Here is a 57,671-nt window from a genome sequence, read left to right as displayed (position 1 = left end):
CCCTCACAAGGAACAAATTGCGGTTAAGGAAGCTCAAAAGCTGCACATTCCAATCGTTGCGATGGTTGACACCAACACCGACCCAGACGACATCGACTACGTTATCCCTTCAAACGATGACGCTATCCGTGCCGTTCGTCTGATCACTTCCAAGATGGCAGACGCAATTGTCGAAGGTAAGCAGGGTCAAGATGATGCTCAACAAGCAGAAGCTGCTGCCGACGAAAACGCCGAAGAAGAAACTGTTAGTGAAGATTCATTGAAGAACCTGAAGAACAGTGTTGAAGGCAAGTAATATAACCGATGAATACTTGGGCTGTTTTGTGTTATGGACCATTGTGGCCCTAAGTACAAACAGCCCTTTTTTAGCAAAGATCTTAAAATTAAAGGAGAGAGTTAGTAATGGCTGAAATCAAAGCTGCTCAAGTTATGCAATTACGTAAGAAGTCCGGTGCCGGCATTATGGATGCTAAGAAGGCCTTAGTTGCCAGCGATGGTGACATGGACAAGGCCATGGATTACCTTCGTGAAAAGGGAATCGCCAAGGCTGCCAAGAAGAGCGACCGGGTTGCTGCCGAAGGGTTAGCAGAAGTTGCCGTTAATGGTAATACTGCAGCCATCGTTGAATTGAACTCCGAAACGGACTTCGTTGCGGCTAGTGATCCCTTCAAGGACCTCTTGAAGAAGGTTACTGAATTAATCAGTGAAAACAAGCCAGCTAACGTTGAAGAAGCTCTGGCCATCAAGACTGACAACGGGACTTTGAACGATGACATCATCGCTACTACCCAAAAGACTGGTGAAAAGGTTAGCCTGCGCCGGTTTGCCGTTGTAGAAAAGGATGACGGCGACAGCTTCGGTGCATACCTGCACCAAGGTGGTCAAATTGCTGCCCTGGTTGTTCTGGAAGGTGCTGACGAAGTAACCGCCAAGGACGTTGCAATGCACGTTGCCGCTATTAACCCTGAATTCATGACCCGTGCTGACGTTTCCCAAGACCGTTTGGACCACGAACGGGCAATCTTCAAGGAAGAAACGCTCAACGAAGGCAAGCCAGCTAAGATCGTTGACAAGATTGTTGAAGGTCGGTTGAACAAGTTCTTATCCCAAATCTGCCTTGCTGACCAAGAGTTCGTTAAGGATTCCGACAAGACCGTTGCTGAATACGTTAAGGATAACGGTGGGAAGCTGAAGTCCTTCATTCGTTACGAAGTCGGCGAGGGAATCGAAAAGAAGCAAGACGACTTTGCACAAGAAGTTAAGGACCAAATGAACTAAGCGTTCGGTTGGCTACGAAAGGACGTACTGGTGAGTGCGTCCTTTTTTACAAGGTCTGTTAAGGAGGATCACGATGGCAGAGATTAAGTATCAACGAGTTATTCTAAAGCTGAGTGGGGAGGCCCTGGCCGGTGAAAAGGGCTTCGGTATTAACCCGCCGGTTTTGCAGGATGTTGCAAAGGAGCTAAAGGCCGTTCATGACAAGGGCGTTCAGATTGCAATCGTTGTCGGTGGTGGTAATATGTGGCGGGGCGTTACTGGCGAACAGCTGGGGATGGAACGCGCCCAGGCCGATTATATCGGGATGCTGGCGACGATTATGAATGCCCTGTCCTTGCAGGATGCCCTGGAATCAATCGGGGTGCCAACCCGGGTTCAAACTTCAATTGAGATGCGGCAGATTGCTGAACCATATATCCGGCGGAAGGCAATCCGCCACCTTGAAAAGGACCGGATTGTGATTTTTGCTGGTGGAACGGGGAGCCCATACTTCTCCACTGATACCACGGCGGCATTGCGGGCTGCGGAAATTAACGCCGACGCAATTTTGATGGGTAAAAACGGGGTCGACGGAGTTTACTCCGCGGATCCCAACCAGGATAGCAGTGCCGTTAAATTTGACGAATTGACCCATATGGACCTGATCGAAAAGGGCCTCCATGTGATGGACACAACTGCCAGTTCATTATCCATGGACAACCACATTCCAATCGTGGTCTTTAATTTGAACACTGCTGGTAACATTATGAAGGTTGTTACTGGCGAGCAAGTTGGAACAACAATTGAGGGGGATTAACAATGGCATCAAGCAAAGAAATCTTAAACGATGCAAAACAGAAGATGAAGAAGTCAGGTGACGCGTTACAGCGGAGCCTGGCGGATATTCGGGCCGGGCAGGCCAATGCCAGCCTACTGAACTCAGTGAAGGTTGAATACTACGGAGCACCGACACCGTTAAACCAAGTGGCGTCGATTACGATTCCGGAAGCACGTCAATTGCTGATTACGCCATATGACGAGAGCATTCTGGAAGAAATTGAAAAATCAATTTACGCTTCGAACCTCGGCTTGACACCGCAGAACGACGGTAGTGCAATTCGGCTGATTATTCCGCAATTGACGGAAGACCGGCGAAAGGAACTGGTCAAGGACGTAAAGGCGGAATTAGAAAAGGCCAAGGTTGCTGTCCGCAACGTTCGTCGTGAAGCCATGGACGACCTCAAGAAGGGGAACAAGAACGGCGATTTCAATGATGATGAATTCCATGATCTGGAAAAACAGGTTCAAAACGAAACCGATGCTGGGATCAAGAATTTGGAAGACATCGCTGCGGCGAAGGAAAAAGAACTGTTGCAATAACGTAATTAGTTGTGGAGGCCGAGGACTAACTCAGCCTCTTAGCTATTTTAAAGCTGAAAATGCACCAGCGCGGGAGCCAATTGGCGGGTCGAACACTGATAAAACAGGGCTTGACCACTCCCCAATAGACTAGCTGCGCGTCGATGGAGGTGGGACGACGAACTAGTCAAGCTCGTTCTGTCCCGCCCTCTTTCAAATTGTATTTTATTCGCAGGAGCTTTATAATAAATTAGCGTTTATTTTTGAATGGCAAAGACACGCTAATAGATGGAGGAAAAAAGATTGTTCGCAAAAAAGGATCCCGTTAGTGAAAACATGGCGATTGATATGGAGCGCATTCCTCACCATATCGCCATCATTATGGACGGCAATGGCCGGTGGGCGCAAAAACGCCACTTGCCACGGGTTGCGGGCCACAAGCAGGGAATGCAGACCGTGAAAACAATTACGATTGCGGCCAGTAATTTGGGGGTGAAGGTCCTCACCCTCTACGCTTTTTCAACCGAAAATTGGAAGCGGCCCTCGAGTGAGGTTAACTACCTAATGCAGTTGCCAATCCGCTTCTTCTCAACTTTCGTGCCTGACCTGGCGAAGAATAATGTGCGGGTAATGGTGATGGGAGACATTCAGCGCCTCCCAGCCAAGACGCAGCAAGCGGTTAATGATGCGATTGCGGATACGGCTAACTGTGATGGGATGGTTTTGAATTTTGCCCTTAATTACGGAAGTCGGGATGAAATTACCCGTGCCGTTCAGGAGGTGGCTGCTGCCGTTCAGGCGGGAACCATTTCCCCAGAGGCAATTGATGAGGAACTGATTAGTCAGCACTTAATGACGGCACCCCTTGGTGAATTCGCTGACCCGGATTTATTGATTCGGACGAGTGGTGAAGAGCGAATCAGTAATTTTCTTCTTTGGCAACTGGCGTATAGTGAATTAGAATTCGTCCCCGAGCACTGGCCGGACTTTGACGCGGAGTCGTTAAGGCGGGCAATCGTAGAATTTCAGGGACGCCACCGGCGGTTCGGTGGTTTAAAAAATGAATAGGAGCGGGTGGTAACGTGAAAACGAGAATTATTACTGCAGTAATTGCCCTGGCAATTTTTATTCCACTGATTGTCTACGGTGGCTGGCCACTGACGATTGCTGCACTTGCTTTGGGAATTGTTGCAATTTCCGAAGTATTAGTCATGAAAAAGATGTTTTTGATTTCCTTTGAGGCCATTATCAGTTATCTAGGGGTGGCGCTGCTGATCCTGCCAGACAGTTGTCTGGACTTTCTCCCTAGTGTGGCAACCCGGTGGTTCGGCTTCTATGTCTTAGTGGTCCTCTTACTGCTGCACACCGTGATTCGCAAGCAGCGCTTTACTTTTGATGACGCTGGGGTGTTGACCCTGGCAATGTTATACGTTGGGATGGGCTTCCACTACTTTGTTGTTGCCCGGGCAGTTAACTTCCAGACCCTGTTATACGGAATGCTGATTGTTTGGCTGACTGACAGTGGTGCTTACCTGATTGGCCGTAAAATCGGTAAGAATAAGCTGGCCCCGCGGATCAGCCCTAATAAGACCTGGGAAGGTTCCATTGGTGGAACGGTGGCCGCAACAATTATTCTAGCGGTATACCTCTACTTCTTCCCGGTGGGCGATGGTTTTATCACGATGATTATTCTGACCCTGATTCTTTCAATCATGGGCCAGTTAGGAGACCTGATCGAGTCTTCGCTGAAACGCTACTACGGCGTTAAGGATTCGGGTAAGATTCTTCCGGGCCACGGGGGAATCTTGGATCGTTTTGATAGTATGCTGATTGTGATGCCGATGTTGCACTTAGCAGGGATTATTTAATAGCTAAGGAAGGGATTCAGTGATAGTCACAATTATTACCTTTATTCTAGTATTTGGGATTCTAGTCCTGGTACACGAATATGGACACTACTATTTTGCTAAGCGTGCGGGGATCCTGGTACGGGAGTTTTCTATCGGGATGGGGCCGAAGATTTGGTGGGCCCGCAAGAATGGAACAACGTATACCGTGCGGCTATTACCCGTGGGTGGCTATGTCCGCCTCGCCGGCAGTGATGACGAAGACGAGGATGAATTGCGGCCGGGGACCCCGGTAACCCTGCAGTTAAACCAGGACGATCAGGTAGTTACGATTAATGCTAGTTCCAAGGCGACGCTTTTCCAGGGCATTCCGATGCAGCTGGTTGCTAGTGACCTGGTGGATGGGCTCTGGGTGAAGGGCTATGTTAACGGTGATGAAAGTGAACTGAAGACCTACCCAGTGAATCATGATGCGACGGTGGTTGAACATGATGGGACCGTTGTGCAAATCGCACCGCGGGATGTGCAGTTTCGCTCTGCCAGCCTGCCTGCACGGATGATGACGAATTTTGCGGGGCCGATGAATAACTTTATCTTATCGCTGCTGGTGTTTATTATCCTGGGCTTTACCCTTACGGGGGTACCCACTAATAGCAACCAAATCGGCAAAGTCAATGCAGGCTCTGTTGCGGCGAAGGCCGGGTTGGTCGCGGGGGATCGGATCACTAAAGTTAACAGTACGAAAGTTGCTAACTGGGCCGAACTAGCGACTAACCTTTCTAGCAAACCGAACCAACAGGTGAAGTTGACATACACCCATAAGGGGGAAACAAAGACGACCACCGTGCGTCCGCAGGCAGTTAAGCAGGGGAAAGAAACGGTAGGTCAGATTGGAATCCTCGAACAACAGGAGAAGGGCATTCGTGCCCGGCTCCTGTTCGGCTGGCAGCAATTCATTCAGGCCGGCACGCTGATTTTTGCGGTCCTTGGTCACATGTTTACCCATGGATTTAGTCTGAATGATTTAGGCGGTCCGGTCGCTATTTATGCGGGGACTTCACAGGCGACCGCGCTGGGAATCAATGGTGTTTTGAACTTCTTGGCGCTCCTGTCGATCAACCTGGGGATCGTTAACCTGCTGCCGATTCCGGCACTAGACGGTGGGAAGCTGCTGTTAAATATTATCGAAGCAGTAATCAGGCGGCCAATTCCGGAAAAGGCTGAAGGAATTGTGACGATGCTTGGTTTTATGATACTATTAGTATTAATGATTTTAGTTACTTGGAACGATATCCAACGGTATTTCATTCGGTAGCTAGTAAAGGAGAAGCATTATGAAGCAGTCAAAATTGTTGATTCCTACTAAAAAGGAAAATCCAAGTGATGCGGAAGCGCTCAGTCACATTATGATGGAACGGGCCGGCTACATTTACCAAATTTCGGCCGGTGTTTGGGCCTACCTGCCACTGGCTTACCGGGTCATCCGGAAGCTTCACAAGATTATGCACGAGGAAATGGAAAAGGCGGGGGCCTTTCAGATGGAAACACCATCAATGCTGCCAGCTGACCTCTGGAAGCAGACCGGGCGGTATGAAGCTTATGGTGATACCCTCTACAAGTTTAAGGACCACAATGACCGGGAATATATTTTAGGGCCAACCGATGAGGAAGCGATGACTGAAATCCTCCGCGACAGTGTTAAGTCCTACAAGAAGTTGCCACTGGTCGTTTACCAAATTACCGATAAGTTCCGGAACGAACCGCGGCCGCGGTATGGGGTCCTCCGGGGCAAAGAGTTCTCCATGCTGGACGCCTACTCCTTTGCTGCCGACGAAGAGGGACTAGACGAGGCCTACCAGGCGCAAGCCCAAGCCTACCGCAATATCTTTGACCGGGCCGGGCTAAGTTACAAGGTCATCTTAGCTGATTCCGGGACAATCGGTGGGGACAACTCGCAGGAGTTCTCCGCCCCGGCTGAAATTGGTGAGGACGTGATTGTCTACACCGATGGTGGTTATGCAGCCAACCTGGAAAAGGCAACGTCCAAGTTTGATGCTGTCCAGCAGACGGCTGAACCAAAGGAACTGGAAAAGAAAGCCACGCCGGGTGCCCACACCGTCGACGAAGCCTGTGCAAGCCTGGGGGTTGACCAGGGACAGATGATTAAGTCAATGCTCTACATGGCTAAGATGGGTGAGGATGATTACCAACCAGTAATGGTCCTGATGCGCGGTAACGACGAGGTTAACGAAACCAAGGTCGAAAACGCTCTGGACTGCGAAGAACTGGAACTGGCTTCTGAAGAAGACGCTGTTAAGTACCTCGGTGCCCACCCTGGTTCCCTGGGGCCTGTCGGGGTCGGTGAAGACGTCAAGATTTTAGCCGACAACTACGTCAAAGTGTTAGTCAACATGGCCTGTGGCGCTAATGATGATGGCCACCACTACGTCAATGCCAACATTGACCGCGACTTCCGGGTGGACGAGTTCGGTGACTTCCGGAATGTCCAGGAAGGCGAAATTGCTCCAGACGGCTACCCAATCAAGTTCACCAATGGGATTGAAATCGGTCATATCTTTAAGCTGGGAACTGGCTATTCCAAGAAGCTCGGCGCACAGGTGCTGGATAAAAACGGTCGCCTCGTGGATATGATTATGGGCTGTTACGGGATCGGGGTTACCCGGATGCTTTCTGCGGTGGCCGAACAAAATGCCGACGAAAACGGGTTGGTATGGCCAGACAGCATTGCACCGTTTGATGTTCACGTCATTCCGGTAAATGCAAAGAAGGATGAGCAGATGACCATGGCAAACGAGTTGGAGCAGCAACTGACTGCGGCTGGCTACGAAGTCCTGGTTGATGACCGGAAGGAACGGGCCGGGGTTAAATTTGCTGACTCTGACCTGATTGGGATTCCGCTGCGGGTCACGATTGGTAAGAAGGCCGCTGACGGTATTGTCGAAGTTAAAATCCGTAAGACCGGTGAAACCCTTGAAGTCAAGCAGGAAGAGCTGGTTAATACGGTTGGAATCTTACTGAAGCAGTTGGATAAGCAAACGAGCAACGATTAATAAAAATGTGGTGCGAACACTAAAAATCGAACGCACCACATTTTTTAGCTAGGAGGAGCGAAGAGTAGTGGCGCTAAATCGACAAGAGTTATTTGAAAAATTACTGGAGCAGGTCCACTTTCCGGAAAAGGGCAACCCGGCGTTCAAGGGGGCAGCCGTCCAGTCAGTGGTTGTTCACAAGAATAGCCGTCGTTGGGAATTCCACCTCATCTTGCGGCGGCCGCTATCCCTCAACCTGTTCAAGGAACTTTACCAGGCGGTCCGGGTTGGCTTTAAAGACATTGCCGAAGTCGACCTGCAAATCAGCAGTCCTACGACTGAGGTCGACCCTAAACTGGTGGCCGATTATTGGGAGTACGTTATTCAGCATGGCGCTGTGGATTCGCCAATGTTGCGTCAGGCCTGCCTAGAGACGGTGCCGGAAGTCCGTGACGGTCGGGTGACCATCGTGGTCGAGAACGAGATCATCAAGGAGCGGTTAACGCAGCAGTCGCTATCGGCAATCGAGGCGGGTTACCAGCAGCTGGGCTTCCCCCGCTTTAAAATCCACCCCTTCGTCGACCAGTCGGCCTCCCAGGCAAAGATTAAGGAGCTGCGGGAAAAGCACGAGGCTGCGGACGCTGCGCTGGCGGCCAAGGCAATGGCGCAAATCAAAAAGAAAAACGCGACCCACAAGCAAAAAGCAGCTGTTCAGCCAGCAGATGGTCCGGCGCAACTCGGCCGGGTTATCAATGATAAACTTGATGTTGTTCAGATGAAGGATATTCAGGGGGAAGAACGGTCGGTAGTGGTCGAAGGCTACGTCTTTAACACTGAGGTTCGTGAACTCCGATCAGGCCGCCAGCTGCTGACCTTTGAAATCACTGACTACACTTCATCATTTGCAGTTAAGAAATTCTCCCGGAACAGTGATGAAGAAGCCCAGTTTGCAAACATTAAACCGGGGATGTGGCTTAAAGTCCGGGGGCCGGTCCAGGAAGATACCTGGATGCACGACCTGGTGATCAATGCCTATGATATCAACCAGGTGAGCCACCAGGAACGTCAGGACCAGGCACCGGCTGATGAAAAGCGGATTGAACTGCACACCCACACAGAGATGAGTCAGATGGATGCTACCAATTCCATCACGGAAATTGCTAAGCAGGCCAGCAAGTGGGGCCAACCGGCAATCGCGGTAACGGATCATGGGAACGTCCAGGCCTTCCCGGAAGCCTATAAGGCGGGGAAGAAGTTCAAGCTCAAGATGATTTACGGGATGGAAGCCAACGTGGTTGATGATGGGGTCCCACTGGTTTACAACGAAAACCATGCCCAACTCAAGGATAATACTTACGTCATCTTTGACGTGGAAACGACCGGTCTATCCGCAATTTATGACAAGGTTATCGAGCTGTCCGCGGTCAAGATGAAGAATGGTGAAGTCCTGGCACGCTTTGATGAGTTTATTGATCCCGGTTTCCCGCTCTCCGAACAGACGACCAACTTGACCAGCATTACTGATGAGATGGTCCGGGGCTCGAAGACCGAAGAAGAAGTCTTTAAGATATTTAAGGACTTTTGCCAGGGGACGATCATTGCCGGGCATAATGTTTCTTTTGATATGGGCTTTATGAATACCGGTTACCGGCGGCACCAGATGGAGGAGATTACCGAGCCCGTGATTGACACACTGCCGCTGGCGCGCTTCCTATACCCCAATATGCGTGGTTACCGCTTAAATACCCTGAGTAAGAAATTCAAGGTGGCCCTTGAGCACCACCACCGTGCCAATTATGATGCTGAGGCGACTGGGCACCTCCTTTACAAGTTTCTCAAGGATGCCGAGAAGCGGTATGAAATTCGCTACGTTGATGACCTGAACCAGCACATGGCGGAAAACGATGCTTATAAACACGCCCGGCCGTTCCACGTGACCCTGCTTGCACAGACGCAGGCGGGGTTAAAGAACCTCTTTAAACTGGTTTCCCTATCCAACGTCCGCTACTTTCACCGGGTTCCACGGATCCCCCGGACGGTGCTGACCAAGTACCGGGAAGGCCTTCTTTTGGGGACAGCCTGTTCCTCTGGCGAAGTCTTTACCGCAATGATGGAAAAGGGGTATCCGGAGGCTCTCAAGAAGGCGCGTTACTATGACTATATCGAAATTCAGCCCCGGCCCAACTATGCCCCGCTGCTGGAAACGCACGTGATTGCGGATCGTGATCACCTTGACGACATCCTGCAAAATATGGTTAAGCTGGGAACGGAGCTCAAGAAGCCGGTCGTTGCAACGGGAGATGTTCACTACATCAACCCGCATGATGGGATTTACCGGCGAATTTTAATTAATTCACAGGGGGGTGCCAACCCACTTAACCGGACGAGGCGGCCAGACGTCCACTTCCGCACGACTGATGAGATGTTGGAGGAATTTAGCTTTCTCGGTGAAGACACCGCTAAGCAGGTGGTGGTCGATAATAGCCATGCGATTGCGGATATGATTGCTGATGATATTCGGCCGGTCAAGGACAAGCTGTACACGCCGCACATGAAGGGTGCTGAGCAGGAAATTCAAGACCGGACTTGGAATACTGCCAAGGCCTGGTACGGTAACCCGTTGCCTAAGATTGTCAAGGACCGGGTGGAACTGGAGCTAAACAGTATCGTTAAGAACGGGTTCTCGGTTATTTACCTGATTGCCCAGCGACTGGTAGCCAAGTCCAACAAGGACGGGTACCTGGTTGGGTCCCGGGGATCAGTTGGTTCGAGTGTGGTTGCAACCCTGTCGGGGATTACCGAGGTTAACCCACTGCCACCGCACTACCGCTGTCCGAAGTGCCAGTTTGCCCACTTCTACACGAAAGGGGAATACAGCTCCGGCTTTGACTTGCCAGAGAAGAAGTGCCCGAAGTGTGGAACTTTACTGGTGAAGGATGGTCACGATATTCCTTTCCAAACCTTCTTGGGGTTCAAAGGAAACAAGGTGCCGGATATCGATTTGAACTTCTCCGGAGACTACCAGCCAATCGCCCACAACTACATGAAGGTATTGTTCGGCGAGGAGAACGTTTTCCGGGCCGGGACGATTGGAACGGTTGCCGACAAGACTGCCTATGGTTATGTTAAGGCTTTCGAGCGGGATAACGATGTTCAGTTCCGGGGGGCTGAGGAGGACCGTCTCTCCCAGGGCGCAACTGGGGTCAAACGGACGACCGGTCAGCACCCGGCGGGGATTATCATTGTGCCCGATGATATGGATATTTACGACTTCACCCCGGTTCAGTACCCTGCTGATGACCAGAACGCCGCCTGGGAAACTACCCACTTTGATTTCCACTCGATCCACGATAACATTTTGAAAATGGATATTCTGGGGCATGATGATCCGACGATGATTCGTGCTCTGCAAGACCTTTCCGGGATTGATCCGAAGACGATTCCGATGAATGATCCGGGCGTGATGGCGCTCTTCTCCAGTCCAAAGATTTTAGGGGTGACTGAAGAGCAGATTCAGAGTAAGACCGGAACCCTCGGCTTGCCGGAGTTCGGGACCAGGTTCGTCCGGGGGATGTTAAACGACACCCACCCGAAGAACTATTCGCAGTTGCTGCAGATTTCTGGCCTTTCCCACGGGACCGGTGTGTGGTTGGATAACGCCCAGGAGTTGATTAAAGAGGGAACCGCGACGATTGCCAACGTGATTGGCTGCCGTGATAACATCATGACCGACTTGATCCACTATGGATTGGATTCGGAAACCTCCTTCCAGGTAATGGAATCCGTGCGGCACGGCCGGGGAATTCCGGATGAATGGCAGGAAAAGATGCGGGCAGCCAATGTTCCGCAGTGGTATATGGATTCCTGCCTGAAAATCAAGTATATGTTCCCGCGGGCCCACGCCGCAGCCTATGTCTTGATGGCCTTGCGAATTGCCTACTTTAAGGTTTATTTCCCGCTGGTTTACTACTGTGCCTTTTTCTCCGTCCGTGCTGACGACTTTGACATTGTCGCAATGGCCCACGGCAAAGAGGCAGTCAAAGCCCGGATGGCAGAGATCAGCAACAAGGGTAATGACGCTAGTGCCAAGGAAAAGAGTCTCTTAACCATCCTGGAATTGGCAAATGAAATGTTGGAACGGGGCTTTAAGTTTAAGATGGTTGACCTGGAACGGTCCGACGCGTCAAACTGGCTGATTGACGGCGATTCTTTGATTGCACCATTCCGTGCAATTCCAGGTTTGGGTCTGAGCGTGGCAAAGCAAATTGTGGCGGCGCGGGAAGAGCGGCCATTCCTTTCAAAGGAAGAGTTGGCTGACCGGGGAAAGGTTTCCCAGACGCTCATCGACTTTATGACCGAGAACCATGTTATTGACCAATTACCGGATAGCAATCAGCTCGACCTGTTTTCTGACTTGGGTTAAAATACGAAAATAATTATAGCTGCCTTGCTGCCCTCGTTATGGGGCAACAAAGGGGCAAAAGTGAGAGGCTGGGAACCACTCCAGCCTCTTTGCTATTTTAAAGGTAGTAAAATGCTACAACGCAGTAGCTGGCAGCTTAAATAGGCTAGCGCTGACCCTTATTATTTTAAAAGGATTGAGTTCCAGGATTAATTATAGTATTATCAATACGAACGTATGTTTTGGATGAGTGGGGAAGTTCACCCGCAAAGAGGAGGATACAATGCGCTTTTTACATACTGCTGATTGGCATATTGGCAAGACTTTGAATGAATTCAGTTTGCTGGAAGACCAGCAGGCAGTGTTTGCCCAAATCGAACAAATCGCTCAGCGAGAGCAGGTAGATGCAGTCGTGGTGGCGGGGGATCTTTACGACCGGAGTATCCCCAGTGAAGCAGCTGTGAAGGAGTTGAATGGGATGCTGCGGCGCCTTAACTTAACAGACCACTTCCCAGTGCTGGCAATCAGTGGCAACCATGACTCGGCCACCCGCCTTAGCACGGGAGCTGACTGGTTTGCCCGCAGCTCATTTTATTTGAACACTGACCTGGCAAGTGCCTTTACCCCAGTGACTATTAAGGATACCCAGTTTTTCCTGCTGCCGTTTTTTGGCATTCAGGCCGTGCGGAACTATTTTCATGATGAGCGCATTAAAACCGTCAATGACGCAATGGAGAGAATTGTGGCAGAAATGCAGAAGGCTTTTTTAGCCGATAAGCACCATGTCCTGGTAGCGCACTTCTTTGCTGCGGGCAGTCAGCGCACTGCTGATTCCGAAACGCTGATTGAAGTTGGCGGCCTGAGTGCTGTGGCGACTTCCATGTTAGCACCGTTTGATTACGTGGCATTGGGACACCTCCATAACCGAAACGCCCTGAACGAAGAGCGCGTTAAGTATAGTGGTTCGCCATTGAAGTTCTCAGTTTCAGAGGCGCAACAAGAAAAGGGAGTCTGGTTGGTTGATACGGACCCGTTTGCGGTTCAGTGGCTTCCCCTGGAGCCGCTTCATGATATTACGCTCTTAAAGGCCAGCTTTAAGGAACTGATGGCTAATGCTAAGGGCTATCCGGCAACGGATTTCTACGACATTGAGTTAACAGATCGGGAGCGGATTCCTGATGTGTTGAATAAGCTGCGGACTGTTTTTCCTAAAATCGTTAGTCTCCATCGCACCCACCAGGCTCAGCAATTGGCGCTGAACCGTCAAAAGCATCGGGTGACAGAATCACCGTTGGACTTGCTGGCTGATTTTTATTCCCAGACTTTAGGAGGCAAGTTAAGTCCGGCGCAGTATCGATGGGCGGAGGAAGCCCTCACCGAGGCCACTAAGGAGGAACAGTAATGCGTCCATTAAAGTTAGAATTGCAGTACTTTGGTCCCTACGAGCACGAAACAGTAGATTTTACCCAATTTCCTGACCAGTCGCTGTTTTTGGTGGCGGGGAACACCGGGGCCGGCAAAACAACCATCTTTGATGCCATGTGCTATGCCCTTTTTGGTCAAACGACCAGCGATCGTGACCGGTCAGCGGCAGCGTTGCGGTCAGATTTTGCTCCTGCCGATCAGGAGACCCGGGTCACGTTTACCTTTGCCCACCAGGGAAAGGATTACCAAATTATGCGGAGGCCCAAGCAGGTTCTGAAAGGGCGTCGTGGTAACCTCGTTGAGCATAACCAGGCGGTCAGCCTGCGTTATCCACTCACTGGTAATCAGCCGCAAGAGATCACTAAAATCAAGGAAGCCGATACCTTCATCGGTGACTTGCTAAACCTGACACGGGACCAGTTTAAGCAGATTGTCTTACTACCGCAGGGAAAATTTCGCCAGTTTTTAGATTCGGATAGCAATACCAAGGAACGCCTCCTACGGGATTTGTTCAATACCGGTCGCTATGCGCGGTGGACTCAGGCTCTGCGGGAGAAGCTAAGTCAACGTAAAAAGGGGATAGAAATTCAGCAAACTAAGCTCCAGTCACTTAAAGAAAACGTTCCTGACATTGAAACCGGAATCAACACAACCGAATGGCTCCACCGCGTTAAGGGCCGGGTCACGGAATTAAATGAAGAATTGGCAGTGAAAAATACCCAGGAACGCCGGCAGCAAGGAGTTATCAAGGACCTTACTGACCGTTTGCACACGGAGCAGGAGCTAGCGGCCAACCTGGCAGCCTTGGCCCAGCTGAAAAAAGCGGCTACCCAATTGGCTAGCCGTAGGGCGGAACTCACAACTGTTGAAAAACGGGTTGCCGACTTGGAATGGTTCCAGGAACACCAAACGGATTACCAACGGTGGCACGATGGTCAAAACCAACTTGCCAAACTTGATCAGGGCTACCAGCAGGCTACCGACCTCCTCGCTGACTTGACTGACCAGCAAGGGCAACTACAAGGCGAAGAAGAAGCGGTTCGAGGGCAGCGGCCTGAAATTGACCAGCTTCACGAACGTTGCCTGACGTTGCAGCGTCAGTTGCCATTATTTGCGGAAGCTGATTGTCTGGCAGCTGAGCTTTCTCAGGCGACAACAGACTACCAGCAGCAACGGCAAAAACAGGAGAGTAGGCAACAATTATTGGCAGTTAAACAGGACCAGTTAAAAGAACTGGATCAGCAGTTGACTGCTCACCAGGATTTAGCGCAACGTCGACTGGACCTTACCAAGCAGCTAGGCCAGCAGGAAAAACTGGTAGCGGAGGGTGAGCGGCTTGACCAGTTGCTCTTGGAGCGTGACCGGCAACGAGAACGCCAGCAGGAGCTAGCAGCCAGTCTTACCCGGAGCACGGAGGCGGCGAAGGAGGCAGCTGCAACGTTGACTGACTTGGACGATCGTTTTGCACGCCAGCAAATTGCGCGGCTTGCAAGGAAGCTCAAGCCAGGGACTCCCTGTCCGGTTTGCGGCTCGTTAGATCACCCGCACTTGGCAGTGCCTGCTGAGGATACGGGAACACTGGTTACTGAAGAGGACGTCGAGACGGCCACCAAAGCCGCCCAAAAACAGCAACAGACAGTTGTGCACTATCAGGAACAACTGGCGACGGCACGTCAACAAGTGACGAAATTGGACCAGCAGCTAACGGCTAGTCAGGCTACGGTAGCCCAGCTGCTGTCCGCGGATAGTTTGCCCGCCGGTTGGCAGCAGCTGATTGCTGACCGCCAGCAGCAACTGACAACAGCTGACCATGACCTGCAGAAGCTAGAGGGGGCGGTTCAAGAATGGCAGCAGCAGGCAACGGAGCTTCGTCAGAAGATAGCTACTGACCAGCCGGCTATTCAACAGCTGACTACTGAATTAGCAGCTACCCAGCAGGAGCTCATTAGGAAGCAGACCGTCCTGCAGGAAAAACGGGGCCAGCTGCCAGCCGACCTGGCAACGGAACAAGCTGCCCAGAAACAGTTAAGCAAGTGGCAAACACGGGTTACCGAGTTCGAACAGCAGGAAAAAAGAATTCAAGGCCAGCTCCAGAATGTCCGGCAGGATTTGGCGGCTGCCCAGAGTCGGGCAGGCCAGTTTAAGCACGACGCTAGCGAATTGAGGCAGACCCAGGTCCAACGCCGTGCTGACTTAGTAGAACGATTAGCAGAGCGTGATTCGCAGCTTGGCTGGGCCTTCTGGCAAGAATCAGCGGAGTACTTAGTCCAGCTGCCCAAACTGCGCCAGCAAGTCAAGGACTTCCACGACCAGCTTCGTGGCAACCAAGTCCAGCAAGAACACCTGCGGGATTTGGTTGCTGATCAGCCAGCACCCGACTTAACGGCACGGCGGGCCCAGCTTGCAGCAGCCCAGCAGCAAGCGGCTGACCAGCAACAATCAATTGGTCAGCTAAAAAGTCGGCTAACTGCACTTCAAGACAACCAGCAGAAGGTAGTTAAACTGCTGGCCCAGACAGATAAAGCCGATGAGCAGGTAAACCAGTTGCAGACACTGACAGATGTGATTGCCGGCAACACGGAGAACCACCTCAGCTTAGAGCGTTACGTGCTCCAGGCCTATTTCCAGGACGTCCTGGAGGCTGCAAATATTCAACTGGCACGGCTGACCAATGGCCGCTACCAGTTTGAATTAGCTACCGAAAGTCACGGTGCGGGGGCCAAGTGGAGTGGGCTTGAGGTCAACGTTTATGACGACAATGCAGGAAAGACCAGGAGTGCCCGGACACTCTCTGGCGGAGAGAGCTTTATGGCCTCGTTAGCCTTGGCCCTCGCCCTCTGTCAAATCATTCAGGAGCAGAGTGGCGGTATCAGTATCGATGCTCTCTTTATCGACGAAGGCTTTGGTTCGCTGGATCAGCAAGCGCTTGCTGATGCTTTGCAGGCGTTACAAGAACTAGAGGGTCACCGGATGATCGGCATTATCAGCCACGTTACAGAATTAGAGGACCAGATTCCTGACCAGCTGCTGGTTCGTTCAGCAAACGGGCGGAGTACAGTCAGCTACCAGCACGAATTATAAATTTGCAACATCGTAGAAATAACCCCGTTTGTTGGGGATAAGAGTGCTACAATTAAAATAATTATAAGATTTAGGGGGTATTATTATTTCTAATAATACAAAGCCCAAAAAGCTCTCATTTATTTCAATCTATTTTCTGGGCATTAATGGGGTAATTGGTTCAGGAACTTTCCTCTTGCCTTCCGTCATCTATCGTTATATGAACCTCTCGGCCGTTCTGGTGTTATTGTGTACGGCCCTGACGGTTTCGCTGATTGCGCTATGCTATGCGGACCTAGCCAGCCGGTTTACTGGTTCGGGTGCTGCTTGGTTATATTCCTACCATGCTTTTGGCCGTTTTACCAGCTATGAGTTAGGAATCTTTACCTGGTTCCTCGGCTGCTGTACCCTTTCCGCCGAAATCGTTGCTCTGCTGACGACCATGAAGAGTTTCCTGCCAGTATTTGATAATCGCCTGGTGTACTATGCCGCTGCCTTTGGGTTGATTATCCTGTTTGCGGTAATTAACTTCTTCGGCCGCAGTCTCGTTAAGGCAGTCAATAATTTATCCGCTGCTGTTAAGATTTTGACCCTGCTGGTTTTTATTATCGTGGGGGTCTTCTTCGTCCACGGCGCTAATTATTCACCGGTAATTCCGGCTGCGGCCCTGACGGGGGCTGGTCCTTTTCTGAAACACTTTGGGGCGGCCTTCACGCCGATTTTCTACCTGTTTACTGGCTTTTCATTCCTGCCGATTGCCGCTAAACAGATGAAGAACCCAGAGAAGAATATTCCCCGGGTCCTGGTGGCGGTGATGGTTAGTGTTACTATCTTAGATGCGTTAATGATGCTAGTGGCGATTGGTATTTCTGGTCACCACTTAGCTGGGTATTCGACTCCGCTAGCGAATGCATTTGGTACCGCAATTGGGAAGTGGGGCTACTCGCTGATTATTGTCGGAATGCTGGTCAGCATCTTTGGGGTGGCCTTCAGCGCTTCGTTTAATACACCATCGCTGGTAGCTTCCCTAGCAAATGAACACGGAATGCTGCCCAAGGCCTTTGGGAAGAAGAATAAGCACGATGCGCCATGGGTCGGAATCCTATTGACGGCGGCACTGTCAATTGCCTTTTCTACTCAAAGCTACTTGTTCTTGGTATCATGCACGGTGTTAGCCTCCTTTATTCAGTACGTGCCATCGATTTTGGCGGTTGTCAAGTTTACGCACAGCAATGAGTATCCAACTCACGGCTTTAAGCTGCCGGGGCGGTATTTAATCCCCGCCTTTGCGTTGTTGGTATCATGTTACATGGTTACCAACTTTACCGCTGAAACACTGTTGCTGGGGACCTTTGTTGCCCTCCTGGCTGCGGCAGCCTACTTCTTCATTCAACGGGACGAGGAAGCGGATAAACGGCACGCTCAGTTTCTTGCGGCCCTTAAACAAGGGAAAAAGAAAAGTGACTGACTTGTACTTCATGGCCGGTCATGATACAATGACTATGGTAAATAACTCGTTGGAGTGAGCAGCAATGCTCGCTCTTTTTATTGCAAATAATATGGAGGTGAGAAGGATGAGTACAGTTACTGAGACCGTTACGGATTTAGTAACCCCGATTCTTGATGAGCACCATTTTTACTTATACGACATTGAATTTGTGAAAGAGGGCAAGAGCTGGTATCTTCGGGTATACATCGACAAGGATGGTGGAATCACGCTTGATGATTGTGCAACCGTAAGCGATCAGCTAAGCGAGGCCCTGGATAACGTTGAACCCGACCCGATTCCGCAGGCCTATTTCCTGGAAGTTTCGTCACCCGGCGCTGAGCGGCCACTCAAAAATGAAGCTGACTACCAGCGGGCGGTTAACCACTATATCCATGTTTCCCTGTACCAACAAATTGCCGGCAAGAAAGTCTATGAAGGGACCTTAATGGAGCTATCCGATAAGGAAATGACCTTGGACTTTATGGATAAGACCCGGCACCGGCAAGTGGTAATTGACCGGAGCAAGGTGGCCAAAGCACGGTTAGCAATCAAGTTTTAATTAAAAGGAGTGTTCGAAGTGAGCAAGTCAAAAGTCAACAGCGAAATGATTGGCGCCCTAGACTACTTGGAAAAAGAAAAAGGGATCAAGAAGGAAGTCGTCATTGAGGCCTTGGAACAGGCTCTGGAATCTGCCTACAAGCAGAACTACGGTGATAAGAACGTTGAAGTTGAGTTCAACGCAACGACTGGGAATATTAAGGTCTACGCCGTCAAAACGATTACTGACGATGAAGAAAAAGTTGCTGCCGACAGCAACCAGTACATGAGCCTGGCCGAAGCCCGCAAGCTCCCCCATGGGCAGGGCTATGACGTTGACGATCAGATTCGGGAAGAAGTAACGCCCCGTAACTTCGGGCGGATTGCTGCTCAAACTGCTAAACAAGTTGTTATGCAACGGCTCCGTGAGGAAGAGCGGCGAATCGTTTATGATAAGTACAAGACCTATGAAAATGAAATCATCACCGGTGAAGTTTCCCGGGAAGATAAGCGGTTTACTTACGTTGACTTAGGCGACGGTGTTGAAGGGGCAATGGGCTTCCGCGATGAGATGCCAAATGAGCATTACCGTGTTCATGACCGGATTCAGGTTTATGTATCGAAGGTTAATGATGACCGGCGGGGACCACAGATTTACGTTAGCCGGACTGCTCCAGAACTGCTGAAGCGGCTCTTTGAACGCGAAGTTCCAGAAATCAAGGACGGGACGGTTCTGATCGAAAACATCGCGCGGGAGGCTGGCGACCGGGCTAAGGTTGCAGTGTACTCCAACGATGATAATATCGATCCAGTCGGCACCTGTGTCGGTCCTCGTGGCTCCCGGGTTCAGGCGATTGTGAACGAGTTAGATGGCGAAAACATGGATATCGTGGAATACGTTAAGGATCCGGCGAAGTTTATCGCGAACGCCCTTAATCCAGCCGAAGTATTGGATGTTATCTTTAACGATCCGGTAACGATTGAACGTGAGGATGGCGAAGAAGAACAAGAACGGTCCTGCACGGTGGTTGTTCCAGATGACCAGCTCTCCTTGGCAATTGGGAAGCGGGGGCAGAATGCGCGCCTAGCAGCCCGGTTGACTAAGTACAAGATTGATATCAAGTCAGCTTCGGAAATGGAAGAACTCCAGGCCCAGGCAGAAACTGCCGAAGACCAGTCAACTACTGATGACCAGCCGCTGGTTGATGAAAACGACCAACCAGCCGATGAAGAATAATTGAGCAATGGGGTGAAAAAATGAAAAAGAGAAAAGTACCAATGCGCAAGGATATCGTCACGGGGGAAATGATGCCCAAGCGGCAACTAATTCGGGTTGTGAAGAACAAGGAAGATGAGGTTTCCCTAGATCCAACTGGTAAGAAGGCGGGGCGTGGCGCCTACATCGCCGTGGACGTAGAGATTGCTAAGCGGGCGAAGGCGGAAAAGACCTTTGAAAAAGCCTTCCATGTTAAACTAGATGATGAGTTTTATGATGAACTAATCAAGTACACTGACCACTTACAGGCCCGTCAAGAGTTATTTGGCAACGATGGCAAAAAGTAACGATCAGCAGGTACTGAGCTTACTCGGACTGGCCCGTCGCGCGCGCCAACTGGTAAGTGGAGAAGCAATTGTTTTAAAAAATATTCAAACTAATCAGGCAAAGTTTGTGTTTTTAGCAAAGGACGCGGGCAAGGCAACGAGCAAGAAGTTCACTGATAAGTGCCACACTTACCACGTGCCCTGCTCCCAAGAATTTACTAAAAGCCAGCTCAGTCAGGCAACGGGCCAATCACGGACCGTTATTGGTGTTGTCCAACCAGGTTTTGCAAGAAAGTTTGAGGAATTACTGAGAATGGAATAAGGAGAGTGAGCGTATGGCCAAAGAACGGATTTATGAACTAGCTAAAGAGCTCAAAATGCCAAGCAAGGGTCTCGTCAAGGTAGCAAACCAGCAGGGGATGAACATTAAAAGTCACATGTCGTCCGTCACGCCTGCTCAGGCCCAGAAACTGCGCGATGTAGTAAAGAACGGTGGTCAGCAGTCGAGCGCCAAGGCGGCCCCTAAACAACGGCCAGCAAAGAAGGATAGTCATAAGAAGCAGGCCCACGATAATTCTCACCAGGGTGCAAAGGGGAATCAGCAGCACCAAGCTAAGCGCCAACAGGAAGAAGAACGGCCACGGGAAGAACACCAGAACCGGCACAGTGAAAAGAAGCATGATGACAACCGCCGGAACCAGAATCATGGTGGCCGGTTTGGTGGCAGCCTGAACAACAACGACCGCCACGGCAAACGCTTCAACAAGAAGAACAAGAAGCGTAATAAGCATAATAAGGGAAATAACCGGATGCGGGAAGTGGCTCATAAACAGCCAACCCAGCGGAAGGACAAGCCGTTACCAGAAGTGCTGGAATACACCGAAGGGATGAACGCCCAGGATTTGGCTAAGCTGCTTCACCGGCCTTCTGCGGAAATCATCAAGAAGCTCTTTATGCTCGGCGTCATGATCAACCAAAACCAATCCCTGGATAAGGACACGATCGAGCTGCTGGCTACTGATTACGGGATCGAAGCCAAGGAAAAGGTTGAAGTTGATGTTTCAGATATCGATAAGATGTTTGAAGACGAGCAGCAAAATACTGCGCACCTGGTTAAACGGCCGCCAGTAGTTACCGTTATGGGACACGTTGACCATGGTAAGACGACCCTGTTGGATAAGCTGCGGCACTCCCACGTTACGGAACACGAAGCCGGGGGGATCACCCAGGAAATCGGTGCCTACCAAGTGCACTATAATGACAACCTGATTACCTTCCTGGATACGCCAGGACACGCCGCCTTTACTGAAATGCGTGCGCGGGGTGCTAACATCACCGATATTACTGTTCTGGTGGTGGCAGCTGATGATGGTGTTATGCCGCAAACTGTCGAAGCCATCCACCACGCCCAGGCTGCTAAAACCCCGATCATTGTGGCGGTCAACAAGATTGATAAGCCGGGCGCTAACCCGGACCGGGTAACGGAAGAATTGGCTAAGTACAACCTGATTCCAGAAGACTGGGGTGGGGACACCATCTTCGTCAAGATTTCCGCTAAGTTTGGCAAGAACTTGGACGAGCTGCTGGACATGATCCTGCTCCAGGCGGAAATGATGGAATTAACTGCCAACCCGGACCAAAACGCGGCCGGCTCCGTTGTTGAAGCCCGGTTGGATCAGGGACGGGGTTCAGTTGCCACCGTGCTGGTTCAACAAGGGACCCTTCATGTTGGGGACCCGATTGTTGTCGGCAATACCTTTGGTCGTGTGCGGACGATGACGAACGAAAGTGGGCGCCGGATCAAGGCGGCAACCCCAGCGACCCCAGTGGAAATTACCGGCTTAAACGAAGTCCCAGAAGCTGGGGACCGGTTCGTGGTCTTTGATGATGAAAAGACTGCCCGGGCGGCCGGAGAAGAACGGGCTAAGCGGGCCCAGGATAAGGAACGGCAACGGACTTCTCACGTTACCCTTGATAACCTGTTCGCCACGATGAAGAAGGGGGAAATGAAGACCCTCCCAATTATCATCAAGGCGGATGTGCAAGGGTCTGTTGAAGCCCTCAGCCAGAGTCTGCAAAAGATCAAAGTTGACGGTGTCCGGGTCGATATTATCCACCAGGCCGTTGGTGCCATTAGTCAGAGTGACGTTACCCTGGCGGAAGCATCAAACGCCGTTATCATCGGTTTCAACGTTCGGCCAACACCAGTCGCCAAGTCCCTTGCCGACTCCAGCAACATTGATATCCGTCTCCACCGGGTCATCTACAACGCAATTGAAGAGGTTGAAGATGCCATGAAGGGGATGCTGGAACCAGTTTACGAGGAAGAAACGATCGGTGAAGTTGAAGTACGGCAGATTTACAAGGCTTCCAAGGTCGGGACAATTGCCGGGGGAATGGTTACTTCCGGTAAGATTACCCGGGACGCGAAGGTGCGGTTGGTTCGTGACGGCGTGGTCGTTTACGAAGGCGAACTGGGCAGCTTGAAACGGTTTAAGGATGACGTCAAGGAAGTCAAGTCCGGCTTTGAATGTGGTTTAACGATTGAAAACTATAACGACATTAAGGAAAATGACGTGATCGAAGCTTACCAAATGAAGGAAGTTCCGGTTAAGTAAGGAGGATATAAGTATGCCTAACAAACAATACCGGGTCGATCGGCTCGCCCAGCAAATTCAGCGGGAAGTCGATGATATTCTTTTGAAGCGGGTCCGGGATCCGCGGGTCCAAGGAGTTACGATTACCGGGGTTGACGTTACCGGTGACCTCCAGCAAGCAACGATTTATTACAGTATCCTATCTGATAAAGCATCGGAGATGGAAAAGGTGCAGGCGGGGCTGGATAAGGCGACTGGCCTGATTCGAAGTGAACTGGGCGCCCGGTTGAATATCTTCAAGACACCGGAAATTAAGTTTGAACGGGACAAGTCTGTAGCTTATGGGAGTCGGATTGACCAGTTGATCAACCAGCTTCACAAGCAGGACAAGTAGTCCGAAAAAGGGAGCGGGATGGCCGAGCTCAGCCCAGCCCCCTTTTAAAATACATACGGAGGAATGCGGAAAATGGACGGAATTATTCCTTTATACAAAGAACGGGGGATGACCAGTTTTGACTGTGTCAGCCGCTTGCGGCGCATCCTCAAGACTCGTAAAATCGGCCATTCTGGTACGCTTGATCCATCGGTTGATGGGGTCTTGCCGATCTGCGTGGGTACTGCTACCAAAGCAGTTGAATACTTGATGCAGAGTGGCAAGGTTTACCAGGGGGAGTTGGTGATTGGTCGGGCCACGGAGACGGAGGATTTTGATGGTCAGGTGATTGAACAGGCACCAGTGAAAGCAGCCATCAGTGACGAAGCGGTCACCGCGGCGATGACCAAGCTAACCGGCGAGATTACCCAGGTTCCCCCCATGTATTCAGCAGTTAAAGTTAACGGTAAGCGGCTGTATGAGTATGCCCGTGCAGGAGAAACGGTGGACCGGCCGGCCCGTCACGTCACGATTACCGACTTTACGCTAATCCGTAACCACTACGACCAAGCACAACAAGAGCAGCACGTCTTTTTTAAGGTTGCTTGCTCGAAGGGTACCTATGTGCGGACCTTAGTGGTCGACCTTGCCCGGCAACTAGGCTATCCGGGGGCAATGAAGTGGTTGACCCGCCTGGAGAGTGGCGGCTTCACAATTGATCAGACCCTCAGTTTAGCGGATGTACAGGACGCGGTGGCTAGCCAAACGATGAAACGCTACCTCTACCCGCTTGACTATGCGTTGAAGGATTATCCGGTCGTTGAGCTGACGGAAAAGCAGTGGCGGGCAGTTCAAAATGGCGGCTGGCTGCCAGCCGCGGAGCTTCCTTTGGCGGCCGCGGAGGTCGTCCTGAAATATGATCACCAGGTGAAGGCGCTGTATCACCGGGATACCGACCACTATAAGCCGACGAAAATGTTTTCTGTGAACTAGGAGGGACCAGGTTGCGAGTAATTAAAATTCACCACCCGTTAAATCACCAGTTGGTTCCGGACGGGCCGGTTGTGCTGGCGATGGGCTTTTTCGATGGTGTCCACCGGGGCCACCAGGAAGTGATTGGAACTGCTAAGAAGATTGCACAGGAACGGAATCTGCCCCTGGCAGTCCTCACCTATGATCACGCGCCCGGAATCGTTTACCACCAGTATCCAGCTGGCTTTGACTACCTGTCGACTACCAAGCGGAAGTTAGAATTATTAGAAGAGCTGGGCGTGGACTTGGTCTACCTTGTTAGTTTCACCTCGGCCTACGCCAGTTTGTCACCCGAGGACTTCGTTACGGACTACTTACAGGCTTTTCACAGCCAGGTGGTAGTGGCTGGTTTTGACCATACCTATGGTACGAAAGATGTTGCGACGATGGAACGGCTGCCAATGTATGCTGCTGGCCGGTTCGAAGTGGTCACGGTTCCCAAGTTTACGTTAAGTGGTCAATCAGGTGCCAAGGTTGGTTCACGGCAAATTCGTCAGCTAATCGCTACGGGGCAGGTAGGAGCAGCTAATACGGCTCTCGGTTACCGCTATCAGACCAGCGGCCTGGTTGTCCATGGACTGGCGCGGGGCCGGACCCTGGGGTTCCCAACTGCCAATATTGAGGCTCCACAAGAAGAGCTGATTCCTGGAATCGGTGTTTACGCGGTGGAAGTAAAAGTCGGTGATCGTTGGTACGGCGGCATGGCGAGTGTTGGCCATAACATCACCTTTGGCAAGGCGGCGAAGTTAACGGTGGAAATTTACCTTTTTGACTTTAAGCAAATGATTTATGGTGAGGAGGTTAGAGTTCGGTGGTACCAGTACCTGCGTGGCGAAGAAAAGTTTGCCGGTGCTGACGAACTCGTTGCTCAAATGCGCCATGATGAGACGAATGCACGCCGGGTCCTAGCCGATGCTTCGCGGTCTGACTGGCCGTTAGAGTAAACAAAAGTGGGAGCAGGAAAGGACTAGCTTGCCTAGTTCGTTTTCCCACTCCCGTTGACACAGAGTTGGCGTTATCTTTGTAATTAGTAAGAACTAGCAAGGGGCTGGGAATTAACTCAGTCTCTTTACTGTTTTAAAGATAAAAATGCAACAGCGCAGCAACCCCAAATAGGCTAGCTGTACGTCAAAAGACAAATGCCTAAAATCAGCTTGCCAGCCGATTTTAGGCATTTTTTCTCATACTCTTTTTTAATGGCGACTGGCCCGGTGGCTGCCGCTTTGATGAATTTTATGAACCTGGCGTTTGAACTTGGGCGTTTGGTCGCTGACCAATTTGAAATGCCGGAGCTTGAAGTTGAACGGCCGGCCGGAAAGGCGAATCGTAGTCCAGCGGCGCATGGCAGCGCTCAAATTAGAAAGGTCTTCTAGCTGGGCCTGCTGCCCTTCCTTAACCGCGGCATCATGGATATCACTGCCAAGGCGAAAGATAAGGTTATTGTGATAATTGAGTAACTCCTGGGTAAGCGGGGCATTGCGGTAGCTGTTAAAGAGTTTTTGGATAAGGAGCAATGCTTCCCGGGTATTTTGTGGTTGAATGTAACGTTCTTCCTGCTTCACGATAAAACTTCCTTTTGTAGTTTGACATTCCTTGACTTTTAGACGGGGGATTGGTATATTATAAATTGTGTTTAGCACTTAGCCCTAACGAGTGCTAAAAGGGGATGTGATCAAAATGCTAACACAGCGACAAAAAAAGGTCCTGCAAGCGATTGTACGTCAATATACCTCAACGGGTCAACCGGTTGGTTCTAAGCACCTGGCCGAACAGTTACCGTTTAAGGTTAGTTCGGCGACAATCCGCAATGAAATGGCCGTTCTGGAGGATCAAGGCTTAATTGCTAAGGAGCACTCATCTTCTGGCCGTGTTCCATCAAAGACGGGTTATCGTTATTACGTTGACCATCTGTTGGATCCGGGAGCGGTAACGGATAACGATTTAGTCGTCATCCAAAACTCATTGGGGACCAGTTTTCAAAAAATTGATGAGATTGTCTCGCATTCGGCTGACATTTTATCCGACTTGACCTCATACACCGCGTTTACGCTAAAGCCAGAGCAAGCCGATGTACGTTTGAGCGGGTTCCGCGTTGTCCCACTGGGAAATCGGAAGGTAATTGCCATTCTGGTTACTGATAGTGGGGAAGTGGAGAGTCAGTCCTTTACCTTGCCACGTGATTTTGACACGGAGGCTTTGCAGGCAGTCGTCCGGATGATCAATGACCAACTGGTCGGCTTGCCGCTGGCAGAGGTGCTCAAGCGGCTGAGTGACGATATTCCCGTGCGGGTGATGCACTATATGCACAGCACGAACGGTTTCCTGGACCTGTTTGACAACGTGGTTTCACGGGCAGCCCGGGAGCGGTTCTTTGTGGGCGGGCGCCTAAATATTTTAGGCTTTTCCAATAACCAAGATCCGCAAGCACTTCAGGCACTGTATAGCTTGCTAGACCGCAACGATGAACTGTCGCACCTTCTCGAAGCTGATTCGACGGATAATAAAGACATTAACGTTAAGATCGGCTCGGAGATTTCCAAGGACCAGGTCTTGAACGATTACAGCCTGATTACGGCCAAGTATAATGTTGACCAGTATGGGAAGGGAATTATCGCCGTTTTGGGACCGACCCGGATGCCATATTCACGGACAATCGGAATTGTGAATGCTTTTCGCCAAGAACTAGCAAAGCGGTTGCTTGATTTTTACCGCCATTATTACGATTCATAGGAGGCGAGTCATTTGGCAGAAGAAAAAAAGAAAGACCAGCAGGAAGCGGCTGCTCAACAGAAGCCTGAGAAAGATTCAAAGTCTGACCAGGCAAAACATCATGAGCAGTGTCATCACCGCTGTGAAAAGCTGCAAAAAGAAATTGATGACTTAAAAGCCCAGTTAGCAGATAAGGATGATAAGTACCTGCGTGCGGAAGCGGAAATTCAAAACATGACTAACCGCTTTAAAAAAGAACGCGCCCAGATTCTGAAGTATGATGGTCAGGATCTCTCCAAGAGTGTTTTGCCCGTCTTGGATAACCTGAAGCGGGCATTGAACATTGAAGTTACCGACGAAAATGGTCAGCAGCTTAAAAAGGGGATTCAGATGGTTCACGACCACCTGATCAAGGCCCTGACCGACCACGGGATTACTGAGATTCCTGCCGAGGGGGAAACCTTTGATCCGACTCTGCACCAGGCAGTGCAAACTGTCCCGGTTCAAGATGACCAGAAGCCAGAGACGGTGGTCAAGGTCCTCCAAGCTGGTTACCAGCTCAAGGACCGGGTCTTGCGCCCAGCAATGGTTGTTGTTGCACAATAAATTAATTTAAGAGAGGGAATAAACAATGGCAAGTAACAAGATTATTGGTATTGATTTAGGTACTACTAACTCCGCCGTTGCCGTTATGGAAGGTAACGAACCGAAGATTATTACTAACCCAGAAGGAAGCCGGACAACGCCATCCGTTGTTTCATTTAAGAACGGTGAAACGCAAGTTGGTGAAGTTGCCAAGCGGCAAGCAATTACGAACCCAAACACGATTTCTTCCATTAAGAGTCACATGGGCGAAGCCGGCTACACGGTTGAGATTGATGGCAAGAAGTACACGCCACAAGAAATTTCAGCAATGATTCTGCAATACCTCAAGAAGTACGCTGAAGACTACATCGGTGATACGGTTGATAAGGCGGTTATCACCGTGCCAGCATACTTCAACGATGCCCAGCGGCAGGCGACTAAGGACGCTGGTAAGATCGCTGGCTTGGACGTTAAGCGGATTATCAACGAACCGACTGCTTCTTCTTTGGCTTACGGCCTGGACAAGAAGGATAAGGATGAAAAGATCCTGGTTTACGACCTTGGTGGTGGGACTTTTGATGTTTCCATCCTGGAATTAGGGGACGGGGTCTTCCAAGTTCTCTCAACCAACGGTGATACTCACCTGGGTGGGGATGACTTTGACCAAAAGATCATGGACTGGTTAATCGATGGCTTCAAGCAAGAGCATGGCGTGGACCTGTCCCAAGACAAGATGGCTCTGCAACGGTTGAAGGACGCTGCTGAAAAGGCCAAGAAGGACCTTTCCGGTGTCCAAGAAGCCCAAATCAGCCTGCCATTTATCTCCTCTGGTGAAAATGGCCCACTGCACTTGGAAAAGAGTTTGACCCGGGCACAATTCAACCAACTGACTAACGACCTGGTTGAACGGACGAAGCAACCAGTACTGAACGCCTTGAAGGATGCCGACCTGTCATTTGATGACATCGACGAAGTTATCCTCAACGGTGGTTCAACCCGGATTCCAGCCGTTCAAGAAATGGTTAAGGAATTGACCGGCAAGGAACCAAACCACTCCATCAATCCTGATGAAGCCGTTGCCCTTGGTGCTGCTATCCAAGGTGGGGTTCTGACTGGTGACGTGAAGGACGTTGTGTTGCTGGATGTTACGCCACTCTCCCTTGGGATTGAAACCATGGGTGGGGTCTTCACGAAGCTGATTGACCGGAACACGACCATCCCAACTTCCAAGAGTCAGATTTTCTCAACGGCTGCTGATAACCAATCCGCCGTTGACATCCACGTTCTCCAGGGTGAACGGCCAATGGCTGCTGACAACAAGACCTTAGGGAACTTCCAGCTGACAGATATTCCTGCTGCTCCTCGTGGTGTTCCTCAAATCAAGGTTACCTTTGATATCGACAAGAACGGGATTGTGAACGTTTCTGCTGAAGATCAGGGTACCCACAAGAAGCAAAACATCACGATTAAGTCCAACTCTGGTCTGAGCGATGAAGAAATCGAGCGGATGAAGAAGGATGCTGAGGAACACGCCGAAGCCGACAAGAAGAAGAAGGAAGAGGTTGACCTGAAGAACGAAGTCGACCAAGAACTCTTCCAAGTCGACAAGACCTTGAAGGAAGTCAAGGGCAAGGTTCCAGAAGACGACATCAAGAAGGCCGAAAGTGCCCGTGACGACCTGAAGAAGGCTAAGGAAAGCGGCAACCTGGACGACATGAAGGCCAAGAAGGATGCTTTGAACAAGGTTATCCAAGACCTGAGTGTTAAGCTGTACCAGCAGGCTCAAGGAGCACAAGGCAACGCTCAGGGTGGTCCTCAACCAAACGGTGGTAACGCTGGCAACAATAATGGTGACAGCAAGGGTGATGACAACACCGTTGATGGTGACTTCAAGGATGTTACTCCGGATGACAAGAAGTAATTAATTGCTTAGTAAAAGCCAAAGGCCAATCAGACAGGACTTTGGCTTTTACTTTCTGTTCATACTTATGGTATAACTAAACAAGCAATTAAGTGATGAGGGATAATCAATGGCAGAAAAGAACTATTATGATGTTTTAGGGGTATCAAAGGATGCTTCTGAGGCAGATATTAAACATGCTTACCGACGCTTGGCAGCGAAGTATCACCCGGACGTCAACCATGAACCGGGGGCGGAGGAAAAGTTTAAGGATATTAACGAAGCCTACGAAGTACTGAGCGACTCACAAAAGCGGGCCCAGTATGACCAGTTTGGGACGACCGGGCAACAAGCAGGCCAAGGTTTTGGTGGCTTTAATGGTGCCGGTGGCTTTGGCGGTCAAGGCTTCGGAGGTGCCGGCGGCTTCGAAGATATCTTTAGTCAATTCTTTGGTGGCGGCGGTCGAGCGCGTCAAGATCCAACAGCACCGCGTCCTGGCCGGGACTTGCAGTATGCAATGACCTTAAAATTTATGGATGCGATCTTTGGTAAGACGACGACAATCAAATATGACCGTGACGCCCAGTGTAAGACCTGCCACGGCACAGGCGCTAAGCCGGGCAAGTCGGCTAGTACCTGTCAGCGTTGTGGCGGGAGCGGGGTCGTCGTGACCGTTCGCCAAACGCCACTTGGCAACATGCAGACCCAGACTACCTGTCCTGAATGTAACGGGACTGGGAAGGTAATCAAGCCAGAAGACCGTTGTGATACCTGTCACGGTTCTGGTCACGTTCACGAAAAGCACGAGCTGGAGGTTAAGGTTCCAGCTGGGGTGGACGATGGTCAGCAGATGCGGTTGCAGGGGCAGGGGGATGCCGGTGAAAACGGTGGTCCCGCTGGTGATCTCTACATTATCTTCCGGGTGACGCCAAGTCGGGAATTCCGGCGTGAGGGGACGAATATTTACGTCGACCAGGACATTTCCTTTGCCCAGGCGGCCCTCGGTGATGAGGTCCAAGTCAAGACGGTTCATGGTGACGTTAGCCTCAAAGTGCCGGCGGGGACCCAATCGGAAACTAATTTCCGCCTGCGTGGCAAGGGTGTTCCGTTCCTTAATGGTAAGGGAACCGGGGATGAACACGTCACGATCCACGTTAAGACCCCGAAGAACCTAAATAAGCGGCAGCGGGAGGCCATGATGGCGTTCGCGGCAGCTAGTGGTGAAGATGTTAAGGGGGTCAAGAAGTCCGTCCTGGATAAGCTGAAAGATGCCTTTGAAGACCGGTAAATAGTAAAACGGGATAGCTGCCTAATTGATGGGGCTATCCCGTTTTACTTATTTTGCTAATTCCAAGTGGTTTTTGTTATACTAATCTTAGTATTTTCGTAGAAAGTAGTGAATAAACATGACGATGAGCTTAGATGAGATGAAAGAGCGGCAGAAGCGTATCCGCAACTTCTCAATTGTTGCCCACATCGACCACGGGAAGTCGACGCTGGCGGACCGGATCCTAGAAATGACCGATTCCATCAGTAAGCGGGAGATGAAGGATCAGATACTTGATGATATGCCACTGGAACGAGAACGGGGCATCACGATTAAGCTAAACGCCGTTGCCCTGACCTACCATGCCAAGGATGGGCAAGACTACATCTTCCACCTGATTGACACCCCGGGACACGTCGACTTCTCCTATGAGGTTTCCCGGTCACTGGCGGCCTGTGAGGGGGCTGTACTGGTGGTGGACGCAACCCAGGGGGTAGAAGCCCAGACCCTGGCAAACGTCTACCTGGCGATTGACAACGACCTGGAAATTCTGCCGGTCATCAATAAGATTGACCTGCCATCCGCGGATGTCGAGGGAACAAAGAAGCAGATTGAAGATGAAATTGGGTTGGATACCGATGAAGCGGTTGACGTCAGTGCGAAAACTGGTTTAAACGTTGACCAGGTCCTGGAAAAGATTGTCCAGGATGTGCCAGCGCCAACTGGTGATCTGACGGCACCGCTAAAGGCCCTGATTTTTGACTCCAAGTACGATGACTACCGGGGGGTCGTACTGAGTGTGCGGGTCTTTGAGGGGACCGTGAAGAAGGGTGATAAGATTCGCCTGATGAACAGTGGGACCGAATACGAGGTTGCCGAGGTCGGGATCAACTCACCGAAGCCCCTGGCCCGGGACGTCCTGATGGCGGGGGACGTTGGCTACATCACTGCAGCCATCAAGGATATCAAGGATACCCGGGTCGGTGATACCGTCACGGACGCCAATAACCCGACTGACAAACCGCTGGAGGGGTACCGGCAGATGACGCCGATGGTCTACGCTGGGCTGTACCCGACCGATAATGCCAAGTTTAACGACCTCCGGGAGGCCTTGGAGAAGCTGCAATTGAATGACGCGGCGCTGACCTTTGAACCGGAAAGCTCCCAGGCCCTCGGTTTTGGCTTCCGTTGCGGCTTTTTGGGACTGCTCCACATGGACGTGGTTCAGGAACGCTTGGAGCGGGAGTTTAACCTGGACTTGATTACCACGGCACCGTCAGTAACCTACCACGTTGATCTGGCAGACGGTTCGACGGTTGAGGTGGAAAACCCGGCCGAGATGCCCGATGCCTCGTCAATTAAGGATATTAAGGAACCGTTTGTTAAGGCCTCCATCATGGTGCCGAATGATTATGTCGGCCCAGTAATGGAGCTCTGCCAGCGTAAACGGGGGATTTTTGAAACGATGGAGTACCTGAGTGACACCCGGGTTAACGTGATTTATCACATTCCATTGTCTGAAATCATCTTTGACTTCTTTGATAAGTTGAAGAGCTCGACCCGGGGATATGCCTCGCTGGATTATGAGATTGATGACTACCGACCAAGCAGCCTGGTGAAGATTGATATCTTACTGAATGGTGATAAGGTTGATGCGTTGAGCTTTATTGCCCACAAGGACTTTGCGGCCGAGCGGGGGCGGGAAATCACTTCCAAGCTCAAGAAGATTATTCCCCGGCAAAACTTCGAAATCCCAATTCAGGCGGCAATTGGTTCTAAAATTATTGCCCGGACCAACATCAAGGCCTACCGGAAGGACGTTACGGCCCGAATTCACACCGGGGACCCAGACCGTCGGGCCAAGCTGCTGGAGAAGCAGAAGCGTGGTAAGAAGCGGATGAAGGCCGTCGGGAGGGTTGACATCCCTCAGGAAGCCTTTATGGCCGTCCTCAAGACCGATGAAGAGGTTGAGGGGAAGTAAATATTCTAAATACGAGCAAGTTATTCCTGATGAAGAGAATAACTTGCTCGTATTTTTTATCTTCAATTGTCGTTTACAAGCAATCCACCACTACTTTAGTGAGGGACCCGTCCTGCCACTGCGGGGCGAGCTCAGCGAGGCGGTCCCAAAAGGCTGGTTGCTTAGCCTGGTCGAGAATTTCGTAGGTAAGTGGTGTAACGTTGCTGATGATAATGTCCCCATCGTCATCAACGGTTCCCGTGAAGACTCCTTCGTGAAGCAGTTCCATAAAAATCTTATCAGTGACTTGGCCCCAGTCAGTATCTCGGTACTTGTTGACAATCGCCGCAAACTTTTGGTTGTTCTTGCTCATGTCGTTGAAAATCACCTTATCGTAGTTAGGAATTGAGTGGGCGGCCTTATCAACGATTGCGAAGTAGGTAAATAAGTAGTCTTTAGTATCCATCGTCCGTACTCCTTTTAACTTTTAAGACTATTATAGCTAATCTTGCCGTGATTAAGAACCGCCCCGGGACGATTTAAATAAAACTAGCGGCTAAGAATAAATTCAGGTATAATTAAACCGAACATATGTTTTTGATGGAGGAACAGGATGGCTGAACAACAACGACTTCAAGAAGCAGGGTATGCCCCGATTCACTTTTCGTCACTTTTTCCAATTTCACAGTATATTATGGTCGGTCAAAATCTTAACGGGCCAGCTGCTGCTCCGGTCGGCAGGGCGAAGGCAGCCCCGGTGGAAAGCCTTACCCAGTTGCGGGCGGTCCTCAATGGTTCTGCCCGATTACTAATCCTTGATTTAGAATTCTTTCAAGCCGGCAACCAGAACCACATTTTCCAGTTAGCAGGACGAATATATGGTCAAGCTGAAAAGTTCAATTACTACTTTTTTAATAGCCAGCAGACGGAGACCCGTCAGCTGCAATTCCTGCGCCGTTACGATGTTCCTTTTTCTCAGGCACAGCAGTATACCGTTAAGCACCAGTTGCCACGGATTATCAATCTGGTCGCCAGCCTGGCTCCCGACTATCTCGTCAGTTGGGATAATAGTCAGGATTTTAAGGCCTTGCAACGGGCCGCTAATCGGCTTGCGCTTCCTAAGCAAAACCGCTTTTGGAATAATATCCAGGCAATTGACCTGGAAAAATTAGTGGCCCAGCAAGTTTGGAATGGACAAAAGGCACTGGGGCTGAAAAAGATGTGCCAGCTCTTGAACCTGCTGCCGTTTAAGTTCCACCAGGCTCAGCATGATGTCCGGGCAATTGAGGCTATTTTGAAATTCTATTCACTTGATTTAAGTCGGGAGTTATTGCTATAAAAAAGCCCCCGGACGTTTTAAACGTTCAGGAGCTTACAATTACTTTTGCCAATTAATTAGGCGATTGTTATTTTTGCTGCTTTGACCGATTAGCTGGTTATTCAGGTAGACCTTAGTCTGGATGCCCTTGTGGATATCACCTTCCGCTAGTTTTTCTTGCTGGTCGTCCATTAGGGTGCCCAAAATGCCGTTTTGCATTGTGTCAATTAACAAGTCACGACGAGGCTTAGATAGTTGGTAAAAGTCGTCATTAACAGTGATTTTGACGCGATTATTCCCACGGTATTCAATTGCCTTGATGCTGGTAAAGCCTTGGAACTGTTTGTCGTTAGACTCGTATTGCTGGCAGTTAGCCAGGTAGTTGGCGATGTCACGGTTAGCGATATCGATATTTTCGCGGCTGGCAGCGGCCACGGTCGGGATAGTCAATCCGGAATTAATGGCTACTGTACTAGCTCCAGCAATAGAAAGGCAAGCTAAAGCAATTCCACAAATGTTAGTAAATTTTCTCATCTTTTTTCCTCCAATCAAACATGTCTATTATGACGATTTTAATAGCAGCGGGCAAGGGAAATTGGTCAAAATTCCTTTTTATTTTTAGTAAAGTTCGCTAAAATAGCCACTGGTGATTAAAGTGACAGAAAATGAACAAAAACAAAACTTAGTCCGGCAGCGGATGCAAAAATTACAGGAGAAGGAAGCCAATGAATTTAAGGAGCACCTGGATAACCTCAACGATGGGGTGATTGCAATCATCCTAACCGTAATGGTTTTAGAGGTTCCTTTACCAAGTCAGGCTGGCGTGTCTTACCGTAATTTCATGGGGTCGATTTTTATTTTCCTGGTGAGCTTCTTCGTGGTCGCTAACTTTTGGTATGACTTGAACCGGCTCCTCCTGGTCTTAAACCGGGTGACGAAGAAGATGATTATTAATGACTTCATCTTTCTGGCAGCATTGTCGGTGATCCCAATGTTAACCAAGTGGATGATGCTCCGGCCCAGCAGTCTGGCTGTGTTTGACTACGGGATTGCCTACTTCATTGCTAACTTAATGAAAATGATTATCTCGGCTAACGCTTGGGAGGAGTTTTTCAATGAAGTTGATGGTAGTCCAAAGATGTACTCTCTACGGTGGGGGCGACGGCTAGTAATCGTTTTAGCCCTTAACCTGCTGCTGATTTTTCTAGCGTATGTGATGCCGCGGTGGGTTCTGCTGGCCTACCTGCTACTAACGATCTATAACTTTTTCTACCCTGAAAAAACGATTGTTGACCAAAAGATCAGTTAACCGAAGAGAATACGGCAACGGCCAGTTACGACTTTGCCTTGCCGATACTCGGTAGGAAGTGTAAAATATTATTTTGTGAAAGCGATTACAGGAAAGTGAGCGATATTAATGAACGGTTTTAGCGGTGAGTTCTTCGGAACGCTAATTTTGATTTTAATTGGGTGTGGCTGTTCCGCCAGTGTTAACCTCAAGAAAAATTATGCTACGGGAAGCAACTGGTGGTTTGTGTGCGCCAGCTGGGGCCTGGCAGTAACAATGGGTGTTTACGTCGCGGGCTTTTTAGGTTCCCAAGGGCACCTGAATCCAGCCGTGACGATTCCCTTTGCCATCTACGGTCTTTTTCCTTGGCACCAGGTCTTGCCATACCTGGCCGGTCAATTTCTCGGCGCCTTTGTTGGTGCAGTTTTGGTGGTTATTCAATACTATCCCCAATTCGCGGCAACTAAGTCGAGAGAGGGGAATACCGTGGGGATTTTTGCTACCCGGCCGGCAATTAAGTCGCCGCTGTTTAATTTCTTGTCGGAGGTAATCGCCACCTTTGCCTTTATCTTTATCCTGCTTAACCTTGGTAATTTTACCGTAGGGATTAAGCCCTTCATTGTCGGCCTAGTTATTACCGTCATTGGGACGGGATTAGGTTCAACCACTGGGTTTGCACTGAATCCGGCCCGGGACTGGAGCCCGCGGTTTGCCTATACCGTTTTGCCGGTGCCTAATAAGGCAGGGGCAGAATGGTGGTATGCCTGGGTTCCAATGTGCGGTCCGCTGTTTGGGGGCCTCCTCGCCTGTGCTTTAGAAAATATGGTTGCTTAGCCTGTAAATGATGAAACGGCCACCATCAGCTTTTGCTGATAGTGACCGTTTTGTTTTGCTAGCTGGCTTTCCCAGCCGCAAGGGGTACTAATTTGAAATTATGCTTGGGGCTGACGTGTCCGTAAGACCACTAGGATGACTACCATATTAATCAGCAGAGTCAGGCCAGTGACCGCAAATACCATTGGGTAGTTGAACAGACCGGAAATGACCGAGCCAATGAGAGAGCCCATCACAGCCCCAACAGCTTGAAAGGATTGGTTGACACTGAAGATCCGCCCAAACGCTTCCGCCGGAACGTCCAGGGTAAGAACAGTTTGGATAGCCGGATTGAGGGCGGCATTGGCCAGGCCGAGCAGGAACCGCCAAAAAGCTAGCGACCAGGCAGAGTGGGTAAAGGTCATTGGAATGAACAGTACAAAGGCCACCATCAGCCCTGTACGCAGAACGACTTTCGGCCCGATCCGGTCCATCGTGTGCCCAACCTTCGAAGCGGCAATTAGCGTTCCCAGTCCCGGAGTGGCAGCAACGATTCCGGCAACCAGCGCGACGTTGCCCTGGTTATGCATTAAGGATTTAACGTACAGACTAATAATCGGTGTAATTGACATTGATGATGAAATAACAACCATTGTCGTGAAGAACATCGCGATAATGACCCCGGGGTTATCAAGCTCTTGGAAAATTTGGCGGAGCGGTTTCATCTTTTCCTTTTTGATCGGCTTAAAGTGTTCCTTCGCTAAGAGGGAAGTGCCAACGAAGTTCAGAAACATTAGGCCCCCGGTGATGAAAAACGGGATCCGGTAGCCAAACGCCCCGGAAAGCACCCCGCCGAGCAGGGGGCCAACCAGGTTGCCGGCAACCCCGGCGGTTGCCATGGCTGACATTACCCAACCAGAGTGGGAACGAGGCGTTTCGCCTGCCATCAGGGCCGTGGCGTTATTGATATAACCCGAAAAAGCTCCCTGCAAGAAGCGCAGACCAACAATCATCCAAACACTTTGCGCGAGCCCCACGCAGAAAATGGTAATGGCCATGACCCCGGCAGCCCGCATACACATCAATTTACGTCCTTTCCGGTCCGCCAGGTTTCCCCACAGCGGCGAAACGATTGCCTGGCTGACAAAGGTTGCGGCAAAGGCGAGACCAGAATAAATATTTAGCTGAAAGCGGGAAAAGTTTCCCAGTTCGTTAATAAACAGTGAGATAAACGGCATGGTCATCGAATAGCCAGCCCCCGTAATAAAGGAACCGAGCCACATGGTATAAAAGGTTCGGTGCCAGCCGCTTGGATAATGTTCTTCCTGTTCGCTTGTCTCCATCTTTGTTCCCCATCTCCTCCAAAGTTAATCTTGCTTATTGTAACAGAAATTAGCGGCGCTTACTAATCGATAGGTAGTGACCAAAAGTGATTAGCATCAGGAAAATCAAAATGACGGTGATCCACATGGACAACCGGATCCCGGCAACCGGGGTCTGAGGGATCCCAGAAATAACTACCAGCATGGTGACCGATACGGCTCCGGCGACCTGACGGAGGGTATTGTTAAGTGCTGTTCCGTGACTGTTTTCTGATTGGGAAAGGGCGGAAAATGCTTCAGAAAGGGCGGGGCTGAAGACAAATGCATTCCCAACCATGCGGACCGCGTAGGCAATGGTCAGAACCACGACTGAAGAGTGGGATGACAGCGTAACCAGGGGGTAGGAGGCGACAATCATTAGTATTCCACCAGTAATGATTAGCCACTTGGGGCCGTACTGGTCATAAAGGCGCCCAATGTAGGAAGCGGTGAGTCCGTTGCAAATTGCTCCTGGCAGGAGGATCAGCCCGGAGGCAAAGCTCCCCATCCCTAAGACGTTTTCGGTAAAAATAGGGATTAGCTGTTCGGTTCCCAAAAGAATCATGAAGGCGAAAATCCCAACGAGGGTCATTAAGCGAAAGGACGAGTATTTAAAAATCTGGACCTTTAACATTGGGTTAGTCAGGTGGAGTTGACGGTGAACGAATAGGGCAATGATAATCAAACCGCTAACCAGCATTGCCCAGCCGGCGGCCAGGTTAAGTTCAAAGACCGTCAAACTACCTAGGGCCAGGCCAGACCCGATGAGTGAAACAAGGACGGAGAGGTAGTCAATTTTAATCTCACGTGGCGTAGAGAAGTTTTGCAACTTAAAGTAACCGATGATAAAGACGAGCACCATGAACGGCAAGACGCTGATGAACAGCCACCGCCAGGGGAGTACCTGGAGGATGAAACCGGCAAGGGTCGGCCCGATTGCCGGGGCCGTGGAAATGACGAGGCTGGAGAGTCCTAAAATGGAGCCCCGTTTTTCAATTGGGTAGATGGAAATCATGGTGGTCATCTGAAATGACATTAGCATTCCACTCGCGGCCGCCTGAATCAACCGTGCAAGGAGGAGCGAATAGAAGTTAGTCGCTAGGCAGCCAATCGTTGTTCCGATAATAAAGGCGCCAATCGTCCACAGGAAGACGTGCCGGTTGGTAAACTTATCGTACATGTTGGATGAAAGTGGCGTAACGATTCCGATGATTAGGGTGTAACCGGTGGTCAGCCACTGGACAGCGTTCAGTGAAACGTGAAGCTCATGCTCAATTACCGGTAGGGCAGTCACCATCATCGTTTGGCTAGCGAGACTAACGAAAGCTGATAGCAAGAGAATCGCGGTGATTAACCGTCGTGTTCGCGGGGTAATGGTGGTTGATGATTGTGGCACAGTTGCAAGTTCCTTTCTGGTGTTAAATTACCCCTCCAACTTTACCACTGCTATTTTGACATTTCTAATGGAAATTATATCTTGAGCGGTTTAGGCCATTATCTGGTATCATATTCAATGACGAGAAAAAGGAGGAATCACGGCTTGAGAACACGAATTGCAGTTTTTTCTGATGTCCATGGAAACTTCAGTGCTTTTGAGGCGATGTATCAAGACAGCCTAAAACAAGGTGTCGACCAGTACTGGTTTATCGGCGACCTCTTGATGCCAGGCCCCAGTGTACTCAAGGTTTGGAACCTATTTGAAAAAATCGCTCCCCAAGTGGTTGTCCGGGGCAATTGGGACGACCTGGTCGTGCGGGGTGCCCGGGGACTGATGGATACTGAGAAGCCTTCCCATGTCTACTTTGCCCGGCTGGCCCAATATGTTGCGCAGCACGGCTCAACGGACCTGATTGATAGTTTAGCCAGTTGGCCCTTGCACGTGACGAAACAGGTGGGGCCGTTAAACTTTGGTATTTCCCATAACCTGCCGAAACTGAATATGGGCCAGGACCTCTTCCCCACGAAACCGACAGCTAACTTTGATCGTCTTGTCAACGTTGAGAGTGAGCAGCCGGTGGATGTTGCCGTCTATGCGCATGTTCACCACCAGCTGCTGCGGTATGCTGATGATGAACGAATCATCCTCAACCCGGGTGCGGTGGGGGAACCATTTAACCACTGGCCTGGATTGCAAAGGGATCTACGGGCCCACTACCTAATTCTCGAGGTCGACGACCAGGGATTAGCAGAGACCAGTTTTCGTCACGTCGGTTATGACCGAATGGTAGAAAGTACCCGGGCCCATAGCGATGCACTTCCTTACGCGGAGCTGTACCAGCGAATGATGAAGACGGGATTAGCTTACACCCATGATGATGAGCTGCTCCGCCAGTTCAACGATCGCTACCACTACGCGGACGAGTACCGGCAATTTGCAGATCAAAAATTGCGGTGAGGCAAATTACTTGCAAATGGTCAGTGAATATCAGATAATCTAGTTGAATAGTTTCGCAAATGTTGATTTTAGCTGTTAGTCGTTATTGTTTATAATCACTATTAATAAGGAGATAACAACTTACATGGCAAAAAAATCTAAGATTGCTAAATTACACCACCAAGAAGCGCTGGTTAAAAAGTACGCGGCAAAGCGAAAAGAGCTGAAGGCGCAGGGGGATTACATCGGCTTGTCTAAGCTGCCCCGCAACTCAAGCGCAGTTCGCCTGCACAACCGGGACCGCTATGATGGGCGCCCTCATGCCTACATGCGGAAGTTTGGGATGTCGCGGATTAACTTCCGCAACCTCGCCCACAAGGGTCAAATTCCGGGTGTTCGGAAGGCAAGTTGGTAATACCATTATTTAACAAAGAGGCTGGAATACACTTCCGGCCTCTTTGTTGTTTAAAGCTGTCGATGTCAGCGGGCAGGCGGTAAACTAAATCAGCATCAGCTCGATTTTGTTCCAGCTGGCCACTTCAAGATTTTTAGAATAATTCTAAAAATCTCTTGATAAATTTTGCAAAGCGGCTATACTTATAAGTGTAGTTAAGAATAATTCTAATTAAGGAGAGGATATCTATGAATTTTGTTGGTCACGAAATCGACGACTTCAAGGTTAATGCATACCAGGACGGTGAAACTAAGGAAGTAACTAAGGCGGACGTACTTGGCAAGTGGAGTATTTTCTTCTTCTACCCAGCAGACTTTTCCTTTGTTTGTCCAACCGAGTTGGAAGCCCTGCAAGACGAATATGAAAACTTTAAGCAGGCGGATGCAGAAATTTACTCCGTCTCAGAAGATACTGAATTCGTCCACAAGGCATGGGCAGAGGCCTCAGAAAAGATTGGCAAGATTAAGTACCACATGCTTGCAGACCCTGCTGGTAAGCTAGCCCGGATGTTTGATGTCCTAGATGAAGATGCCGGCCAGGCCTACCGGGGTGTCTTCATCGTTGACCCAGATGGTAAGATCCAATCCTACACGATTAACAACATGGGAATTGGCCGGAGCGCTGCGGAAATCCTGCGGACCCTTCAGGCTGCACAATTTGTTCGTGAACATGGTGACCGTGTTTGCCCTGCTAACTGGAAGCCAGGCCAAGACTCAATTAAGCCAAGCCTAGACCTTGTTGGTAAGTTGTAAAGGGAAAGCTGGTGGATGAAATGGCAGATAAACACTTATACGACCTGATTATTGTTGGTGCTGGGCCTGCGGGATTGTCTGCCGGATTATATGCCGGCCGGGCGACGCTTGACACGTTGATTCTAGAAGGGGATACCGTTGGCGGCCAGGTTACAACGACCTCGGTAGTTTACAACTATCCGGCCGTTGAAAAGGTCGATGGTACCCAGTTGATGAATCAAATGCAAAAACAAGTGACCGACTTTGGCGTTACGATTGCACATGACCAGGTTGAGAAATACCAGCTGGCTGATGAGGTCAAACTGCTGGTTGGCAAGAGCGGCCAGGAGTACCGGGCTCGCAGCGTGATTATTGCGACCGGTGCACAGCCCCGCACGGTTGGTTTTAGCGGTGAAGATGAGTTTCGGGGCCGGGGAGTAGCTTACTGCTCGACCTGCGATGGCGAATTGTTCTCGGGTTTGCAGATTTTTGTCATCGGTGGTGGCTATGCTGCGGCGGAAGAAGCTGACTACCTCAGCCGGTTCGGCAAACACGTCACGGTACTGGTTCGAGGAGATCATTTTAGCTGTCCACCGCTGATGGCAGCACGGGCATTGAATAATCCGAAAGTATCAGTAAAATACAATACGGAAGTTAAGCAGGTTACTGGTGATGATTATGTAACTGCCGCCACCCTAGTGAATAATAAGACCGGGGAAGAAACGGTTTACCACGTTGATGACGGTGATAATACTTTCGGCATCTTCATTTACGTAGGGACTAAGCCAGCGACGGAGAAGCTGCAGGGATTGGTTGACCTGAACGACCAAGGCTATATTAAAGCGGCTGCTGATGGCGCTACTAACGTTCCTGGTGTGTATGCGGCGGGGGATGTAATCGTCAAAAACCTCCGGCAGATAATCACCGCTGCTTCGGATGGGGCGGTTGCTGCCACCGCTGCTGAACAGTATGTGACCGCTCAAAAGCAGCGTCAGGGAGTTCCGATTCACACGGCGCCGGCGAAAACTGCCACCCAGCCAGTTGGACAAACTACTGACTTAGAGCATCAGGAAAAGGTTAGTCCTCACCAGGGCAACTGGCTGACCGCCGAAATTGACAGCCAGCTCAAGCCGATTTTTGCGCGGCTCACGAAGCCAGTGACCTTGGAGGTTAACACTGATGGGAGAGCGCTTAGTCAACAACTGCTTAGTTTCACGACGGAATTTGCCAGCCTGGACGACCACCTGACTGTCAAGACTAAGGAGGGCCAGGGAGAGCTGCTGCCGTTATTGAAACTTCTGGACGCCGATGGACAAGATACAGGTCTGCACTATGCCGGCATTCCAACCGGGCACGAGCTGAATTCCCTTGTCCTGGGGGTCTATAACGTGGCAGGACCGGGGCAAACAATTGACCCGGCATTGGCTGACCGTATTAAACGCTTGCCAGCTGCCAAGATTCGAATTGGCGTTTCGTTGACCTGTCATTTCTGCCCAGACGTTGTTGCGGCGTGCCAACGAATGGCATCGTTGAATCCTGGCATTACGGCGACGATGATTGACTTACAACACTTCCCAGATTTGCGAAAGAGCAAGAAAATCATGAGTGTTCCCGCGACGATGATTAATGATGCGCCGGTTATTTTTGGTAGCCAGTCGCTGGAACAACTGGTTGCTGCTGTCGAAAAGAACGGTTAAAAAGGTTATACTTTGAATCGTTGAAGAGACAAGAGAGTGAGAAAAGACGCCTCAAATCGGCTGTTAAGCTGATTTGGGGCGTTTGTTTTTCGATGCGTAGCAAATATTTGAAGGTTGTTTTAGCTACCAGCCAGCTACTGCGAATCGATGGGTTAATTCGCACGCTCAGCTCTTGTTGCTACTAATGGCCGAGAATTTATAAACTGATAATTCTTTCTAACTATTCTAGCTTGCTTTGGTTCCGATAAGCGTTGCTAGCGCTAACCACTTGCTATTCGCCAAAGGGGAAGCTGGCCGTCTCACTTTAGCCACTCTCAAACGACTAATCCTAAAATATAATGGTTATAAATTAAATTATTTTCTTCCTTTATCGCTTGAAATATCAATTTAAGGTGTTATTGTTTAAATATCGAAAAGCGATGAGGGGAGCAATGACAATGCTATCACGTGATAATCAGAAAGAAATACTTAGAAAATACACTGGTCAACGGCAACATTATGCTATCAAAAAGCTGACCGTTGGGGTTTCATCGGTTTTGATCGGTTTGTCGTTCTTAGGCGTCCAGGCCCAAAACGCTTCTGCTGATGCCAATGCAGCGCCAGTAGTTTCCACAACGCAAGTCGAGTCTAACGAGAATGGAAACCAAGGTCTAACTGATTCAGTATCCGTAGCAAAGAATGTTACCTCAGCTAATCTGGTAACAGTTTCTAACTCGGCTACCGAGCGCGCTAAACTAAATCAGGACCTTCCCGCTATCTATACGAATAATCCGAGTGACGGTTCCGCGGTTAAGACGGCGGGCGACCATATTATTCCAGGTTTGGCTAATGAGGCCCAGTACAATCTTTCGGTTACCGCTCGCAACGGTAGTACAAGCGGTAGTCAGGCGGGAAAAACTGCGGGAGTTTACCTTCCTAGCGGTGAAACCACCAAGCACGCCCTAGTTAACTACCAGACTGCACAAAACTTGCAAATTAATTTTGAACTGAGCAACCCTACTGATCAGGAAATGCAAATTTCACCGGTGGTTTACCTAAACCCTTATGGCCCCTACCATAACGTAGTTGACCCCTCATTACTCCGCTTTGGCGACAAGGGGGAAATTGTTGATCAGAATGGTCAAGTGATCAATGGCTTACAACTTGTTTTTGCCTTTAATGGTAACAAAAACTATTATACTTACGACGAACTGGTCGCTCGTGGCCTTGCAGTCGGCCAGGCTGATACGTTTAAGGTCGTTGGGACCTTGGCTGCGCATACCACTGCGCACGTTATCCTTCCCCTGACGTTTGATACGGCTAACATCGGCACCTATTTGACGACTCACCAGTCGGCCGCCAATGAAATCTGGCTGGCGGGCGCTAATGATACCGGAACGATTGACCTGTACCTTTCAACACCACTTTGGCGGCAAACAGATGTTGCAAATGATGACATTTTACCAATGCTTAAAACGGCTGAGTCACTGTACCAACTTCTTCCGGCCGAGACTACGGCCCAGTTGCTGGCGGCATTACCCAAGGCAGGAGCAGTATTGGTGAACGTTTCTAATATTGGAAACGTTGGCGGCAGTGCTAATAGCAGCGACCCTGTTTTATGGATGAACGGGACCTACCAACTCAAACTTGACCAAGTGCAGGATGTATTACGGCAATTTGGCTACACTGTCAACCTCACTCCTGATGGACAAAACTTTGTAGACCACTATACGTACAATACCCAGGCTATGCAGGGCGTCCAGAATGCTGACGGTAACCTGGACGTGAAGACGAACTATGGCTTTTACGTTGAAGTACACCCGGTTTTGCTGACCCGTGATATAGAAACGCAGGTCGGCTCTAAATTGATTAGTGACTGGCAGCCAACGGACAATATTGTAGCGGTTAATAACTTAGACTACCAGGGCAGTGGTACTACGGGTGATATTTTCAAACTCGTTCCGGTTGCCCCAAGCCAAGTGCGGGTCGTTGGTATCGCAAACCAGGATGGTCAAACCGTTTCGACGATTGATCCTACTGTTCCCGGAACGTATACGGTTAGTTATGAATACTACCTGAATGGCAACCAAAATCCGGCCTTTAGGGTTACCAACACGGCCCAGGTGAGGGTCACCCAGGCGACGACTCCAATCGTACCGGTCGATCCAGAAATCATTGACCCGAATAAGGTCCACAATGACGATGACCATGGTGGAAATGATAACTCTAAACCTAACGGCGAATTGATTGATGGCGAAAACGGTAGCAACAGTCAGACTGGACGCGGTCAACTAACCGGGCAGGGACAGTCAGCAGGTCAGGCGACTGGCGTTGTTAGTGCCAGTCGTTACTCGGTGCCAACAGCTAGTGCCAGCCAGGCTCAGCAGCAACTGCCCCAGACTGGGAATCACAGCTCAATGGCGGTCGCTGGGCTGGGAATTGCCAGTTTCTTAGCCATGTTTGGCCTGGCTAGGGGGAAGCAGCACTAGGAAGCACCTAACCGCCTAGTTTAGCTGGCAAGTCAGATTAAGCGGTACCCGGTAGCAATAACCGGTTTAATTCTGGCAAGCTAGCCTTGACCACTGTTAATCAGCTGGATATTAAATAAGCAGTTCCTCAAATCAGCTTGATCTGAGGAACTGCTTTTGTTTTTTATAGGTTTTCATCAGTGTTGAAGTTCAGTGGAGAGTAGTCAGTCATCTTAGTGATTAACTCCAGTGTGAGCTTCTTATAGGCATTCATTGTATCCGTAGCGAAGTTTTCGCTTTGCTGGGTTAGAAAATTTGCCCGCTCGTTGCCCTGGTAGTTGACTAAGGCGTGATCGGTTTCTTTAATCAGTTTAATTGCCGCGGCGTTCCGCTCTTTTTGCACTTCTTCTAGCAAGGGGAGGAAGTCGTGAAGGTGGCTGTCAACGAGGACGCTTGCGTGCTTGAAGATCCAGTAAGCAGAATTAAGCTGGGCTGGCAGTTTCCCTCGCTTATAAGAAGCAGGGACATCCGTGATTCCGTTGAAGAAGGGAACGTAAGTACTCTCGGCGGCAACTCCCATTGCGAGCCAGTGGATGTTAGCCCCCGTTTGCCGCCCCATCTGCAGGATGTGCGACTCTTGAGTCTTAGCCAGGCTAATTGGACGGTAGCGGTGGGCAAGAGGGCCCTTGCTCAATGGATCGTAAGGGGTGCCGGCGAAGTGATCGCTGAGGTAGCGCTGGGCATCAAAAATGGAGAGCCGGCGGTCTGGTTTCATGATGAAGGGCAGGTCAGCACTTTCAGCTTGCTCGTCTTGTGCGGCCAGTGAGCTGAACATCTGGTGCCCAATCCAAACCCGGGGTTCACTATAAACGGCGTCGGCCCGGTCAGCAGTACCAAAGATTTGCCGGAAGTTGAAACCGGCAGGGTGGGGATTCAGATGGTTTTCCTCCACGAACTCGCGGATCCCCGGGTGGAACATAAAGTTTTCGGGATCGTTGAAGTCAACCTCCTGGATTGCCAGCTGGTTAGCAACCACCGCATAGGCGTCATCTGGGATGCGTTGGGCAACCCAGTAGTGGCCGCTGCCGTTTTCAAAGTACCAGGCTTCATTATTATCCGCAAAGAGGACGCCATTGGTTTCACCGCTGCCATATTTGGCGATTAGGTCACCCAGGTGTTGGACACCTTCCCGGGCAGTCTTGACGAACGGCAGAACAACGGTAATCATTGCTTCCTCGTTCAAGCCGTGTTCCACGTGGGGGTCGCAGCCGAGGACCAGCTGGTTTGAGTAGGCGCTCTCGGTTGCGCTCATTGCCACGTCGTATTCGTTGATTCCGTCTTCTTCAAAGAGCCCCGCCCGGTCAGTCCACTCGGGGGTGGCGGTATAGCGGGCGCTTTCTCCGGGGAGGACTAACTCGAGCTTAGTTTCTTTGGAGATAAAGCGCTTGCCGAGCTCACCCCGCTGGTGAACAACCATGTGCTTAGGCCAGGCTGCCTTTGCATCTTCGTTCCGGCCAATCATGATTGAACCATCAATACTGGCCTTTTTACCAATTAGAATGCTCGTACAAGCTGATAGCGTGTTTGTCATGTGGTTTTCCCCTTTATTTCAATAGTCGATAACGTTTAGCAATTGTACCGCGAAATGGCGGACAAGTCGAATAATATCTTTTTTTAGGGAGGGAGTTTTCAGGCGAATTATGAACGATTATAATAGGTAGGATAGTTTTAAGAGAGGAGTGAGGAAGATGGAGCAGGGCTCAGTGTTGATTGTAATGGTCGCGGCCTTGGTAATCCCCATCGCGATGGCCCGGTTGAATGTCTCTAACATTCCCACGGCAGTCGCCGAAATTATCACTGGTGTTATTCTTGGTAAAAGTGCATTTAATATTGTGCAGGCTAATGAGATGCTGACGTTGATGTCAACGCTTGGTGTCATCATGCTGATGTTCTTGTCAGGGATGGAAATTGACTTTGACTTATTTAAGAAGGGGCCGGATAAAAACCAGGACGGCCAAAATCCGGTTCAGCTTGCTGGGCAGGCGTTTGGTTTGATTATTATTACTGCGGCAGTGCTGGGAATTATCTTACGCAGTTTGGGCCTGTTTTCTGATTTCTTCTTAGCAACGATTTTATTTTCGACCGTTGCGCTTGGGGTGGTAATTGCCACGCTCAAGGAAAAAGAAATTTTAGGACGGCCGGCAGGACAAACGATTTTGCTGACGGCAGTCCTCGGTGAGGTCGTGCCAATGCTCTCGCTAACGATTTACGCGTCGCTGAACGGTGGGGATGCCAAACGTTTATGGCTGATTATTCTATTGTTTTTAGCGGCGATTATCCTGCTGCGGCGGTTTAAGCAGCCCTATATCTGGTTTAGCCGGATTTCAAAGGCCACGACGCAACTGGACATCCGCTTGGCCTTTTGCTTGATTTTTGTTCTGGTAACAATTGCGGAAACGGTAGGGGCAGAGAACATTCTAGGGGCCTTCCTGGCGGGGATGGTAATGAAGCTCCTGGAACCAACTGAGGCGACTAAGGATAAGTTGACGTCGATTGGTTATGGCTTCTTGATCCCCTTCTTCTTTATTATGACTGGTGTTAAGTTAAACCTGCGGGAGCTTTTTGCCCACCCCCAAGCCCTGGCATTGATCCCCATTCTGGTGGTTTGCTTTATTATTGCTAAGTTACCGGCAATGTTGGTTTACCGGCGGCGCTTTTCGACCCGCAACTCGTTTGCCGGCAGCTTTCTGGTTGTAACTACGATTACACTGGTATTGCCTTCGCTGACGGTGGCACGCAACCTTCACGCAATCACGGCAAACCAGTCTGACGCCTTTATTTTGGCAGCCGTAATTGTCTGTATTATCGCTCCAATCGTCTTTAACTCGGTTTACAAGCTGGAAAAGGCGGATCTGATTAAGCAACGGGTTGTCTTTGTGGGCACTAATACCTTTACAGTGCCGGTCGCGCAGCAACTGTCAAAGAACTGGTATAATGTCCGGATGCTGACTGATAACGAAGATAACTATAAAACCTTTAACAGTGAAGTGGCTTCGTTGACCTACCTGCCAACGATTGATGAGGAGAGTTTGCGAGCGGGTCATTACTTCGATACGGATATTATGGTGATTTGTTTCCCTGCTGACAGTAAGAATGCCCGGCTGGCGAAAATTGCCAAGGGAGCAGGGGTCGGCCGGGTGATTGCTGGTCAAAATGATCCCGGCCGGGGACAATCCCGGATGAAGATCCTTAAAGACTTGGGAGTTGAGATTTATAACCGCTTTAACGTCCACATTAGTGTCCTTCGTTCGTTGATTGAAACACCGTCAATTCTGGAGATGCTAACCGATACCGAGGCGGGCTTATTTGAAGCCGTTGTGCGCAACCCGAATATTGTTGGTCAGGAGCTGCATACGTTACCGTTTATTGACCAGATTACGGTTAGCCGGATTTATCGTAACCATCGGCCAATCTCTCCTCATGGGGACACCGTCCTCGAGGCTGGTGATCACGTTATCTTTACCGGTGAACGTCTGGCGGCCGAAGAAGCACGCCGTCAACTGCGCCGTCGAAGCTGACCGAAGCGGAGAGGGGATTTCGTTAGCGCTTTATTTATGTTAAGATAGGGAAAGATTAATTGGAGGAGGGTTACCAAATGCCATTAGTTCATATTGACCTGATCGAGGGCCGGAGTGAGGAACAGCTCAAGGGCCTGGTTAAGGATGTCACCGCAGCGATTTCAAAGAATGCCAATGTTCCAGCAGACCGGGTACACATTGTCTTGAATGAAATGCGAAAGGATCGCTACAGTGTCGGCGGCACGATGGTCAGCGACAAGTAAATAAAAGCCACCCGGAGATTAGTTCTCAGGTGGCTTTTTTGAAAGGATGAAGTGAATTTGAACGAGCAACAATACATTATGGCAATTGATGAGGGGACTACCAGTGCCCGTGCAATTATTTTTGACCATGACGGAAATAAGGTCGGAATGAGTCAAAAGGAATTCCCCCAGTACTTTCCCCAGCCTGGATGGGTTGAACATGACGCGATGGAAATTTGGGATAGCGTCCAGGCAGTTATCTCGGACGTGATGATTAAGACCCAAATCAAACCATATAAGATTGCCGCGATCGGAATCACTAACCAGCGTGAAACGACGGTCATCTGGGACAAGAATACTGGCAAGCCAATTTATCATGCCGTAGTCTGGCAATCAAAGCAAACGAGTGCATTGGCGGAGCAGCTGATTAAGGACGGCTACAAAGAGATGATTCATGCCAAGACTGGTTTGGTGATTGATTCCTACTTTGCGGCGACTAAGATTAAGTGGATCCTGGACCGGGTGCCTGGCGCGCGGGAAAAAGCGGCACGAGGAGACCTGCTCTTTGGAACTATTGATACTTGGCTGTTGTGGAATTTAAGTGGTCGACGTGTTCACGCTACGGATGTCTCGAACGCGAGCCGGACGATGCTGTTCAATATTCACGATTTGGAATGGGACCAGGACATCCTGGACCTGCTGGATATTCCTCGGGCGATGCTGCCAGAAGTAAAGCCAAGTTCAGCAGTCTTCGGCTATACTGGTGATTATCACTTTTATGGCGTCCAAATCCCGATTGCAGGAATTGCCGGTGACCAGCAGGCGGCGTTGTTTGGTCAGGCGGCTTATGAGAAGGGCTCGGTAAAAAACACTTACGGAACTGGTGCTTTTATTGTGATGAATACGGGATTAAAACCGACCCTCTCTGATAACGGCTTGTTGACAACCATTGCGTACGGCTTGGATGGTAAAACTTACTATGCCTTAGAGGGGAGCATCTTTGTAGCCGGCTCGGCGGTACAGTGGCTGCGAGATGGTCTTCAACTGTTTGAGCACGCGAGTGAATCTGAACGGATGGCGGTCGCTGCCGAATCGACTGGCGGGGTGTATGTTGTTCCTTCATTTACCGGTCTGGGTGCCCCATATTGGGATCAAGAAGTGCGGGGAGCCATTTTTGGCCTTACCCGGGGGACCAACCGGAAGCATCTGGTGCGGGCAACCCTGGAATCGATTGCTTTGCAGACTCGTGATGTAGTAGATACGATGGTTCAGGATACTGGCCTTCCATTGACGGCCCTGACAGTTAATGGTGGGGCTTCACGAAATGATTTCCTAATGCAGTTCCAGGCGGATATCTTGCAAACGCCGATTAAGCGGGCGGCCATGGAAGAAACTACGGCATTGGGAGCCGCCTTCCTGGCCGGGCTAGCAGTTGACTTCTGGAATGACCAGGACGAGCTGCGGCGCCTCTCTAAAATTGGCGACCAGTTCCAGCCTGCAATGAAGCCTGAACAGGCCAACCAGATTTACGCTGGATGGCAACAGGCAATCAAAGCAGCCCAGTTTTTCAGCCATGGAAAATAGAACTTGTGGGTAATGCTGGTAAGAAAATTGGTTTTAAAGAAGCTAAGAAAATATCCCAGATTCTTTAAAAATGATGGTGTTATAGTGCATGGCTGCAAACTGGCAATTTAAATGCTGGAATTACCAATTACGGTTAAATAGATTCACAATGCGAACTAGTCATCCTTGAGGGAGTGGACTAATGAACTAGGTAGGATAGTTCATTAGTCCACTCCTTTTTAATTAATACAATTGTTCCTAATAATTAGTGAAAAAAAGGCGTTATTACGTATAGTTAAAAATATATATGAATGGATAATCATGTGAACATAACTAAAAGAACCTTTTTTTGTGCATAAATAAAAAGTAGTAATTAATGCTTACTTTTATCAATTAAATAGTTGCTATATATTAGACATTTTATTTTGCAATTGACTTAATAAAATTATGTGGTGATTGCAAGAGATAAATGTAAGATTTCACAAGTAGTTAATTGATATTTATACGTAAAATAGTAAGCGCTTACTATTGGTAAACGTGGGTAATTAAGATTATCAATTGTGAAACGATTTTGGAAATTGAAAAAGGATAGTCTAATGATATAGTGATGATGTGCACAACATATGTGAAGTTAAACTAAATAGCGCGTTAGAGTCCTACTTTTGTAAATTTTATTTATGTTCTATAAGGGGGGGATTTCGATGAAAAATTCAAGTCAAGAGGAAATGATGGCCTCTAAGGCTGGCTTAACGGTTGATGAATGGCGCAAAGAAACAAAATTTGACAGTGTTGACCGTGGCTGGGTAATTATGAGTATCGGAATGGCAATTGGTGCGGGAATCGTTTACCTTCCGGTTAAAGTTGGTATTGTAGGTATTTGGACATTTTTAATTTCTGTAATCATTGCTTACCCAGCAATTTATTTGTTTCAAAAGCTTTTTATCAACACGCTAGCTGAATCGAAAGAATGTGTGGACTACCCAACCGTAATCACAAACTACTTGGGGAAAAATTGGGGATTCTTTCTAGGGATTCTATATTTCCTTATGCTGGTTATTTGGGTGTTTATATATTCAACTTCTGTCGTGAATGATAGTGCCTCTTTTTTACAAACCTTTGGTGTTACTAAGGGTGTTCTTTCGGATAATCCATTTTACAGTCTTGCGGTTATCTGTATCTTAGTTTTAATTTCTTCACTAAGTGAGAAGCTACTATTCAAGATTTCAGGCCCACTGGTAATTATTAAATTAGCGGTTATTGTACTACTAGGAATTGTGATGATTCGTTTCTGGAATTTAAGCAACCTGGGGGCCTTTCCACCGTTGGGATATTTGATTAAACAAACAATTGTGTTATTGCCGTTCACGCTCACATCAATTATTTTTATTCAGTCACTATCCCCAATGGTAATTTCTTATCGAGCACACAATAAGAATATTGAAGTAGCTCGCTATAAGGCATCACGAGCAATGAAAATTGCCTTTTTGACTTTATTTGCTGCGGTACTGTTTTATGCATTCTCATTCAGCTTCTCAATTGATCATGCCCAGGCTGTTGAAGCCAATAAAGAGAACATTTCCGCACTTGCCATTGCAGCCAAAGGAATGAGCGGCAACACGGTTAAGGTTGCTGCATTGACAATGAGTATTCTTGCTGTGGTTACGGCATTTTTCTCAAATTTTCAGGGCTTTAGAGAGGCTTGTCAAGGAATTGCTGTGAATGTCTTAAAACGATTCATGCCAGAGAGTCGAATTAACATGAAAGTCTTACATGTGGGAATCTTAATTTTCGCAATTTTAATTACTTGGCTGGTAGCGGTTATTAATGCGCCTATTTTAAATTACACCTCATATTGTTCACCGATATTTGGGATTATCGGTTGTCTATTACCGACGTATCTTGTTTATAAAGTTCCTGCTCTCCATCATTTGAAGAGTCCCAGCTTTATCTTAATCATTTTAACTGGAATCTTACTAGTAATCTCACCATTTTTAGCTGTTTAATATAGGGGGAATAAAAAATGGAACAAGAAAAACAAAGTATGTATCTAAAGGCCCTTCATAAGGGAGTCTCTACCGCTACGGGCTGTACGGAACCGGTGGCAGTAGCCTTTGCAGTGGCAACCTGTGCCGAACAATTGAATTACGAAGAACCTAAACAGATTGACGTGAAAGTTTCGGCCAATATTATGAAAAATGCAATTGCAGTTATCGTACCAGGAACAGGCAAACCAGGTTTGCCAATTGCTGCTGCGGTTGGTTACCTGTACGGGGATGCTTCCAAGGGAATGAAAGTAATTCCTAAACTAACTGCTGAAGATGATAAAAAAATAGTTGCTTTAGCAACTTCTGGAAAGATTACGGTCTCAGTAGCTGATGTCCAGGATAAATTATACGTTCAGGTTAAGGTAACGACCGTCAATAATAATACTTCAGAAGTATACATTGCAGCTGATCATACAAATATATATCTTATCAAGAAAAATGGAGAAACTGTATTTTCGAAGGAACGTCCGGCAGTGGATTCATTGGCTGACTGGGAATTATTTATGCAGAAGAGCAGTTTAGAGGAAATTTGGAATTTCTGCATGACTACACCGCTGGAAGAACTAAAATTTATTAAAATTGCACAGGAATATAATATGGCACTGGCCAAAGAGGGGCTCACGAACAACTATGGTATGAAAGTTGGCCGTTCAATGAACAATCCACAAGGCATTGCTTATGAAGATTCTTTGACCAACAAAATTGTTTCAAAGACAGCGGCGGCTTCCGATGCAAGGATGGGTGGTGCACAGTTACCGGCTGTCACTAACTCCGGATCAGGCAACCAAGGAATCACGGCTACGGTACCAGTATGTGTGATTGCTGAATACAAAGGTTCGGATGAGGAACAGCTAATTCGCGCACTTGCCTTATCGCATTTAACTGCTATTTACGTCCATTCATTTTTGCCGATTTTATCGGCATATTGTGCGACTCATTCTGCCGCAATGGGAGCTGCTACCGGGATTTGCTACCTGCTTGGCGGGAACATAGACGACGCCAGCCGTGCAATTAAGAATATGGTTGGCGACGCATCAGGTATGATCTGTGATGGTGCTGGATGCTCATGTGCTATTAAGGTTGCCACATCAATTCAAACGATGTTTAAAGCAGTTAATTTGGCCATGCAAGGGGTTACCATTCCAGGAACTAATGGAGTGGTAAGCGATTCGGTTGATGAAACGATTAGAGGTTTAGGCAAGCTTACGCGCAATGGGTTGGCAGCGTCTGATTCAGTAATATTAAGAATTATGATGGATAAACAGGGTAATTAGCCCGAAAAGGGGTTAAATTAATAATTTGTTTTCTTAAAGTGTGTATTGTTAGTCAATGTAAGTTTATTTAATGACAAGAAATATTAAGAAGTTAGCAGAATTTTGCACAGGAGTAAGCGATTAGTCTTTTATAATTAAAGTCAAATAATATTTTGCTCATATCACCCTCATAATCTTGTGAAACCATTCATTATCTATCAAACATGGGGTATGATAAATTTTGGAAACGCTATTATATTTATTGGGTATTCCAATTAGGGGGAATATTATTATGAAGAAAAAGACTCTTGATCAGTCGGCGTATGGCGGTGTGCCAGGAAGCAAGTACATTCCATATCTAGGTTCACACGATGGACTTGGTGGTAGTCCGCTGATTATGATTTTTGGTGCTGTTTTGGCTGTAATTTTTGCAGCATCAACGGCATATTCTGGAATGAAGGCTGGATTGACAGTTTCAGCTGGTATCCCTGGAGCGATTTTAGGATCAGGCTTAGTTGCGGCCTTTGCTAAGAAAAAGGGGATTCTAGGAGTTAACTTGATCCAAGGAATGTCTAGCGGTGGTGAAGCGATTGCCAGTGGGATGATTTATGTCTTGCCGTCAATCGTTCTGATTGGTCGTAAGATCAGCTTTACCTATGGCTTCCTTGTGGGGGTTACTGCCGTTGCGTTTGCAATCGGTGTTTCTAATATTGTTTTTAATTACTTAATCATTACGCAGCATGGGACATTAAAGTATCCTGAATCGATGGCGATTGCTGAAACACTGGTTGCTTCGGAAGCTGGTGGTGAATCACTAAAGATGATGGGAGTGGGTTTTGGTATCGGTGGTATCTTAACCTTCTTTACAACCCAGTTTATGGGTTGGTGTAACAGTATGATTGAATTCTCCAGCAAGAAATTTTATAAATGGGATATGTCGACTGAAGTAAACCCAATGCTACTCGGAATTGGGTTTATTATCGGGATTAACATTTCCATCATCATGATTTCTGGGACAATATTTGCTCAATTTGCGGTTGCACCTTTACTTAGTTACTTCATTGGGATGTCAGGTGATTCGTTTAAGGTTTGGAACGATGCAAGCATCCAGCTGAACCAGGCAGGAACTGACGTCGTGATTGGCGCCTATCTGAAATACATCGGTGCCGGGATGATGCTTGGTGGTGGAATTATCGGTGCTTTGAAGCTGATTCCTGCTATCAAGCAGTCAATTTCTGAAACCCTTAAAGCGCGGAAGAGTAGTAATGGCGACAATGGTGATAAGTTCAGTTCAATGCTCTTGCTACTGGGAGCTGTATTGATTTTGGTAGTTTCCTTCTTCTTTGCAAAGTATAATATTATGATTGCATTGATTGGTGGCCTGCTATCAATTATTCTTTCATTCCTCTTCGTTATCGTTTCTGCCCGGATGGCAGGTTTGATTGGTGCTTCCAATAATCCGGTTTCTGGAATGACCATCGCGTCAATGGTAATTTTAACGTTGATTTTTGCAATTTGTGGCTGGTCAGACAATGACCATGTGCAGATTCTATTGACTTTTGGTGTATTTATCGTTACCGCCATTTCTGTTGGGTCTGGTTATATGCAGACTCAAAAGGTTTCCTTTGTTATCGGCGGTAATAAAAACGAAATGACTAAGTACTACTTAATTGCCGGTATTATTGGGACTATTGTTGTTGTGGGAACGATGATTCTTCTGGAACCACAATTGCGGATTACCGGCTCGAACCCGCCGTTTGGTTTACCACAGGCTAACCTGATTGCTGCCTTGACTCAAGGGATAATGTCCAATAAACTTCCGTGGGTAATGGTAATTGCTGGTGTTATCCTTTCAATTGTCTTCTTTATGTTGGGCGTTCCAGTAATGGCATTTGCATTGGGCTTTTACCTTCCGGCTTCCACGACATCTATCATTTTCATCGGTGCGGTTGTTCGTTACTTTGTAGAGAAGGTTACCAAAGACAAAGAAACCTCTAAACACCGGATCTCGAGCGGTATTAGTATGTCATCTGGTTTAGTTGCCGGAAGCTCGATCATCGGTTTGATTGGTATCTTCCTGCACGTCTTTGGTGTTATTAAGGATAAGACCTTGACTGGTTTCGTGGCATCTAATGAAATGGCTTGGGTCCTGTTGGTAATCATGCTGGTAGCAGTGCTGATTCCACTGTTTAGAATTCATGGACCGCAGGCAAATTCGGGAGAAAACAAGTAATGCAACTGAACCGTGAAAAGAAAAAGGGGATTACGGAGGACGACTTAAAACGGCTAGTTTATAAGCGGAATCCGCAGGCACATTATGTTGTTAAAGATGGGATTGTCACAATTATTAAGGAAAATAATCATCCAATACAGCGTTTCTTTCGCAATCGACTCCATTTTAATATTCCCGAAGAGAGCACGCTTGATTTAGACCGGTATGGAAGCTATGTTTTTTTGCACTTAGATGGCAAAACCAATGTATACGACTTGGGTCAGGCATTGGGAAGGAAGTTTGATGAAACCCGCAAGTATCAATACACGCGGCTTGTCTTATATCTTCGCCAGCTTGATCACCAGAATAATCTAATCATTAAAGTAAAAGGTAACTAATTTTAGGAGGTTATCGCTATGCAAAATAAAGATGCTTGTACGTCAATTATGGTTGGTAAAAAGGCTTCTTTGGATGGAGCTACTTATATTGCTCGGAACGAAGACCGGGTTAAAGCAATTGAGCCGAAGCGCTTCCTGGTAAAGCCTGCTGTTGAAGGACGGCATGAAACTTACGTGTCACCTTATAATAAGGTCACCGTCCCGATGCCAGAAAAGGGGATGCGCTACACTTCTACGCCTAGCTTGAATCAAAAGACTGGTCCAAACGAAGAAGATGGAATTAACGAAGCTAACGTTGCTGCTTCCTTTACCGAGAGTGTTTATGCGAACGATCGGGTTCTGGCTTATGACCCGTTTATCAAGAATGGGTTAGCAGAGGACTCGCTCTGTACGTTAATTCTGCCATTTATTCACTCTGCCCGGGAAGGTGTTGAATATACCGGAAAATTAATTGCCAAGTATGGTTCAGCGGAGGGTAACGGGATGCAATTCGCTGATGAGGATAGTGTTTGGTACATGGAAGTTGTCACTGGTCACCAGTGGGTAGCTGTCCGGATTCCGGATGATTGTTATGCTGTGACACCAAACCAGGTAGCAATTGAGGACATTGACTTTGATGATCCTGAAAATTACATGTGGGCTGATGGTATCCAAGAATTTGTTGAGGAACACCAATTAAACCCTGACACTGACCGTTGGGACTTCCGGCACATCTTTGGGACCAGTACTCAAAAGGACCGGCACTACAACACACCACGGACTTGGTTTGCACAACGCTACCTTAGTCCTCAGGCTTCCCAGGGACAAATGCCAGAAGACTCGGAAATGCCATTTATTCGTAAGGCCGAGTTTAAGATTTCTGATGAAGACATCCAGTACGTTCTGAAGTCGCACTTCAACGAAACGCCTTATGACCCAATGGGGGATTCACCGGAAAACAAGACCTACCGGGCAATCTCCCTGTCCCGGACCGCGCAGTCACATATTTTGCAGGTTCGGAATGACAAGAAGTATAAGACCAGTGTTCACTGGATTGAGTTAGGGGTTCCAGCCTTCAACCCGTACGTTCCGTTCTTCGCTAACGCTGACGACACCGACGAGTCGTACCGGAATGTTCCTGAAAAGATGGACCTCAAATGTGCGTTCTGGTTAAATGAAGCTTTAGCAGAAGTTGTTGAAAGCCACTACAACGAATTTATCGAAAAGAACGAGGACTATCAAAAGGAACTTAACGAGTGGGCACGCCGGCAGATTGCCGAAGTCGACAAGGAAGCCGCTCAGTTGGACGGTCAATCATTGGTTGACTACCTTACCAAGCAGAACCATGAGGTAGCCGCTCACTATAACGAACGGACAAAGGAACTCTTCTTTGAATTACTGACCGAGGGGTGTGAACTTTCAAAGATGTCGTTCAAGATGGATCCAAACTTGTAATGAATGCCAACCATAAATAAAAAGACCCGGGAGCCGGATGATTTATGAAGTGCAACAAAAAAGTTAGACAAA

General features: G+C 48.9%; 47 protein-coding genes (1 of these 47 running past the window's edge). 41 read left to right on the top strand and 6 right to left on the bottom strand.

Annotated features, from left to right (window positions below; all coding sequences use genetic code 11):
- The 20 genes from rpsB to ribF form a co-directional block, all read left to right on the top strand.
- Positions 1-295, top strand: partial view of a 30S ribosomal protein S2 gene (gene rpsB, locus FC49_RS03190; protein WP_003711718.1) — the final stretch only. The gene continues 494 nt to the left of window position 1, outside the view; only the last 295 of its 789 coding nucleotides appear in the window; its start codon lies off the left edge, out of view; it ends in the stop codon at positions 293-295.
- Positions 296-402: 107 nt separating this feature from the next.
- Complete coding sequence (tsf, locus tag FC49_RS03185; protein ID WP_056984152.1) at positions 403-1,278, top strand: translation elongation factor Ts; 876 nt, start codon at positions 403-405, stop codon at positions 1,276-1,278.
- Positions 1,279-1,351: 73 nt separating this feature from the next.
- Positions 1,352-2,074 (top strand): UMP kinase, encoded by a 723-nt coding sequence (gene pyrH, locus FC49_RS03180; protein ID WP_003711736.1) that lies wholly within the window; start codon positions 1,352-1,354, stop codon positions 2,072-2,074.
- A 2-nt stretch (positions 2,075-2,076) separates the two neighbouring features.
- Entirely contained in the window at positions 2,077-2,637 is a 561-nt protein-coding gene (gene frr / locus FC49_RS03175; protein WP_003715201.1) for a ribosome recycling factor, read from the top strand.
- 267 nt (positions 2,638-2,904) lie between these two features.
- Entirely contained in the window at positions 2,905-3,684 is a 780-nt protein-coding gene (locus tag FC49_RS03170; protein ID WP_056984151.1) for an isoprenyl transferase, read from the top strand.
- A 14-nt stretch (positions 3,685-3,698) separates the two neighbouring features.
- Positions 3,699-4,484 carry a phosphatidate cytidylyltransferase gene (locus FC49_RS03165; RefSeq protein WP_056984149.1) on the top strand — a complete coding sequence of 262 codons (786 nt, stop codon included), beginning with the start codon at positions 3,699-3,701 and terminating at the stop codon, positions 4,482-4,484.
- A gap of 19 nt (positions 4,485-4,503) precedes the next feature.
- Positions 4,504-5,778 carry an RIP metalloprotease RseP gene (rseP, locus tag FC49_RS03160; RefSeq protein ID WP_003715133.1) on the top strand — a complete coding sequence of 425 codons (1,275 nt, stop codon included), beginning with the start codon at positions 4,504-4,506 and terminating at the stop codon, positions 5,776-5,778.
- Positions 5,779-5,797: 19 nt separating this feature from the next.
- A complete protein-coding gene (locus FC49_RS03155) occupies positions 5,798-7,534 on the top strand; it encodes a proline--tRNA ligase (RefSeq protein ID WP_003715277.1) in 1,737 nt (578 codons plus the stop codon).
- A gap of 67 nt (positions 7,535-7,601) precedes the next feature.
- A complete protein-coding gene (locus FC49_RS03150; protein ID WP_056984147.1) occupies positions 7,602-11,936 on the top strand; it encodes a PolC-type DNA polymerase III in 4,335 nt (1,444 codons plus the stop codon).
- A gap of 262 nt (positions 11,937-12,198) precedes the next feature.
- The gene (locus tag FC49_RS03145; protein ID WP_056984145.1) at positions 12,199-13,317 is read left to right on the top strand and encodes an exonuclease SbcCD subunit D; all 1,119 of its coding nucleotides are present in this window, start codon (positions 12,199-12,201) and stop codon (positions 13,315-13,317) included.
- Entirely contained in the window at positions 13,317-16,421 is a 3,105-nt protein-coding gene (locus FC49_RS03140; protein WP_056984143.1) for an AAA family ATPase, read from the top strand. The genes FC49_RS03145 and FC49_RS03140 overlap by 1 nt, the downstream gene beginning before the upstream one ends.
- Positions 16,422-16,503: 82 nt before the next feature.
- Complete coding sequence (locus FC49_RS03135; RefSeq protein WP_056984141.1) at positions 16,504-17,868, top strand: APC family permease; 1,365 nt, start codon at positions 16,504-16,506, stop codon at positions 17,866-17,868.
- 106 nt (positions 17,869-17,974) lie between these two features.
- Positions 17,975-18,448: a ribosome maturation factor RimP gene (gene rimP / locus FC49_RS03130; protein ID WP_003711748.1), complete on the top strand. Its 474-nt coding sequence runs from the start codon at positions 17,975-17,977 to the stop codon at positions 18,446-18,448.
- An 18-nt stretch (positions 18,449-18,466) separates the two neighbouring features.
- Positions 18,467-19,663 (top strand): transcription termination factor NusA, encoded by a 1,197-nt coding sequence (nusA, locus tag FC49_RS03125; protein ID WP_056984139.1) that lies wholly within the window; start codon positions 18,467-18,469, stop codon positions 19,661-19,663.
- A 20-nt stretch (positions 19,664-19,683) separates the two neighbouring features.
- Positions 19,684-19,989 carry an RNase P modulator RnpM gene (gene rnpM, locus FC49_RS03120; RefSeq protein WP_003711770.1) on the top strand — a complete coding sequence of 102 codons (306 nt, stop codon included), beginning with the start codon at positions 19,684-19,686 and terminating at the stop codon, positions 19,987-19,989.
- A complete protein-coding gene (locus FC49_RS03115; RefSeq protein WP_003715132.1) occupies positions 19,976-20,290 on the top strand; it encodes a L7Ae/L30e/S12e/Gadd45 family ribosomal protein in 315 nt (104 codons plus the stop codon). Before rnpM ends, FC49_RS03115 begins: the two co-directional genes overlap by 14 nt.
- A gap of 13 nt (positions 20,291-20,303) precedes the next feature.
- On the top strand, positions 20,304-22,586 hold the full coding sequence (gene infB / locus FC49_RS03110; RefSeq protein WP_056984137.1) for a translation initiation factor IF-2: 2,283 nt from the start codon (positions 20,304-20,306) through the stop codon (positions 22,584-22,586).
- 13 nt (positions 22,587-22,599) lie between these two features.
- On the top strand, positions 22,600-22,959 hold the full coding sequence (rbfA, locus tag FC49_RS03105) for a 30S ribosome-binding factor RbfA (RefSeq protein WP_003711749.1): 360 nt from the start codon (positions 22,600-22,602) through the stop codon (positions 22,957-22,959).
- A 72-nt stretch (positions 22,960-23,031) separates the two neighbouring features.
- On the top strand, positions 23,032-23,931 hold the full coding sequence (gene truB, locus FC49_RS03100) for a tRNA pseudouridine(55) synthase TruB (RefSeq protein ID WP_056984135.1): 900 nt from the start codon (positions 23,032-23,034) through the stop codon (positions 23,929-23,931).
- 11 nt (positions 23,932-23,942) lie between these two features.
- Positions 23,943-24,914 (top strand): riboflavin biosynthesis protein RibF, encoded by a 972-nt coding sequence (gene ribF / locus FC49_RS03095; RefSeq protein WP_056984133.1) that lies wholly within the window; start codon positions 23,943-23,945, stop codon positions 24,912-24,914.
- A gap of 249 nt (positions 24,915-25,163) precedes the next feature.
- On the opposite strand, the gene FC49_RS03090 is transcribed toward ribF, so the two are convergent.
- Positions 25,164-25,532, bottom strand: coding sequence for a hypothetical protein (locus tag FC49_RS03090; RefSeq protein WP_056984131.1), 369 nt, complete (start codon positions 25,530-25,532; stop codon positions 25,164-25,166).
- Positions 25,533-25,647: 115 nt separating this feature from the next.
- Here FC49_RS03090 and hrcA point away from each other — a divergent pair, with 115 nt between their 5' ends.
- The 5 genes from hrcA to lepA all read left to right on the top strand — a co-directional run bounded on the left by hrcA (position 25,648) and on the right by lepA (position 32,412).
- Positions 25,648-26,700, top strand: coding sequence for a heat-inducible transcriptional repressor HrcA (hrcA, locus tag FC49_RS03085; RefSeq protein ID WP_003715158.1), 1,053 nt, complete (start codon positions 25,648-25,650; stop codon positions 26,698-26,700).
- Positions 26,701-26,712: 12 nt separating this feature from the next.
- Positions 26,713-27,285 carry a nucleotide exchange factor GrpE gene (gene grpE / locus FC49_RS03080; RefSeq protein WP_056984130.1) on the top strand — a complete coding sequence of 191 codons (573 nt, stop codon included), beginning with the start codon at positions 26,713-26,715 and terminating at the stop codon, positions 27,283-27,285.
- Between the two features lie 25 nt (positions 27,286-27,310).
- The gene (dnaK, locus tag FC49_RS03075) at positions 27,311-29,185 is read left to right on the top strand and encodes a molecular chaperone DnaK (protein ID WP_003712389.1); all 1,875 of its coding nucleotides are present in this window, start codon (positions 27,311-27,313) and stop codon (positions 29,183-29,185) included.
- Positions 29,186-29,294: 109 nt separating this feature from the next.
- Entirely contained in the window at positions 29,295-30,452 is a 1,158-nt protein-coding gene (gene dnaJ, locus FC49_RS03070) for a molecular chaperone DnaJ (protein ID WP_003712367.1), read from the top strand.
- 124 nt (positions 30,453-30,576) lie between these two features.
- Positions 30,577-32,412, top strand: a complete 1,836-nt coding sequence (gene lepA, locus FC49_RS03065; protein WP_039929998.1) for a translation elongation factor 4 — start codon at positions 30,577-30,579, stop codon at positions 32,410-32,412.
- A 73-nt stretch (positions 32,413-32,485) separates the two neighbouring features.
- Here lepA and FC49_RS03060 read toward each other — a convergent pair whose 3' ends face one another.
- Positions 32,486-32,857 (bottom strand): hypothetical protein, encoded by a 372-nt coding sequence (locus tag FC49_RS03060; RefSeq protein ID WP_003715208.1) that lies wholly within the window; start codon positions 32,855-32,857, stop codon positions 32,486-32,488.
- 147 nt (positions 32,858-33,004) lie between these two features.
- Between FC49_RS03060 and FC49_RS03055 the strand changes: the two genes are divergently transcribed.
- On the top strand, positions 33,005-33,730 hold the full coding sequence (locus tag FC49_RS03055; protein WP_056984127.1) for a 3'-5' exonuclease family protein: 726 nt from the start codon (positions 33,005-33,007) through the stop codon (positions 33,728-33,730).
- Between the two features lie 39 nt (positions 33,731-33,769).
- Here the strand turns inward: FC49_RS03055 and FC49_RS03050 are convergent, their stop codons facing one another.
- Positions 33,770-34,243 (bottom strand): hypothetical protein, encoded by a 474-nt coding sequence (locus FC49_RS03050; protein ID WP_003712391.1) that lies wholly within the window; start codon positions 34,241-34,243, stop codon positions 33,770-33,772.
- 121 nt (positions 34,244-34,364) lie between these two features.
- Here FC49_RS03050 and FC49_RS03045 point away from each other — a divergent pair, with 121 nt between their 5' ends.
- Together FC49_RS03045 and FC49_RS03040 are read left to right on the top strand one after the other, a co-directional pair.
- A complete protein-coding gene (locus tag FC49_RS03045) occupies positions 34,365-35,018 on the top strand; it encodes a TMEM175 family protein (RefSeq protein ID WP_003712375.1) in 654 nt (217 codons plus the stop codon).
- Between the two features lie 108 nt (positions 35,019-35,126).
- Positions 35,127-35,831 (top strand): MIP/aquaporin family protein, encoded by a 705-nt coding sequence (locus tag FC49_RS03040; protein WP_003712377.1) that lies wholly within the window; start codon positions 35,127-35,129, stop codon positions 35,829-35,831.
- A gap of 98 nt (positions 35,832-35,929) precedes the next feature.
- Here FC49_RS03040 and FC49_RS03035 read toward each other — a convergent pair whose 3' ends face one another.
- Positions 35,930-37,153 (bottom strand): MFS transporter, encoded by a 1,224-nt coding sequence (locus tag FC49_RS03035; protein ID WP_003712387.1) that lies wholly within the window; start codon positions 37,151-37,153, stop codon positions 35,930-35,932.
- A 49-nt stretch (positions 37,154-37,202) separates the two neighbouring features.
- The gene (locus FC49_RS03030; RefSeq protein WP_003712378.1) at positions 37,203-38,567 is read right to left on the bottom strand and encodes an MFS transporter; all 1,365 of its coding nucleotides are present in this window, start codon (positions 38,565-38,567) and stop codon (positions 37,203-37,205) included.
- 144 nt (positions 38,568-38,711) lie between these two features.
- Here FC49_RS03030 and FC49_RS03025 point away from each other — a divergent pair, with 144 nt between their 5' ends.
- The 5 genes from FC49_RS03025 to FC49_RS03005 all read left to right on the top strand — a co-directional run bounded on the left by FC49_RS03025 (position 38,712) and on the right by FC49_RS03005 (position 44,895).
- Complete coding sequence (locus FC49_RS03025; protein ID WP_003712370.1) at positions 38,712-39,566, top strand: metallophosphoesterase family protein; 855 nt, start codon at positions 38,712-38,714, stop codon at positions 39,564-39,566.
- A 124-nt stretch (positions 39,567-39,690) separates the two neighbouring features.
- Entirely contained in the window at positions 39,691-39,960 is a 270-nt protein-coding gene (rpsN, locus tag FC49_RS03020) for a 30S ribosomal protein S14 (RefSeq protein ID WP_003712384.1), read from the top strand.
- A 227-nt stretch (positions 39,961-40,187) separates the two neighbouring features.
- Positions 40,188-40,751: an alkyl hydroperoxide reductase subunit C gene (gene ahpC / locus FC49_RS03015; RefSeq protein WP_003712395.1), complete on the top strand. Its 564-nt coding sequence runs from the start codon at positions 40,188-40,190 to the stop codon at positions 40,749-40,751.
- A 20-nt stretch (positions 40,752-40,771) separates the two neighbouring features.
- On the top strand, positions 40,772-42,427 hold the full coding sequence (locus FC49_RS03010) for an FAD-dependent oxidoreductase (protein ID WP_034537507.1): 1,656 nt from the start codon (positions 40,772-40,774) through the stop codon (positions 42,425-42,427).
- Between the two features lie 431 nt (positions 42,428-42,858).
- Positions 42,859-44,895, top strand: coding sequence for a YSIRK-type signal peptide-containing protein (locus tag FC49_RS03005; protein ID WP_056984126.1), 2,037 nt, complete (start codon positions 42,859-42,861; stop codon positions 44,893-44,895).
- Between the two features lie 163 nt (positions 44,896-45,058).
- Here FC49_RS03005 and FC49_RS03000 read toward each other — a convergent pair whose 3' ends face one another.
- Positions 45,059-46,465, bottom strand: a complete 1,407-nt coding sequence (locus FC49_RS03000; RefSeq protein ID WP_056984124.1) for a C69 family dipeptidase — start codon at positions 46,463-46,465, stop codon at positions 45,059-45,061.
- A 157-nt stretch (positions 46,466-46,622) separates the two neighbouring features.
- Here FC49_RS03000 and FC49_RS02995 point away from each other — a divergent pair, with 157 nt between their 5' ends.
- The 8 genes from FC49_RS02995 (at position 46,623) to FC49_RS02960 (ending at position 57,599) form a co-directional block, all read left to right on the top strand.
- On the top strand, positions 46,623-48,452 hold the full coding sequence (locus tag FC49_RS02995; RefSeq protein ID WP_056984123.1) for a monovalent cation:proton antiporter family protein: 1,830 nt from the start codon (positions 46,623-46,625) through the stop codon (positions 48,450-48,452).
- Positions 48,453-48,529: 77 nt separating this feature from the next.
- On the top strand, positions 48,530-48,715 hold the full coding sequence (locus FC49_RS02990) for a 2-hydroxymuconate tautomerase (RefSeq protein ID WP_003715255.1): 186 nt from the start codon (positions 48,530-48,532) through the stop codon (positions 48,713-48,715).
- A 57-nt stretch (positions 48,716-48,772) separates the two neighbouring features.
- Positions 48,773-50,278 (top strand): glycerol kinase GlpK, encoded by a 1,506-nt coding sequence (glpK, locus tag FC49_RS02985; RefSeq protein WP_056984121.1) that lies wholly within the window; start codon positions 48,773-48,775, stop codon positions 50,276-50,278.
- Between the two features lie 680 nt (positions 50,279-50,958).
- Positions 50,959-52,260, top strand: coding sequence for an SLC5/6 family protein (locus FC49_RS02980; RefSeq protein WP_202812914.1), 1,302 nt, complete (start codon positions 50,959-50,961; stop codon positions 52,258-52,260).
- Positions 52,261-52,277: 17 nt separating this feature from the next.
- Complete coding sequence (locus tag FC49_RS02975; RefSeq protein ID WP_056984119.1) at positions 52,278-53,576, top strand: L-cysteine desulfidase family protein; 1,299 nt, start codon at positions 52,278-52,280, stop codon at positions 53,574-53,576.
- Between the two features lie 271 nt (positions 53,577-53,847).
- Entirely contained in the window at positions 53,848-55,788 is a 1,941-nt protein-coding gene (locus tag FC49_RS02970; RefSeq protein WP_056984118.1) for an OPT family oligopeptide transporter, read from the top strand.
- Positions 55,788-56,165, top strand: a complete 378-nt coding sequence (locus FC49_RS02965) for a hypothetical protein (RefSeq protein WP_056984117.1) — start codon at positions 55,788-55,790, stop codon at positions 56,163-56,165. The genes FC49_RS02970 and FC49_RS02965 overlap by 1 nt, the downstream gene beginning before the upstream one ends.
- 18 nt (positions 56,166-56,183) lie before the next feature.
- Entirely contained in the window at positions 56,184-57,599 is a 1,416-nt protein-coding gene (locus tag FC49_RS02960) for a C69 family dipeptidase (RefSeq protein ID WP_056984115.1), read from the top strand.
- The last annotated feature ends 72 nt before the right edge of the window (positions 57,600-57,671 follow it).

The organism is Limosilactobacillus oris DSM 4864 (genome assembly GCF_001434465.1).
In the GTDB taxonomy this organism is placed as follows: domain Bacteria; phylum Bacillota; class Bacilli; order Lactobacillales; family Lactobacillaceae; genus Limosilactobacillus; species Limosilactobacillus oris.
This window is presented reverse-complemented; position numbering and strand designations above follow the sequence as displayed.

Coding starts and splice junctions, on each gene's coding strand:
- infB (WP_056984137.1), top strand. CDS start 20,304: ATGGCCAAAGAACGGATTTATGAACTAGCTAAAGAGCTCAAAATGCCA.
- FC49_RS03010 (WP_034537507.1), top strand. CDS start 40,772: ATGGCAGATAAACACTTATACGACCTGATTATTGTTGGTGCTGGGCCT.
- FC49_RS03170 (WP_056984151.1), top strand. CDS start 2,905: ATGGAGGAAAAAAGATTGTTCGCAAAAAAGGATCCCGTTAGTGAAAAC.
- dnaK (WP_003712389.1), top strand. CDS start 27,311: ATGGCAAGTAACAAGATTATTGGTATTGATTTAGGTACTACTAACTCC.
- FC49_RS02980 (WP_202812914.1), top strand. CDS start 50,959: ATGAAAAATTCAAGTCAAGAGGAAATGATGGCCTCTAAGGCTGGCTTA.
- FC49_RS03145 (WP_056984145.1), top strand. CDS start 12,199: ATGCGCTTTTTACATACTGCTGATTGGCATATTGGCAAGACTTTGAAT.
- frr (WP_003715201.1), top strand. CDS start 2,077: ATGGCATCAAGCAAAGAAATCTTAAACGATGCAAAACAGAAGATGAAG.
- FC49_RS02965 (WP_056984117.1), top strand. CDS start 55,788: ATGCAACTGAACCGTGAAAAGAAAAAGGGGATTACGGAGGACGACTTA.
- FC49_RS03050 (WP_003712391.1), bottom strand. CDS start 34,243: ATGAGAAAATTTACTAACATTTGTGGAATTGCTTTAGCTTGCCTTTCT.
- FC49_RS02990 (WP_003715255.1), top strand. CDS start 48,530: ATGCCATTAGTTCATATTGACCTGATCGAGGGCCGGAGTGAGGAACAG.
- rbfA (WP_003711749.1), top strand. CDS start 22,600: ATGCCTAACAAACAATACCGGGTCGATCGGCTCGCCCAGCAAATTCAG.
- FC49_RS03115 (WP_003715132.1), top strand. CDS start 19,976: ATGGCAAAAAGTAACGATCAGCAGGTACTGAGCTTACTCGGACTGGCC.
- FC49_RS03035 (WP_003712387.1), bottom strand. CDS start 37,153: ATGGAGACAAGCGAACAGGAAGAACATTATCCAAGCGGCTGGCACCGA.
- FC49_RS03060 (WP_003715208.1), bottom strand. CDS start 32,857: ATGGATACTAAAGACTACTTATTTACCTACTTCGCAATCGTTGATAAG.
- FC49_RS03055 (WP_056984127.1), top strand. CDS start 33,005: ATGGCTGAACAACAACGACTTCAAGAAGCAGGGTATGCCCCGATTCAC.
- FC49_RS03155 (WP_003715277.1), top strand. CDS start 5,798: ATGAAGCAGTCAAAATTGTTGATTCCTACTAAAAAGGAAAATCCAAGT.
- FC49_RS03005 (WP_056984126.1), top strand. CDS start 42,859: ATGACAATGCTATCACGTGATAATCAGAAAGAAATACTTAGAAAATAC.
- FC49_RS02995 (WP_056984123.1), top strand. CDS start 46,623: ATGGAGCAGGGCTCAGTGTTGATTGTAATGGTCGCGGCCTTGGTAATC.
- truB (WP_056984135.1), top strand. CDS start 23,032: ATGGACGGAATTATTCCTTTATACAAAGAACGGGGGATGACCAGTTTT.
- hrcA (WP_003715158.1), top strand. CDS start 25,648: ATGCTAACACAGCGACAAAAAAAGGTCCTGCAAGCGATTGTACGTCAA.
- rimP (WP_003711748.1), top strand. CDS start 17,975: ATGAGTACAGTTACTGAGACCGTTACGGATTTAGTAACCCCGATTCTT.
- FC49_RS02960 (WP_056984115.1), top strand. CDS start 56,184: ATGCAAAATAAAGATGCTTGTACGTCAATTATGGTTGGTAAAAAGGCT.
- dnaJ (WP_003712367.1), top strand. CDS start 29,295: ATGGCAGAAAAGAACTATTATGATGTTTTAGGGGTATCAAAGGATGCT.
- rnpM (WP_003711770.1), top strand. CDS start 19,684: ATGAAAAAGAGAAAAGTACCAATGCGCAAGGATATCGTCACGGGGGAA.
- FC49_RS03040 (WP_003712377.1), top strand. CDS start 35,127: ATGAACGGTTTTAGCGGTGAGTTCTTCGGAACGCTAATTTTGATTTTA.
- FC49_RS03140 (WP_056984143.1), top strand. CDS start 13,317: ATGCGTCCATTAAAGTTAGAATTGCAGTACTTTGGTCCCTACGAGCAC.
- tsf (WP_056984152.1), top strand. CDS start 403: ATGGCTGAAATCAAAGCTGCTCAAGTTATGCAATTACGTAAGAAGTCC.
- rpsN (WP_003712384.1), top strand. CDS start 39,691: ATGGCAAAAAAATCTAAGATTGCTAAATTACACCACCAAGAAGCGCTG.
- FC49_RS02970 (WP_056984118.1), top strand. CDS start 53,848: ATGAAGAAAAAGACTCTTGATCAGTCGGCGTATGGCGGTGTGCCAGGA.
- FC49_RS03000 (WP_056984124.1), bottom strand. CDS start 46,465: ATGACAAACACGCTATCAGCTTGTACGAGCATTCTAATTGGTAAAAAG.
- pyrH (WP_003711736.1), top strand. CDS start 1,352: ATGGCAGAGATTAAGTATCAACGAGTTATTCTAAAGCTGAGTGGGGAG.
- ahpC (WP_003712395.1), top strand. CDS start 40,188: ATGAATTTTGTTGGTCACGAAATCGACGACTTCAAGGTTAATGCATAC.
- FC49_RS02975 (WP_056984119.1), top strand. CDS start 52,278: ATGGAACAAGAAAAACAAAGTATGTATCTAAAGGCCCTTCATAAGGGA.
- lepA (WP_039929998.1), top strand. CDS start 30,577: ATGAGCTTAGATGAGATGAAAGAGCGGCAGAAGCGTATCCGCAACTTC.